48 protein-coding genes and 1 tRNA gene are annotated in these 57,152 nt (G+C 52.9%); 18 read left to right on the forward strand and 31 right to left on the reverse strand.

Annotated elements, in window-relative coordinates; translation table 11 throughout:
• Nucleotides 1–590 precede the first annotated feature (590 nt).
• Both LQZ21_RS08290 and LQZ21_RS08295 read left to right on the forward strand, forming a co-directional pair.
• The gene (locus LQZ21_RS08290; RefSeq protein WP_411043814.1) at nt 591–1,094 is read left to right on the forward strand and encodes a hypothetical protein; all 504 of its coding nucleotides are present in this window, start codon (nt 591–593) and stop codon (nt 1,092–1,094) included.
• Between the two features lie 5 nt (nt 1,095–1,099).
• A complete protein-coding gene (locus LQZ21_RS08295; protein WP_411043815.1) occupies nt 1,100–1,294 on the forward strand; it encodes a hypothetical protein in 195 nt (64 codons plus the stop codon).
• 46 nt (nt 1,295–1,340) lie between these two features.
• Here the strand turns inward: LQZ21_RS08295 and LQZ21_RS08300 are convergent, their stop codons facing one another.
• Entirely contained in the window at nt 1,341–3,023 is a 1,683-nt protein-coding gene (locus LQZ21_RS08300) for an RNA repair transcriptional activator RtcR family protein (RefSeq protein WP_411043816.1), read from the reverse strand.
• A gap of 201 nt (nt 3,024–3,224) precedes the next feature.
• Between LQZ21_RS08300 and LQZ21_RS08305 the strand changes: the two genes are divergently transcribed.
• From LQZ21_RS08305 to LQZ21_RS08365, 13 genes are all read left to right on the forward strand, one after another.
• Entirely contained in the window at nt 3,225–4,070 is an 846-nt protein-coding gene (locus LQZ21_RS08305; RefSeq protein ID WP_411043817.1) for a DAPG hydrolase family protein, read from the forward strand.
• Between the two features lie 158 nt (nt 4,071–4,228).
• Entirely contained in the window at nt 4,229–5,854 is a 1,626-nt protein-coding gene (locus tag LQZ21_RS08310) for an ABC transporter substrate-binding protein (RefSeq protein WP_411043818.1), read from the forward strand.
• A gap of 26 nt (nt 5,855–5,880) precedes the next feature.
• The gene (locus tag LQZ21_RS08315; protein ID WP_411043819.1) at nt 5,881–6,894 is read left to right on the forward strand and encodes an ABC transporter permease; all 1,014 of its coding nucleotides are present in this window, start codon (nt 5,881–5,883) and stop codon (nt 6,892–6,894) included.
• Nucleotides 6,887–7,783: an ABC transporter permease gene (locus LQZ21_RS08320; protein WP_411043820.1), complete on the forward strand. Its 897-nt coding sequence runs from the start codon at nt 6,887–6,889 to the stop codon at nt 7,781–7,783. The genes LQZ21_RS08315 and LQZ21_RS08320 overlap by 8 nt, the downstream gene beginning before the upstream one ends.
• A 13-nt stretch (nt 7,784–7,796) precedes the next feature.
• Entirely contained in the window at nt 7,797–8,840 is a 1,044-nt protein-coding gene (locus tag LQZ21_RS08325) for an ABC transporter ATP-binding protein (RefSeq protein ID WP_411043821.1), read from the forward strand.
• Nucleotides 8,833–9,804: an ABC transporter ATP-binding protein gene (locus LQZ21_RS08330; RefSeq protein ID WP_411043822.1), complete on the forward strand. Its 972-nt coding sequence runs from the start codon at nt 8,833–8,835 to the stop codon at nt 9,802–9,804. Before LQZ21_RS08325 ends, LQZ21_RS08330 begins: the two co-directional genes overlap by 8 nt.
• 1 nt (nt 9,805) lies before the next feature.
• Nucleotides 9,806–11,053 (forward strand): lipase family protein, encoded by a 1,248-nt coding sequence (locus LQZ21_RS08335; RefSeq protein WP_411043823.1) that lies wholly within the window; start codon nt 9,806–9,808, stop codon nt 11,051–11,053.
• 54 nt (nt 11,054–11,107) lie between these two features.
• Nucleotides 11,108–12,463: a hypothetical protein gene (locus tag LQZ21_RS08340; protein ID WP_411043824.1), complete on the forward strand. Its 1,356-nt coding sequence runs from the start codon at nt 11,108–11,110 to the stop codon at nt 12,461–12,463.
• Nucleotides 12,464–12,503: 40 nt separating this feature from the next.
• The gene (locus tag LQZ21_RS08345) at nt 12,504–13,286 is read left to right on the forward strand and encodes an SDR family NAD(P)-dependent oxidoreductase (RefSeq protein ID WP_411043825.1); all 783 of its coding nucleotides are present in this window, start codon (nt 12,504–12,506) and stop codon (nt 13,284–13,286) included.
• Between the two features lie 26 nt (nt 13,287–13,312).
• Nucleotides 13,313–13,642, forward strand: coding sequence for an MFS transporter (locus tag LQZ21_RS08350; protein ID WP_411043826.1), 330 nt, complete (start codon nt 13,313–13,315; stop codon nt 13,640–13,642).
• An 86-nt stretch (nt 13,643–13,728) separates the two neighbouring features.
• Nucleotides 13,729–15,012, forward strand: a complete 1,284-nt coding sequence (locus LQZ21_RS08355) for an MATE family efflux transporter (protein WP_411043827.1) — start codon at nt 13,729–13,731, stop codon at nt 15,010–15,012.
• 22 nt (nt 15,013–15,034) lie between these two features.
• Complete coding sequence (locus LQZ21_RS08360) at nt 15,035–15,307, forward strand: ATP-binding protein (protein WP_411043828.1); 273 nt, start codon at nt 15,035–15,037, stop codon at nt 15,305–15,307.
• A gap of 65 nt (nt 15,308–15,372) precedes the next feature.
• Nucleotides 15,373–16,749 (forward strand): MATE family efflux transporter, encoded by a 1,377-nt coding sequence (locus tag LQZ21_RS08365; protein WP_411043829.1) that lies wholly within the window; start codon nt 15,373–15,375, stop codon nt 16,747–16,749.
• Nucleotides 16,750–17,002: 253 nt separating this feature from the next.
• Here LQZ21_RS08365 and LQZ21_RS08370 read toward each other — a convergent pair whose 3' ends face one another.
• Entirely contained in the window at nt 17,003–18,637 is a 1,635-nt protein-coding gene (locus tag LQZ21_RS08370; RefSeq protein WP_411043830.1) for a DUF262 domain-containing protein, read from the reverse strand.
• An 838-nt stretch (nt 18,638–19,475) separates the two neighbouring features.
• Nucleotides 19,476–19,548, reverse strand: a tRNA-Arg gene (locus LQZ21_RS08375).
• A gap of 105 nt (nt 19,549–19,653) precedes the next feature.
• Here LQZ21_RS08375 and LQZ21_RS08380 point away from each other — a divergent pair.
• Nucleotides 19,654–23,640, forward strand: a complete 3,987-nt coding sequence (locus LQZ21_RS08380) for a phosphoribosylformylglycinamidine synthase (protein WP_411043831.1) — start codon at nt 19,654–19,656, stop codon at nt 23,638–23,640.
• Nucleotides 23,641–23,653: 13 nt separating this feature from the next.
• Here LQZ21_RS08380 and LQZ21_RS08385 read toward each other — a convergent pair whose 3' ends face one another.
• The 8 genes from LQZ21_RS08385 to LQZ21_RS08420 form a co-directional block, all read right to left on the reverse strand.
• Nucleotides 23,654–24,328: a hypothetical protein gene (locus LQZ21_RS08385; protein ID WP_411043832.1), complete on the reverse strand. Its 675-nt coding sequence runs from the start codon at nt 24,326–24,328 to the stop codon at nt 23,654–23,656.
• Between the two features lie 65 nt (nt 24,329–24,393).
• Complete coding sequence (locus LQZ21_RS08390; protein WP_411043833.1) at nt 24,394–25,698, reverse strand: biotin carboxylase N-terminal domain-containing protein; 1,305 nt, start codon at nt 25,696–25,698, stop codon at nt 24,394–24,396.
• Between the two features lie 32 nt (nt 25,699–25,730).
• Nucleotides 25,731–26,183: an acetyl-CoA carboxylase biotin carboxyl carrier protein gene (locus tag LQZ21_RS08395; protein ID WP_411043834.1), complete on the reverse strand. Its 453-nt coding sequence runs from the start codon at nt 26,181–26,183 to the stop codon at nt 25,731–25,733.
• A gap of 116 nt (nt 26,184–26,299) precedes the next feature.
• Entirely contained in the window at nt 26,300–26,743 is a 444-nt protein-coding gene (fabZ, locus tag LQZ21_RS08400; protein WP_411043835.1) for a 3-hydroxyacyl-ACP dehydratase FabZ, read from the reverse strand.
• Between the two features lie 9 nt (nt 26,744–26,752).
• Nucleotides 26,753–28,030: a beta-ketoacyl-ACP synthase II gene (gene fabF, locus LQZ21_RS08405; protein WP_411043836.1), complete on the reverse strand. Its 1,278-nt coding sequence runs from the start codon at nt 28,028–28,030 to the stop codon at nt 26,753–26,755.
• Between the two features lie 51 nt (nt 28,031–28,081).
• Nucleotides 28,082–28,816: a 3-oxoacyl-[acyl-carrier-protein] reductase gene (gene fabG, locus LQZ21_RS08410; RefSeq protein WP_411043837.1), complete on the reverse strand. Its 735-nt coding sequence runs from the start codon at nt 28,814–28,816 to the stop codon at nt 28,082–28,084.
• Between the two features lie 33 nt (nt 28,817–28,849).
• A complete protein-coding gene (locus LQZ21_RS08415) occupies nt 28,850–29,839 on the reverse strand; it encodes an ACP S-malonyltransferase (RefSeq protein WP_411043838.1) in 990 nt (329 codons plus the stop codon).
• The gene (locus tag LQZ21_RS08420) at nt 29,833–30,849 is read right to left on the reverse strand and encodes a beta-ketoacyl-ACP synthase III (protein ID WP_411043839.1); all 1,017 of its coding nucleotides are present in this window, start codon (nt 30,847–30,849) and stop codon (nt 29,833–29,835) included. Before LQZ21_RS08420 ends, LQZ21_RS08415 begins: the two co-directional genes overlap by 7 nt.
• Nucleotides 30,850–31,102: 253 nt before the next feature.
• Here LQZ21_RS08420 and LQZ21_RS08425 point away from each other — a divergent pair, with 253 nt between their 5' ends.
• Together LQZ21_RS08425 and LQZ21_RS08430 are read left to right on the forward strand one after the other, a co-directional pair.
• The gene (locus LQZ21_RS08425; protein ID WP_411043861.1) at nt 31,103–31,246 is read left to right on the forward strand and encodes a DUF2798 domain-containing protein; all 144 of its coding nucleotides are present in this window, start codon (nt 31,103–31,105) and stop codon (nt 31,244–31,246) included.
• A gap of 103 nt (nt 31,247–31,349) precedes the next feature.
• Nucleotides 31,350–32,540, forward strand: a complete 1,191-nt coding sequence (locus tag LQZ21_RS08430) for a M20/M25/M40 family metallo-hydrolase (RefSeq protein WP_411043840.1) — start codon at nt 31,350–31,352, stop codon at nt 32,538–32,540.
• Nucleotides 32,541–32,546: 6 nt separating this feature from the next.
• On the opposite strand, the gene LQZ21_RS08435 is transcribed toward LQZ21_RS08430, so the two are convergent.
• The 20 genes from LQZ21_RS08435 to LQZ21_RS08530 form a co-directional block, all read right to left on the reverse strand.
• Entirely contained in the window at nt 32,547–34,055 is a 1,509-nt protein-coding gene (locus tag LQZ21_RS08435) for a BCCT family transporter (protein ID WP_411043841.1), read from the reverse strand.
• Between the two features lie 10 nt (nt 34,056–34,065).
• A complete protein-coding gene (locus LQZ21_RS08440) occupies nt 34,066–35,316 on the reverse strand; it encodes an MFS transporter (RefSeq protein WP_411043842.1) in 1,251 nt (416 codons plus the stop codon).
• A 30-nt stretch (nt 35,317–35,346) separates the two neighbouring features.
• Nucleotides 35,347–37,437 (reverse strand): acetate--CoA ligase family protein, encoded by a 2,091-nt coding sequence (locus LQZ21_RS08445; RefSeq protein WP_411043843.1) that lies wholly within the window; start codon nt 37,435–37,437, stop codon nt 35,347–35,349.
• Between the two features lie 7 nt (nt 37,438–37,444).
• Entirely contained in the window at nt 37,445–37,978 is a 534-nt protein-coding gene (locus tag LQZ21_RS08450) for a 2-oxoacid:ferredoxin oxidoreductase subunit gamma family protein (RefSeq protein WP_411043844.1), read from the reverse strand.
• Nucleotides 37,975–38,712 (reverse strand): thiamine pyrophosphate-dependent enzyme, encoded by a 738-nt coding sequence (locus LQZ21_RS08455; protein ID WP_411043845.1) that lies wholly within the window; start codon nt 38,710–38,712, stop codon nt 37,975–37,977. Before LQZ21_RS08455 ends, LQZ21_RS08450 begins: the two co-directional genes overlap by 4 nt.
• On the reverse strand, nt 38,712–39,776 hold the full coding sequence (gene vorB, locus LQZ21_RS08460; protein WP_411043846.1) for a 3-methyl-2-oxobutanoate dehydrogenase subunit VorB: 1,065 nt from the start codon (nt 39,774–39,776) through the stop codon (nt 38,712–38,714). Before vorB ends, LQZ21_RS08455 begins: the two co-directional genes overlap by 1 nt.
• A 25-nt stretch (nt 39,777–39,801) precedes the next feature.
• Nucleotides 39,802–40,002, reverse strand: coding sequence for a 4Fe-4S binding protein (locus tag LQZ21_RS08465; protein ID WP_411043847.1), 201 nt, complete (start codon nt 40,000–40,002; stop codon nt 39,802–39,804).
• Nucleotides 40,003–40,008: 6 nt separating this feature from the next.
• The gene (locus tag LQZ21_RS08470) at nt 40,009–41,154 is read right to left on the reverse strand and encodes a Glu/Leu/Phe/Val dehydrogenase dimerization domain-containing protein (RefSeq protein WP_411043848.1); all 1,146 of its coding nucleotides are present in this window, start codon (nt 41,152–41,154) and stop codon (nt 40,009–40,011) included.
• A gap of 129 nt (nt 41,155–41,283) precedes the next feature.
• The gene (locus tag LQZ21_RS08475) at nt 41,284–41,421 is read right to left on the reverse strand and encodes a hypothetical protein (protein ID WP_411043849.1); all 138 of its coding nucleotides are present in this window, start codon (nt 41,419–41,421) and stop codon (nt 41,284–41,286) included.
• A gap of 200 nt (nt 41,422–41,621) precedes the next feature.
• On the reverse strand, nt 41,622–43,214 hold the full coding sequence (locus LQZ21_RS08480) for an ATP-binding protein (RefSeq protein ID WP_411043850.1): 1,593 nt from the start codon (nt 43,212–43,214) through the stop codon (nt 41,622–41,624).
• A gap of 124 nt (nt 43,215–43,338) precedes the next feature.
• Nucleotides 43,339–45,612, reverse strand: coding sequence for an oxidoreductase (locus LQZ21_RS08485; RefSeq protein ID WP_411043851.1), 2,274 nt, complete (start codon nt 45,610–45,612; stop codon nt 43,339–43,341).
• A gap of 92 nt (nt 45,613–45,704) precedes the next feature.
• On the reverse strand, nt 45,705–46,415 hold the full coding sequence (locus LQZ21_RS08490) for a hypothetical protein (protein WP_411043852.1): 711 nt from the start codon (nt 46,413–46,415) through the stop codon (nt 45,705–45,707).
• A complete protein-coding gene (locus tag LQZ21_RS08495; protein ID WP_411043853.1) occupies nt 46,415–46,576 on the reverse strand; it encodes a hypothetical protein in 162 nt (53 codons plus the stop codon). The genes LQZ21_RS08490 and LQZ21_RS08495 overlap by 1 nt, the downstream gene beginning before the upstream one ends.
• 1 nt (nt 46,577) lies before the next feature.
• A complete protein-coding gene (locus LQZ21_RS08500; RefSeq protein WP_411043854.1) occupies nt 46,578–47,411 on the reverse strand; it encodes an acyl-CoA dehydratase activase in 834 nt (277 codons plus the stop codon).
• 72 nt (nt 47,412–47,483) lie between these two features.
• On the reverse strand, nt 47,484–49,043 hold the full coding sequence (locus tag LQZ21_RS08505) for a 2-hydroxyacyl-CoA dehydratase family protein (protein ID WP_411043855.1): 1,560 nt from the start codon (nt 49,041–49,043) through the stop codon (nt 47,484–47,486).
• Nucleotides 49,040–50,236, reverse strand: coding sequence for a 2-hydroxyacyl-CoA dehydratase family protein (locus tag LQZ21_RS08510; protein WP_411043856.1), 1,197 nt, complete (start codon nt 50,234–50,236; stop codon nt 49,040–49,042). The genes LQZ21_RS08505 and LQZ21_RS08510 overlap by 4 nt, the downstream gene beginning before the upstream one ends.
• 16 nt (nt 50,237–50,252) lie before the next feature.
• The gene (locus LQZ21_RS08515; RefSeq protein ID WP_411043857.1) at nt 50,253–51,008 is read right to left on the reverse strand and encodes an ATP-binding protein; all 756 of its coding nucleotides are present in this window, start codon (nt 51,006–51,008) and stop codon (nt 50,253–50,255) included.
• A gap of 108 nt (nt 51,009–51,116) precedes the next feature.
• Nucleotides 51,117–52,676 carry a 2-hydroxyacyl-CoA dehydratase family protein gene (locus LQZ21_RS08520; protein ID WP_411043858.1) on the reverse strand — a complete coding sequence of 520 codons (1,560 nt, stop codon included), beginning with the start codon at nt 52,674–52,676 and terminating at the stop codon, nt 51,117–51,119.
• Between the two features lie 334 nt (nt 52,677–53,010).
• Nucleotides 53,011–55,527 carry a DNA polymerase domain-containing protein gene (locus tag LQZ21_RS08525; RefSeq protein WP_411043859.1) on the reverse strand — a complete coding sequence of 839 codons (2,517 nt, stop codon included), beginning with the start codon at nt 55,525–55,527 and terminating at the stop codon, nt 53,011–53,013.
• Nucleotides 55,517–56,863 carry a ClC family H(+)/Cl(-) exchange transporter gene (locus LQZ21_RS08530; protein ID WP_411043860.1) on the reverse strand — a complete coding sequence of 449 codons (1,347 nt, stop codon included), beginning with the start codon at nt 56,861–56,863 and terminating at the stop codon, nt 55,517–55,519. Before LQZ21_RS08530 ends, LQZ21_RS08525 begins: the two co-directional genes overlap by 11 nt.
• Between the last annotated feature and the right edge of the window lie 289 nt (nt 56,864–57,152).

Here is a 57,152-nt window from a genome sequence, read left to right on the forward strand (position 1 = left end):
CGGCTTCATTCGGCACTTGACTATATGGCGCCTGATATGGTTAACTCAGGGAGAGTCGCTTAATGGTGTCTACCTAACGGGGTAAAGTCCAGGTCTCTGGAAACTATGAAAAGTACGCGAAGTATTAACCAAAACCCACTCAAAATAGGAAAATTTTGAGTTTTCAGAAATTCATTCTCTGCATTAAAAAGACGGCAACAATTAAGATGAAACCGATAAAATCGTTATTTTCAACATGAAAAATTTCTAAACTGAGAATTGCTGGTGACGTGATGCGGTGTGTTGACACAAAGACAGGGGCGTTTGTTTATAATAACAGACTCTAATTATGAAAAAAATAATACCGTATCGGGATAGTAAATTCGACATTTTGCTCTCGCATAATACTTATCTTCCCTAATTCATTATCGTTTTTCTCAACAATTCTACCGGGACGGAGCCCGGCCGGGGTTTCCCTATATCTTTCTCACGGAGGTCTATTACCATGAAGACGGTTTTACGAAAACACGGTTTCCCCGGTATGTTGCCGGTATGCACCGCATCACTAAGCCTGGGTCTGCTTTTGAGCGGATGTTCACACCCGGGGGCCAATGGTCGATATGGAGGGGCGGCTGGTAGGGATCGTCTTTGCCGGTATAGAACAGTATCCGGGCCTTAACTTCGCTGTTCCCGCGGAACGTCTGGCGGTGGCCCTGCCGACGATGATCGCGGGGGGAAAGGTGCAGCGTCCCTGGCTGGGCCTTATGGTGAGTGAAACCCTTTCGGGGGCGGAAATCGTCTATGTGGCGCCCGTGACCCCTGCGGCGGAGCAGCAGGTTAAAGAGGGGAGCTATATCAAGACTATCAATAATATGGAAATCAGCGCGCCCCAAGGCGCGTTGATCCCTGCCCTGCAGGACGCGCTCTTCTCCGGCCGGCCCGGAGAATTGGTCGCCCTGCAAACCTCCGACAATGAACGGCGGATCATCATGACCGTCCCCCGGCCGGATGTTCCCCTCGCAAAGAAGGACAACCGGGAACGAATGGTGGCCCCATCTTCGGCCTTATCCTGGCCCCTACCGTTGGGAAGACCCTTTCTCCCTCCTATCTGGTAAAGCAAGTGGTCCGGGGTTCCATCGCCGACGAAGCGGGGCTCTCCAAACATGATCCCATATCTATCAGGGGATTCCGGGTGGAAGAGGATGCGGGGATTGCCCTTTTGGACATCAATGTAAAAAACGCAGGCTGGGATACCTGGAAACCTCCATGCGACTTCCGGCTATGCTGGATTCCCCGGACACGCTGTAAGCACTGAATCCGGGAACAGCGGGACACCGGCCTCCCAGGAGCAGGGTGATATATTAGGGGGTTTTCCACACCAACCCTTTGCCCGGTTCCAGGGCAAAACGGCTGCCCGGAAATTTGACGCAGCAACTGTCGAGAAACTTCCGTGCCAGATCAGAATAATTTTTCTCTTTTGTATCCGAAGGAACTGCAAAAAGTCTGTACCCGGCATCGCGTAATGATCCGCCACGGCGGCATATTTTTATTATTTTTTCTAGCGCCAATCTGTCCGCCGCATGAAGATGAAGCAGCAACGTCTTTGGGATGAGCGTTTCCGTTTCATGCAGGGGTGGAACTCCTCCCGGGTTCGGCGGCTTGTTCCTGCCTGCCCGAGTTCTCCAGGAGCGCCGCAGTTCATGTATCTCTTTTTGCACAATATCAGCGGTAATGACATCATCGCCGGAGTGTGCGTAGTAACACATTTTTTTTACCGAATGATTCAGTTCCCGGAGATTCCCTGCCCAAAGCGCCTCGGGGGTAGCTGCAAATTCGAGCCAGCTTTTCAGGGCGTTGTTTTCAAACGTAATATTGAGGTTGTTGTTTTCCAGTGACCATTCATCAATAAAAAAATCTACCAGAGCAGGTATATCGTCAAGGCGTTTGCGGAGCGGGGGCAGGGTAAAACTCCAGAATTTTATCCTGGCCAACAGATCCTCCCGAAAGTGCCGCAGGGAAACCTCCCGGTCCAAGTTGCGGTTGGTGCCGCAGACCATCTGAAAATCAACTTTGATTTCCTCGTGAATGCCGAATATTTTAAAACACCGGGTCTCAATGGCCTGAAGCAACATGGCCTGGACTTCCAAAGACAGTTCTCCTATTTCATCAAGAAAGAGCATACCCCCGTCGGCCTGCTGCAAAAGGCCAGCCTGATCATGCACCGCCCCGGAATAGTCGCCCTTTTTATACCCGAAGAGCGTGGCGACTGCCAGAGAGCCGGAGATGGTGGCGCAGTTAATTTCTATGAACTTCCCGCGGACATGGTACTCATTTTTTTTCACTTCATAAATTCTGCGGGCTTCGACGGATTTCCCGGTTCCCGTTTCGCCCAAGAGCAATATGGTCTCCCGGGAATTTTCCGCCGCCTGGCGGATATCCTCAATGATGCCATTGTAGGTATCATTGACGCTTGTAAAGCCGGATTTCAGAATAACTATGCTGTTTTGTTCTTCCCTTTTTTTCCGCTCCCGTATAGAAACCGGCACTTCGTGGGGATCCAGAATCACATACCCGGGCCGTTTATTTTTGCGGTATGGATCAAAGTCATAGGTTTGGAGGATCTTTCCGGGGAAGCGCCGCGATTCGGTAAGCAGGTATACACAGATTTGTTGTACATGGGTCCCCACGGAGATATGGAAAAAGTAATCTTCCGTTTCGGGCTCGAAGGTAAAGTTTTCACAAAAATTGAAGATTTTTCCGTACACTTCTTTGAAATCCCAGGGGGTTTTAAAGTCAACGATGTGGGATTTGAGGTCTGTAGTCGGCGACAACCAGGCTATATCATATAATACTTCGTTTACCAGGCGGGAGGCATCAAATTCCGGAGAAACTGAAGGGCATATTACATGAAAGACGTCAATTGGGAACTCGGGGTGTTCAAACATGGAGATACTGGAACGCCAGCGATCTACGCCACCCCGTCCGGTGTCACGGTCAAAGCCCAAAAATCCGAAAACAATGATTTTTTTGTGTTTGTTCATCATAAAACCTCTTAATTGAATTATATTATACTATAATTAATTATAAATAACATTATATTATATTAGAATTTATTAAAATTTGATTTTTTTCAATTTTTGTTAATTCCTTATATTATAACAAATTATAAAATTCGCATTCAATTTTCCATAACTTGGCACGATTTTTGCTAGTATATAGGCAGCGATTTTAGAGAGGAAATTTATATGAATGAAATGATAGTGACCAAAAGGCAGGAACTTTATCCCGAAGAAAAGGCAATGCCCCTGGCCAAGTATTACTATAACTATCCGATGCATTATCCCGAAGAGGAGGAAATGCAGATTATCAACGAAGAAAACCCCATGGACCCGGCAGATGCCATAAGGCCTGAAAATTTTCTTGACCTCCTAAAGCCCACTGGTTATGACAAGGTGGAATTGGGGTACTGTATGTTTGAAGACGGCTCTGGCTATGTTGCAACCTACCGGGTACGTCCGTCCCATATCACAGACGAAATGGAAAGGTGGTACCGGAACTGGAGGAACCTCCGTTCAAAAGGAATGATACCCGGCCATGGAAACCTCCGGTACAAAATCTGGAACCCTGCGGATCATTTTGATCATTATTATATAAACTGGATCGACGGTTCTCTGGGCATACATACTACCGAAAGCCTGGATCTCGGCGAAGGCGACCGGAAGTACGACACCATACGGCATCAGTTTGACTTAATGGAATACGGGTTGACCAAAGAGCGTCTGGACGAATTAAAGGCCGCAGGCTGCTCCGTAACCGGCAAAGGGTCTTTTGAGACCTTTGATGAACCTGGAACACACCTCTGTCTGGCCTATTCCCGCCCCTGCCCTTCCGGCGGTGTTGAAACCAGAAGCAGGGAATGGATAGGCTGGCGGCCTGTAAATGGCAAACTGGTGAGGGACGAAAAGACAAAGTGCAGCCTGGAGTATCTTAAAAAAGTAGTGATACACACGCTCATTGAATGGGAGCATCTTAACACCTTCCTGCCTGACTTGTATGCGGAGTACAAAGACCAGCCTATAGATGCGGACTAGCAGCCTGTTGCACTTGTGGATGTTTTGTATATTTATGCAAGAAATCCCGATTGTCGGGGCTGCTTCAGCGCAACAAACTGCTAGGGGGAATCCCGCTTTGAATGTATTCAAAGCTGAAGAGATAGTTTTTTTATTTTTTACATGGTATGGAGGATACGATGAAAAAGTTACTTTTAGCAGTAACACTGTTGATTTTTGCGGCAGTCCTGTTCACAGGATGCAACAAGAAAGAAGCGGCTTCTGCGGCGCAAAGTGGGGCTGTGGAATCGGGCAGGATTGACTATTCAAAGCACCTGACGGCGGACGGCAAGACCTTTGTGACCGTTGCTCTGGGCGATGATCCCGGGACTTTTGACCCGGCGGCTTTCGGGGGTATTTTTGGTCTTGATATGACAATGTATATGCTCAGAGAATGTCTTGTTGAACGTGTCGGCGGTAAGCTGATATCCCAGATCGCAAAAAGCTGGACTGTGGAAAGCGACAACCTTACCTGGCATGTTGAGATTTTCGATTACATTTACGATTCAGCGGGAAATCATTTCACCGCCGATGATGCGGTATTCTGTTATGAACGGGCTAAAAGGGAAGGGTTCAATTCCACTTCGTTCTATAGCAGCGTAAGCAAAGACACTGATTATACTTTTACCATAAAGCTTACCGATGCCATGGTAGGCATATTTGATCAGGTAGCCAATGCAATCGGATTGTATACCCAGAAAGCATATGAAGATGCCGGGGCTGAATTCGGTGTCAAGCCGGTGTTCACCGGCGCATATAAGCTTACCAATTGGGTACAGGGAACTTCCCTTAGACTGGAAAAAAACGAAAATTACTGGCAGAAACCGGAGTTGTGCAATATCTATGCGGCTCAAAATGTTGATATCATCGATTTTATTATCATCAGGGACGCCGCCCAGCTTGCCATAGCTCTCGAAACCGGCGCTGTTGATATGGTGTATAACCTGAGCGCCATGGAAGCTGAACGTTTTGCTCCGGGCGGTTCTTCTTCAAAGGGTTTCAAGGTTTGGGAATTTGAAAACCTTGAAACCCAGTTTATGTACCTGAACCAGAGTCCGTCCAGCGTTTTCGCGAATGATCTCAATCTCCGCAAGGCGGTTATGCACAGCATGGATATGCAGGGCCTGGTGGACGGCGTTGTAGGCGGCAGGGCCGTTATTGCCAAAACTTTTGGCAACTCCCTGATCGTTGACTATCAAAAGCAATGGGATACGGAGAATTATTTTGATTACGATCTTAACTACGCCAAACAGTGTCTGGCTCAGTCAAAATATCAAGGCCAGACAGTGAGGATAATGGTCAGCGGAAACCCGATGCACGGCGCCATGGCGCTCATCCTCCAGGGTTTCCTCACGGAAGTGGGAATCAAATCGGAAATCCTTACATATGATAACGCCCTCTTTAATGGGTACAAATACGATGAAGCCCAGTGGGATATCATGTTTGATCAGACAAGCTGGAGCGGCCCCCTCCCGACCCAGTGGCGGGATAAATTTGACGCCAGGACTTTCAGGGGCGGCAAGCAGGGATTTATCGCTGTGCGTGATCCAAAATTCCAGGAAATGATTGCCGGGGCGGACAATATCGCAACTTACAGTCCCGAAACGGTCAATGCCTTCCACCAATACCTAAAAGACCAGGCCTACGCCAGAGGGCTTTTTAACCAGATGTCCCAGTCGGTCAGTACTGATATTGTTGTGGAATATATGAATCACCGGGCCGGCAGCCTGTTTACTGCGGGCTGTAAATTCGTGTGGAATGAATAAAGGCTAAAGGGAACCGGGGGAAAATAATGGGCCGATATATCCTGAAAAGATGTCTATGGCTGATACCCATTATATTGGGGGTCTGCGTATTTATCTTCACCATAATGTATTTTGTTCCCGGCGACCCGGCCCAGCTTATACTCGGTCCCGGCGCCGCAGAAGCGGAACTGGCGGTAAAACGGGCCGAGCTGGGTTTGAATGATCCCTACCTCACCAGACTGCTCCGCTACATGAGGGATGTGTTCCTCAGGTTTGACTTCGGCAGATCCTATCTTACGGGTATTAAAATAACCGATGAAATCATCAACCGGATTCCAAAAACTTTTTTGGTCGGCTTTGTTTCTATAGCCCTGTCACTTCTTGTAGGTATTCCCTTAGGGATAAAAGCGGCGGTGAATCAGAACGGCTGGGCCGACAGGATATGTATGCTGATTGCCATATTGGGTATTTCGGTGCCCGAATTTTGGCTTGCCCTCATGCTGGTAATCCTGTTTGCCCTCAAGCTGGGTATACTGCCTGCATCGGGTATTGTTCAATGGACGGGGTATATCCTGCCCTGGCTTGCCCTATCCTTCGGGGGCCTGGCTGCCCTGGCCCGGCAGTCCCGTTCCAGCATGCTGGAAGTAATCAGAAGCGATTACATAACCACCGCCCGGGCCAAGGGCGTGTCGGAACATGATGTGATTTATAAACATGCCCTGCCCAACGCCCTGATACCGGTGGTCGCTATTGCCGGTTCCAGGCTGGCGGGCATCTTCGGCGGTTCGGTGGTTATAGAGACGGTATTCTCAATTCCCGGGCTCGGCACCTACCTCGTAAACGCCATAAGCAACCGGGACTACCCGGTGGTCCAGGGCTGTGTGCTTTTCCTAGCGATCACGTTCTCCGCAGTTATGCTCCTGGTTGATCTGATATACGCTTTTGTCGATCCTAAGATCAAAGCCCAGTATATGAGTCAAAGTGGCCGTCGTCACCGGCACGGGCGCCGCGGATACCACGGACACCAAGGGATAAGGAAGGAGATCCGGGCAAATGCGTAACAGGGCTGCTATAGTACATGCTGTTGATATCCCAAAAACGAAAAAAAGGCAGAGTGAATTCGGCGCCGCAATGCTCAGACTGCGCCGGAACCGATCAGCGATGATAGGGCTCGGTATATTCTTACTTCTTGCCATCCTTGCGGTTTTTGCGCCCTATATCAGTCCTTATGAATACGCAAAACTGAGCCTTCAGGAACGGTTTCAGGGGCCGAGTTTTAAGCACTGGTTCGGAACCGATGAGATGGGACGGGATTTATTCACGCGGATTATTTATGGCGGCCGATATTCCCTGGCTGTGGGTTTTATAGCTACTCTGGTGGGTCTCTTTTTCGGGGTTGCCGTGGGCGCCATAGCGGGCTTTTTCGGCGGAGACACGGACAATATCATCATGCGGTTTCTGGACATATTCCAGTCAATACCGATACTGCTGCTTTCGATTGTCATCGCCACTGCCTTGGGTACCGGTTTTGACAAAACTATCATGGCATTATCCATTGCCCAGATACCTGATTACGCCCGGCAGATGAGGGCATCAATCCTGCGAGTTCGGGATTTGGAATATGTGGAAGCCGCAAACGCCATAGGGTGCAGCACCTTCCGTCAGATCCTACGGTATGTTTTACCGAACAGTTTTGCTCCGCTCATTGTATCGGCCACCATGGGCGTCGCAGGTACCATACTGATGACCGCATCATTAAGCTACCTTGGCCTGGGTATTCAGCCGCCTACGCCCGAATGGGGCGCCATGCTTTCGGGCGCCAAGATTTATCTCAGGCGATATCCCTACCTTTTGATATTCCCCGGTCTGGCCATAGGCGCCACTGTTCTGGGACTTAACATGTTCGGCGACGGGCTTCGGGACGCCCTGGATCCCAGGCTCAAGGATTAGGGAGATAAAGATAATGTCAGACACGGAGAATGTCTTCCTGGAAGTCAAAGACCTGATGGTGCAATATACATCCGCCGGAGAAGTCATACATGCGGTTAACGGCGTGTCTTTCAGCCTGGAACGGGGAAAGACCCTGGCCCTGGTCGGAGAGACAGGGGCGGGAAAAACAACCATTGCAAAATCTATTCTAAGAATACTGCCGGATCACGCGGCGAAAATTTCCGGCGGTAGTATTTTCCTGGAAGGGAAGGATTTGCTGCAATTATCCATACCCGAGATGCGCAAGGTACGGGGAGCAAGGATAGCCATGGTATTCCAGGATCCCATGACTGCTCTTAACCCGAACATGAAGATAGGCGATCAGATAGCTGAAGTGATTAGAATACATAATGACCTTTCAAAAGGGGAGGTTCGCAGACGGACAATAGAAATGCTGCAAATGGTAGGCATAACGGCGGAGCGGTACAATGAATATCCCCATCAGTTTTCAGGCGGAATGAAGCAGCGGGTTATTATCGCCATGGCTCTGGCATGCAATCCCGAGCTGTTGCTTGCGGATGAACCGACCACCGCTCTTGATGTTACCATACAGGCCCAGATTCTTGATATGATGCTTGATTTGAGAGATAAAAATAATACCGCTATGATCCTTGTAACCCATGACCTTGGTATTGTTGCCGAAGCGGCGGATACGGTGGCGGTAATTTACGCAGGAGAAATTGTGGAATACGGAACTCAGCAGGAACTGTTCGATCAACCGGTACATCCGTATACAAAAGGATTGTTCGGCGCCATCCCCGACATGAACGCCGATGTAAAGCGCCTGGCAAATATTGAAGGTCTTCCTCCCAATCCGGTAAATCTCCCCGGAGGATGCTGTTTTGCCCCCCGCTGTCCTCTGGTTTCCCCGGAATGTGAAAACACAAAATATCCGCTTTCCCGGATCAGCGAAAACCATTTCTGCGGATGCTGTAAAGCGGCAGATGCTGCACAGGAACCGGAAACTCCCGCCGAGGCCGAAGGCCGAAGTTCCCCTCTGGAGGTGAAAAATGCCTAATCTTGTAGAAATCAAAAATCTTAAAAAATGTTTTGAAACCCACCGGGGCAGCCTGCATGCGGTGGATGATATAACCATGGCCCTTAAACAGGGCGAAACCATGGGAGTGGTCGGTGAATCGGGCTGCGGAAAATCAACCCTGGGCCGGATCCTCGTTCGCCTACTTGACAGTGACGAAGGCAGTATCAAGTTTGACGGCGCCGAGATAACCGGACTTAAGGATCGGACAAGTTTACGGAAACTGCGGGAAATGGCACAGATTATTTTTCAGGATCCCTATTCGTCGCTCAATCCCCGTATGACCGTTGAACAAACCCTGAAAGAACCACTGGTTTTGTCAAAGCGTTTTAACCGGCGCGAGATTAACGAAAAGGTTGATAACCTCATGCAAATGGTCGGCATTGACGAAAGGATACGCCTCGCTTTTCCCCATGAACTTGACGGAGGCAGACGTCAACGGGTGGGCATAGGGCGGGCATTGGCGCTTAATCCCAAGTTCGTCGTCTGCGACGAGCCCGTATCGGCCCTGGATGTTTCAATTCAGGCCCAAATACTTAATCTGCTTATGGATCTTCAGGAAAAATACGGCCTTACCTATATGTTTATTACCCATAATATGGCGGTGGTGCGGCACATTTCAACAAATATTTCGGTGATGTATCTGGGACAGCTTGTGGAAACCAGTCCCACAAAAGATTTATTCAAAAACCCGCTTCATCCGTATACAAAGGCTTTGCTTTCCGCTATACCGACAGTTAAGAGTTGCGAAAATAAAAAGCGAATAGTCCTTCAGGGTGAGCTGACTTCGCCGATAAATCCCAAGCCGGGATGCCGTTTTGCCAAACGCTGTCCTTACGTACAAAGGCAGTGCCGTGGACCCCAGGCCTTAAGAGAATTGGCCAGCGGGCATTTTGTATCCTGCTGCCGCTGTGAAGAAATTGCCGACGTCGGCAAGGAGAATTAATATGGAGATCCGCCAAACCTTTATCCGCTTGGGACAGAACATTAATTCTGTACTCCATGAGCCCCAAGTGTTTTCTGAAAAAAGTGGTATTGCCATTATAATAATGCATTCCGACGCGGATTATCTTGTGTTTCCCATGGGCCGGGAAATGGCGGAGCGTGGTTATAAAGTTTTGTGTACCAATGTTTCTGACAAAACGGCGAGCCTTGATCAGAAGATATATGAATTAAAAACTGCGGTTTTGAGGATGCGTGACGATCCAGGGGTATCAACAGTGATACTCATGGGCCATTCCGGCGGCGGCACCTTAATGTCGGCGTATCAATGTATCGCCGAAAACGGCATAAAAATATTTCAGGGTCCGGAAAAATTAATTCCCTTTCCTGATTTTGAAGACGATTTTCCTCCTGCAGACGGCATTATGCTGCTTGATTCAAATTTCGGAATTGCCGCCATGTCTTTATTCAGTCTGGATCCAGCGGTTATAGATGAAGAAAGCGGACTCCATATTAATCAGGAATTGAATCTATGGAATCCCGCAAACGGATTCAACCCGGAAGGCTCTTTCTATAGCGGTGAATTTATCAGGAAATTTCAGAAAGCGCAAGGTGCGCGTAATAAGCGCCTGATTAAAAAAGCTTTAGAACGGCTTGAAGTAATAAAAAGCGGGAAAGGGAAATTTACCGATGATGAACCATTTATTGTTCCTGGGGCTGAACAAGGATTCTTAAATAACAAACTCTATGCCCAGGATACGAGATTAATGTCGCATACAAAAAAGGCCTGGCCTCTGTTAAAGGTTGACGGCGGTGTTTCCACGGAAATTATCCGTTCGGTACGGAAGCCTGAGAATAACGAATCATTGACCGGTTCGTATCACAGAGGAGCGCTTATTACCACGGTATTGAATTATCTTAATTCATACGCAGTCAGGACAACGGAAGACTATGGGTACAACGAAGATTCAGTGTATGGCATAGACTGGTCATCGGCTTGGAATTGCCCTCCGGGAAATATCAGGGGAGTTACGGTACCGCTGTTAATTATGGGGATGACGGGCAGTTGGGAATACCTGGCGTCTGAGACCATTTATGAAATCGCCGAATCCGGGGACAAAACGCTGGTCTTTGTTGAAGGGGCAAGCCACCTTTTTACTCCATCCATGCGTTATGAAAAATCAGGGGACACCCAAAAGATAACCTTTGATTACGTTGATACATGGATCAGTCAAAACGGGCGTTTTATATAGGTTGTCAAAGACAACAGCCGTCTTTGACGGTTATCATTTATGAAGGAGTCTAGCATGTGTAAGTTTGCAAGGAAGGTATTTTTAATTCTGTCTGGCATTTTTGTTATTTCATCTTTCCCGGCGGCGGCCTCGGGAAGGTCGGAATCCGCTGTTGTATCCCCAATCTACAGCGACCAGGCGGGCATTAAGGCAGTTTTCACCATAAGTGAAATCTTCGGTGACGGACAAAAAGTTACCAATGTTGTTTGTGAATATGAAAAGGAAATTAACCCGGAAAGCGCCGACATAGAAGATTTCGAGGTAAAAGGCAGGAAAATTATTGCGGTTCATACCAACTCAAAAGTCGCCAAGACAACAGAAAACAAACCCGGCCGCTATATTGTCCTGGATTTGGAGATTCAACACCCTCTTCTTGAGGATGCCCTGGCAACGGACGGCAGGGCAATCGACTACATTGCAAAGGATGACGCGGTAGTTAGACAACTAGATGACATCAGGGCTGTCGACGGGACCATATTCCCAAAGAGTGAATCGCCTATTTTAACCAGGCCAAACAGCGGAATTATGGGTAATAGCTCGAAGAAATATTTAATCCGCGAGGAATTTGAGGATAATCATTTCTATACCGATCCTAAATGGAAAACTGTCCTTCATTATAATCTTTTCAAGCCAAAGGGTTATGTAGAGGGCGATACCTCCATTAAATATCCGCTTGTGCTTTTCATGCCCGATGCGGGAGCTACAAGCAAAGATTGGGAAACTGTATTGCTCCAGGGGAACGGCGGTATTATTTGGGCTTCGGAAGAGTGGCAATCCGAACATCCATGTTTTGTTGTAACCATGATATTTGAGGATAGATTCATAAACGATTACTGGGAATATTGGGAAAACATTGTGGGCGGAACGACAAATTTGGTAAAAAACCTTGCAACCAAATACCCAATTGATTCCAACCGTTTGTATTCTACGGGACAATCAATGGGATGTATGTGTTCAATGATTATGATGATACAAGATCCGGATCTGTTTGCCGCCGCTTACTGTATTGCCGGACAATGGGGAACGGAACAATTAATGGCGCTTAAAGATGCCAAGCTCTTCATTTTGAATTCAGAAGATGATGCCATGGCAACAAAGTGGATGGATGCCGCCGCGGATGCCTGGGAACGTATTGGAACAAACGTAGTACGCGGCAAGATTGACGGCATTGCCAGTCCTGAACTTCAGGGCAGGGAAATAAGTGACATGCTTGCTCAGAATTCCAATATCTATTATTTGAAAATAAAAACTGGGACAGGCAGCATGGATCTAAATGGAAATCCGTTAAGAGGAAGCCATAGAAATACATGGCGCCTGGGTTATGATCTGCCGGGTATAAAAGAATGGCTGTTTAATCAAAGAAAAAATTAAAATCTTGATACTTGGTTTGGTTTTTATCAGGAGGCACAAAATGTTTACATTAAAAGGCAGAACTATGATTATTACCGGAGGCGCTGGTAATAACGGACTGGCGATTATCCGGTTAGCAGTTAAATTCGGCATGAATGTCGGTATTATGAGCGGAACCCACGCAAAAGCCCAGGGAGCGGTTGCAAAACTTGGCAATGAATGTAAAGACCATATAATCGGATTTGCACAAAATCCCGAAGCGCCGCATAATAAAGGGACTTATGCCGAAGGTATAACTCAGCTAGATGTTCTGAAATGGATTTGTGATAAATTCGGTTCGATAGATGTTGTGGTTAACGGATCAATGGGCCACGAGCGCAAAAACATGGAAGAAACGGACAAGACCTTCTGGTATCATTCCATGGAAGTTCTGGAAGGAGCATTTTTTAATACTAAACTGGCTCTTCCGTATCTCAAAAAAAGTAAAGCGCCGAGGGTAATTAATCTGACCACCTGCGAAGGCAGAAACGGAGGTTATGATTTTTGTCCGTCCTTTGCAGCTGCCCGGGGAGGCTTGCTTTCATTGACTTCCGCAATGGCAAAAGAACTGGGACCAAAGGGCATTACGGTAAACAGCGTAGTTATCGGTCCCATAGAACAGGATGTTCCAGAATATGATGTCATGACCGAAGAAAAAAGAACTTCTGTTCTGTCCAGAACGCCCCTGGGACGTCTAGGCGTTCCCGAAGATGTGGCCGGAGCAGTATGCTTCCTGGCCAGTGAAGAATCTTCGTTTGTTAATGGCGCCATCATTGATGTTAATGGCGGCCTTATTACCGGATAACGGAAACCTGAAAAAAAGGAGTTACAATGAGTACCCCGGTTCATTCGGCGGCGGCCACAGAACATGAATTGAAACCTGTAAAAATATGGAATTTAACGTTTATCAGTATTTTTATCGCAAATATGCTACTATATCTGGGCCAGGCGATGTCAAACAGCATTTTGCCGTTATATGCGGATTCCCTGAATGCACCGTCCGCGGTGATTGGCATAGTTGCAAGCTCCTACGCCATAACTGCTTTGGTATTTAAACTGATGTCAGCACCGGCGATTGATACATTTAACCGAAGATATATATTGGCGCTTGCGTTTTTATTGATGGCCGCCGCTACGGAAAAGCGGGAAGAATCGGTTTAAAGAGAATAATGCCCAAAAAAAGGTTTATAACGGATTTTACAAATGGCAGCGTATTAACACAGCTTCTGATATTTTCCTGGCCCCTTATGCTGTCCAATCTCCTGCAGACAGTCTATAACATGGTAGACATGGTAGTGGTGGGGCAGTTTGTCGGCAGTGCGGGACTTACGGCCGTATCTTCCGGCGGTGACATTATGAATATCGGAACGACAATCTGCATGGGTTTTTCTTCTGCTGGACAGATCATGATATCTCAGCATATAGGCCGGGGCAATTATGATGGTATGAAGAAAACCATCGGAACCATGTTTTCATTTTTATTATTACTTTCTTTTCTAATAACAATATTTGGGCTTATGTACCGGGATATCTTGATTGACGCGATACATGTTCCTTCCGAAGCCGTTGAAGGCGCCCGGGCATACAGTACCGTTTGCTTTTACGGAATGTTTTTTATTTTCGGCTATAATATACTATCAGCCATATTACGCGGTATGGGGGATTCAAAACGACCTTTTGTATTCATTGCCGTTGCCGCCTGTCTTAATCTTATTCTTGACATGGTTTTTGTTGTTGGTTTAGGACTTGGTCCATGGGGTGCCGCTCTGGCCACCGTAATTGGGCAGTCAATAAGCTTTATTACATCTTTTATTTATCTGTATTACCAGCGGGAATTTTTCGGATTTGATTTTAAACCACGGAGTTTTATTATTGACGGGCCGACGCTTGTTCGTTTGATTCAACTTGGCCTGCCTATGGCCTTGCAGCATTCAGTAGTTGTTTTTTCAAAATTTTTTGTCAATTCCTTTATTAATTCTTACGGTCTGATAATGTCTGCGATCAATGCTATAGGAAGTAAAATTGGATTCTGTGCCAGTGTTGTAACCCAGGCTTTGGCAACAGCCGGTAGTTCTATGATAGGACAGAATTTCGGCGCCGTGAAAACAGAAAGGATAAAACGGATAGTAGGTATCAGTATATTATGCGGCCTTGTTTTTACTACTACTTTATCATTTATAATTATACTTTTTCCGGAAGGAGTTTTTGGTCTATTTGACCGGAACCCCGTGGTACTTGAAACATCTCATATTTATATAATTATCGCGGTAATGAATTTTACAGCTTTTGCCCTGCGGTCCGCAATGATGGCATTTATTAACGGTATAGGGAATGCGATACTTGCCTTTATCATTGGCGTAACCGATGGAATAATAGGCAGAGTCTTCCTGGCAATTATGTTAGGTATTACATTTAAAATGGGTATTATGGGTTTCTGGTTAGGCGATGTTTTTGCCAGTTTTATACCATTTATAATAGGCGGAATTTATTTTATGATCGGATTGTGGGAACATAGAAAACCAGCGGTATAAATTTGAAAAGGAGAATTGGATAATGGATGAAAAGAAACATCATAGAAAACACTTTCATGAAAGGCATCATGAAAAAAGTATCGGTGAAAACAGCGGGTACAGTAAAAACGAAGAAGAACTTGTCTGTAATTTTGAAATATGTGTTTTTTGTGGAATCTGCGGAGAAATATGCAAAAAAGAAGCTATTGCTGTTGATCAGATTAATAGAATATGGAACTTTAATAGAAATCTGTGCGTTAAATGCGGACATTGCATTCGTCATTGTAAGGTTGGAGCGCTGAAATTTGAGTCATAAGGACGCGTCATTTGTAATTAAATGAGCCTTATTCTTCTCATAAACAATATAAAAGGGAGTGAATCATGAATCAGGAAAACAAAAAACAAAATCCACTGGGGGTTGACTCTATACCGCCATTGATAGCAAAGTATGCCGTTCCGTCTATTATCAGCATGCTGGTTGCCGCGGCTTACAATATTACGGATCAAATCTTTATAGGTAATGTTATTGGAATGTTGGGAAATGCGGCAACTAATGTTGAATTTCCGGTGGTAACGTTTTGTTCTGCGCTTGCCCATTTAATTGGGGTTGGAACAGCGACTAATTTCAATATTAAAATTGGTGAAAAGAAAAACGATGAAGCGGTGCGGTTTGCCGGAACAGGAATCACCGTAGCAGTCATTGTGGGCATATTGCTTTTTTGTGGTATATTCCTATTCAAAACACCCGTTCTATTGTTTTGCGGCGCCACAGAAACTGTTTTCCCATTAGCCTATTCATATCTTGGCATTACGGTATTCGGCTTGCCGTTTCTTCTTTTTTCCTCAACAAGTAGTTATCTCATTCGCTCAGACGGCAGCCCGACCTATTCAATGCTTGCCACCACCGCAGGCGCTCTTTTGAACGTATTTCTCGACTGGTTATTCATGTTTATATTTGGTTGGGGCATACAGGGAGCGGCGGCGGCTACTGTCACAAGTCAGATTGTTTCATGCATAATCTGTGTTTTGTACTTACCTCGTTTTAAGACCGTTACCATAAAGCGGGAAATGCTTCACATAAAATGGGTATATTTCAAGAATATACTCAGGCTTGGCGTGGCTAATTTTATCAATCATATTATTATGACAACGGTAAATATTGTAATGAACAACACATTAAAACATTACGGTGCGCTTTCTGTATTCGGTAGCGACATACCTTTGGCAGTAGCAGGGGTTGTTGCCAAACTGAATACAATATTAAGTTCATTTGCGGTAGGTTTAGCTCAAGGGTGTCAACCTATTTTTGGATTTAATATCGGCGCAAAAAATTATGGGCGGGTAAAAGAAACCTATAAAAAGGCCTTTGTTTTTACCCTTACGGGCAGTTTTGTCTTTTTCGCGGCGTTTCAACTGTTCCCGCGTCAAATTGTCAGCATTTTTGGTGGCGGTAATGAATCCTATTTTACTTTTGCGGTGCGCTATATGCGTATTTTTATGATGATGGTATGCGTATACGGCATACAACCGCTTTCGGTCAACTATTTTACCGCAACCGGAAAGGCAAAGCAGGGTATAGTATTATCGGTATCACGGCAAGGGGCATTCCTATTACCGCTTTTAATTATAGTGCCCATGATTTTCGGCATTGAAGGAGTTTTATACGCAGGGCCGATAGCCGACGCGCTCGCCTGTACTTTATCGCTGCTTATGGTTTCCCTAAGTTTTAAGAATTTGGCAACCCCTGTAGCAAAATGATCCACAGGGGACTCTTGAACAGTTTCTTCATCTTCCCCGCAATACACTACGCCTTGTCCGCCATTGTCAATAAACAGTTTTTTTTCTGTTAATACCGGCGTATGGGTTTCCAATATTTCATCAATGGCTTCCCGGCGCCGTAATTTTGACAGGTTGGTTGACATTATATCATTCCTGTAATGGGTTAAGCTTGCCATTCCGCTATGGCTAAATTGGCTAGATCTTGTGCCCTGGTTTCAATGGCAGCCTCATCCTAAAACTGATTGCTTAAATAGGGGGAGAAGGTGGCTAAATCGGCGGCATAGACGGAAAAGCCCTTGTTTTTGCCGTCGCCGTTTTTCTTTATATCCCATACAGCATCACTTATGGAAGAATTCAAGGCAGCGGTGATAATGGTTAGGTTGCCCAAAGTAAGGAGTTTTTGATCCCGGGCGGCGTTTTCCGCTTCGGTCTTAAATAAGGGCCAATGGTTGCGCCATTTTTTGGGAAGTATGTGTTCCAGGCTGTAACTATTCATGCCTAACATAGCGGTGGAATGTTTCTGTCGATTACGAATTCTCGTCTCTAATAGGTACAATATACCGGCGGCTTGTTTGTTAGTCAATTTTGATTGATTAAAGCCATCCGTTACGGATACATCAAGGGGCATAAAATTGATTTTATCTTCCTGGGTATCGATATAATTCCGTATGGCAACCACATCTAACAGCCTTTGGGTAATAAAACGTTCACCGAATAATTGATTGTAGTTCCGGTTGTTTTCATGGCAAATCATACGCCGTATCACATAAGATTCCAAATACTGGAATACTTCCTTTAGTTTTTTGGGATCCTTGACGTTCTTTAATAAAAACAAGACATAGGGAATAAGGGTTGTGTTTTCCAGGCCGAATATTAAGGCGTTAATTCGCTCTATCCCGAATTCAGCGGACAGTTCTTTTTCAACGATTTTAATATCAAAATTTTCACGGAATAAATGGGCATATTCGTTAATTTCTGCAATAAGGGTAAGACGGTTTATATTGCATTTTTGAATAAATTCCTTGTAGGAATCGAAAAGGCCCTCAACTTTGCTGTACTTTTTTTTGTCCTCCGAATTGATGTTAAATGCGGGGTCTTGAATCTTTATTTGCAGGAAGGAATAAAAAAATAAATCCAAAAGGCTCCGGGTAACCCTGCCTGCGGATATTTGAATATCCCAATATTCACGGGCGGTATCGGTTTCAAAAACATCTTTCCAATTATCATTGTACAGTTTTATATCACGGTGAAAGAAATAGTTTTTTAATAGTTCTGCGGTGGTAAGGGTTACTCCAAGGGAATTGATTGTATCAAATATTTTTTGTTCATCGTCATCGGGGCCAAGTTCGATAAGAACGAACATGAGATTGGCTAAAAGAATTTTGGGATTGATGAGCAAGTCATTAATATTTTCTTTAAAATAGGTATAGGCCTTTAGAATTTTATTATCACTACCTGTATCTTCCAAAGAAGATAAATTTAATACCTTGTTGAAGGAGTCCACGTCATTATGATTATGCAGCAGGGCAATTTCCTGATCCATACCCAGACGGTATATGGTGTCATAGTAGGGGGTTGATAATTTGAGACTGAGAACTTTTAAAAAAATGCACAGGGTGGTTAAGCGTTGTTGGCCGTCTATGAGTGTTCGTACATCCCCGGCGCTTTGTTGGGCGGATGTCATCTGCTGTTTAAGGATAATGGAACCTAAAAAGTAGGGTTTATTATCGGACGAAACGAATTCCATGTCGCTAAGAAACCGTTCCCATTGGGGAGTATCCCATACATAGGAACGCTGGAAAAAGGGTATTTCCAGTATTCGATTTTTGTTGAAAATGTCGTTTATATTCCGCTTGTTTGCTTCCATAAATAGACTCTCCTTGTCCATTGCTTTACCGACATGATAAAACGGTTCAGACTGGTCATATTTTTAATTTCCTCGAATTCGAGGAAATTAAAATCGGGGTTATACATTTGTTCCCAGATGCTATTCATGGAAATCTCCGTCTTGTCTACGGTAATTTTTGTCATTTAACCCCCTCTGATGATAACTGTACCATAATGTAGGCTTTTTGGCTAGAAACTTCAGATTAGAGATTGAGCAAACCATATCAATATTGATTTTCGATTATGACATTTATCAATAATATGTCATAATAAATCACTGAATATTGTGGCTAAAGTGCCGGCAAGTAACCTCAATGGTTTTTTATGTTTTATGGAACCACTGAAATTCCCTCAAATTTACCCTCTTACCCTCCTGCTACTTCATGACTGGAACAGCTACCTGCATTTGTCGTGGGATTCTACCCTGTAAGCTTTCAGGATTGTTCTGTCCTGAAAGCCAATAGAGTAAAATCTAATTTTCTCATCCATTTTCTACATCTGTGAGAAATGGTATGAGAAAATACAGCTCAATGATGATGAATTTAGACCAATAGTTATTGACTTAATTCCTTATGTGATATATAATTATCAGTAAAGATTGATGTGTAGGCGGCCCTCAAAATCTACTGTCCGCGAGGATGTAAGAGTTCAAGTCTCTTCGCCGGTATAGATAATTCTTTATAATAAGTGGTAGTTTAAAATCTTACCATTCCTCTAATAATTATTCCTCCCATTATTGTGATCTGAGCAAAGAAGCGCTTATGCTGATGATCGCGCATTTCGGTGTGGAATAGTATCTGTCGCTCCCCCCTTTTTAATGATCCAAGGCCGAATCGAACGGCCGACCTACTGCTTAGGAGGCAGTTGCTCTATCCCCTGAGCTATTGGACCGTGATTTATGGTACCCAAAGTGGGCATATATTGTCAATGTCATTGTTTTGGCGGATAATCCAGTAGGCGGTAACAGCAACTTAGAAACCATACCGAGGAGTCCCCATGCCGGATTTGGATTGTACCATCAGAAGGGTTTATGTGGAAAAAATGGAAGGATTCGATATTGAAGCCCGACGTTTACAAGCGGAACTGGCCGATTTTTTGGGGGCCCAATACCCCGAACTTGGCGCCGTAAAGCGGCTGCGGATACTCCGCCGTTACGATGTAAGCCGTCTTTCGCAGGAACAGTTTTGCCGGGCCGTAGAAATGGTCTTTTCCGAACCCCAATGTGACCGGGTTTTCTATGGAACCGGCCTACCGGCGGAAAAAACGGACCGTTTCTTCGGGATTGAATATGTTCCGGGTCAATACGATCAGCGTTCGGACTCCGCGGAACAATGCGCGGAGCTGGTTTTGGGGGTCAAACCCCTGGTGAGGACCGCGGAGTTCTATATTTTTGAAAGTTCCGGGGAGCCCCTGCCCGAGGCGGCCCTGGAGGCGGTAAAACGTTACCTGATAAACCCGGTGGATTCCCGGGAGGCCCCGGACCGTATGCCCGCTTCCCTGGAAGCGGATCCGGCTGAAATAGGGGAGGTGCCTGTCCTCGAGGGATTTTCCCGGAACTTTAACACGGAGGAAGCGGAGGGAGCTTTTATTGAGGAATTGCGGGAACAATACGGCCTTGCCATGTCCGGGGATGACCTTCGGTTCTGCCGGGCCTATTTTGCCGCCCAGGGCCGGGACCCAACCCTGACGGAACTGCGGGTCCTGGATACCTACTGGTCCGACCATTGCCGGCACACCACCTTTACCACCGAATTACGGGGCCTGGAACAGGTTGAAACGGGGACGGCCCTGGAAGGGGCCCGGAAAATTTACGAGGCTGCCCGGAGAGAAGTCTACGGCGCGGCGGGGGCGGAAAAGAAACGGACCCTCATGGATATGGCCACCATCGGGGCCAAGGTCTTGAAAAAGCGGGGCCTCCTTTCGGATCTGGATGAATCCGCCGAGATCAACGCCTGTACCATCCGGGTTATTGCCGAATTCAGCGACGGATCCTCCGAGCCCTGGCTGCTCCTCTTTAAAAACGAAACCCATAACCACCCCACGGAAATAGAGCCCTTTGGGGGGGCCGCTACCTGCCTGGGGGGGGCGATTCGGGACCCCCTTTCGGGGCGGGCCTATGTTTACCAGGCCCTGCGGGTTTCAGGGGGCGCTGATCCCCGGCGGCCCCTTGCCGAAACCCTGCCGGGAAAGCTCCCCCAGGTCAAGATAGCCCGGGAAGCCGCGGCGGGGTATGCTTCCTACGGCAACCAGATAGGGCTCAACACCGGAGTGGTGGCGGAATTCTACCACCCCGGCTTTATCGCGAAACGGCTGGAACTGGGGGCGGTTATCGGGGCGGTTCCCCAGAGCTGGGTGCGGCGGGAGGCTCCCCAAAAGGGGGATGTGGTTATCCTCCTGGGGGGGAAAACCGGCCGGGACGGCATCGGGGGGGCCACCGGCTCTTCCAAGGCCCATACCGGGGAATCGGTGGATAAATCCGGGGCAGAGGTCCAGAAGGGGAACGCCGTGGAGGAGCGAAAGCTCCAACGCCTGTTCCGCAGCCCCCGGGTGACCAGGCTCATCAAACGCTGCAACGATTTCGGCGCCGGAGGGGTGGCGGTGGCCGTGGGGGAACTCGCCCCGGGGCTGGACATAGACCTGGACCAGGTGCCGAAAAAATACGCGGGCCTGGACGGTACGGAACTGGCCATCTCCGAATCCCAGGAACGGATGGCGGTGGTCATCGCCGCCACGGATACGGAGGAATTCATCCGCCTGGCCGCGGAGGAGAACCTCGACGCGGTGGTCATCGCCGCGGTTACCGCCTCCGAGGGGCCCGGGGGAGACATCCCCGGGGAGGATCCCCGGCTCCGCATGACCTGGCAGGGTAAAACCCTGGTGAACCTTTCCCGGTCCTTTCTCGCCTCCAACGGCGCCCCCCGGTCCGCTCAGGTCCGCCTTTCCGGCGTCTTACCGGCAGGCCCCCCGGAGCCGGAGGGTCCCAAAGAAAAACTCCCCCCGGGGGTCCTCCTGGACCGGTTGGAACAGGAGCTCTATTCCCTTCGTAGCGGGAGCCGCCGGGGCCTCCAGGAACGATTCGACGGTTCCATTGGGGCGGCTTCGGTGCTGTTCCCCTGGGGAGGTAAAACCCAGGGGACCCCCGAATGCGGCATGGCGGCCCTCCTCCCCAGCCGGGAAAAACAGAGCCGTACCGCCAGCATCATGACCTTCGGCTATGACCCGGTCTGTTCCCAAAACAACCCCTACGAGGGGGCCAAGGCCGCGGTCCGGGAGGCCCTGGCCAAGGTGACCTGCCTGGGGGGGAATCCCTGGCAGGCCCGGCTCTCTTTCCAGGAGTATTTTGAACGGATGCAAAGCCCCGAATCCTGGGGCAAGCCCGCGGCAGCCCTCCTGGGAGCCCTGGAAGCCCAGATCCGGCTGGGGGTTCCCGCCATAGGGGGCAAGGACTCCATGTCCGGAACCTACCGGGACCCGGCCGGGGAGATTTCGGTGCCCCCCACCCTGGCTGCCTTTGCCGCAGTAACCGCCCCGGCGGACCGGATCCGTTCCGGCGCCCTTTCGGGTACGGGGGGAAACGTTATCCTCCTGCTGCGGCAGCCCCCGGCAGGGGAAACCGCTTCCGCCGGCCCCGGGGGGCTTCTTGATGAGTGGGATGTTTTTAAAGCCAATATGCATGCCCTGGCCAGCCTGGCCGCTCAGGGCCTGGTTTGTTCCGCCTATCCCGTGGGCGCCGGCGGGGCCGCCGCGGCCCTGGCAATGATGGCCTTTGGCAACGACACCGGGGTGGAGGCCTATGACCCGGTCTTCGGCCAGAACGGTCCCGGTTCGGTCCTGGTGGAGCTTCCCGGCACTTGTTTTTCCGGCAATGGGGGCGTCGAAGGGGCGCTGGGGGAGATCCTCTCCGGTGCGGGCTCCTGGGCCCTGGCGGCAAGGACCCTGGACGAAGGGGTCTTCCGGGTGGTAAGCGGCGGGGACCCAAGGGATCCGGAATCCCCGGCAGCGGAGGCCCCCCTGGCCCTGCTGCGGCGGGCCTACGAATACCCCCTGGCCCAGGTCTACCCCCAAACCTCCTCGGGGGCCACCGTTGCGGAGGAGGCCCCGGAAACGGCCCGCCTGGACCTGAAACCCAAAACCGTACCGGAAAAGCCCCCAAAGACCCGTTCCCTCAGGCTGCCCGCCGGGGCTTCTCCCCTGGTGGTACTGCCGGTATTCCCCGGAACCAACTGCGAGTGGGACATGGAAAGTGCCTTTCAGGAAGCGGGGGCAAAAACCAGGCCCGTGGTATTCAGGAACCGGAACCGGGAGGATATTGCCGCCTCCATCCGGGAACTGGTCGGGGCCCTGGGGGAAGCCCAGATCCTCGCCCTTTCCGGCGGGTTCAGCGCCGGGGACGAACCGGACGGATCGGGAAAATTCATCGCCAATGTCCTCCGCTCCGGCCCGGTGGCCGAGGGGGTTACGGCGCTTCTGGAAAAGCGGGACGGCCTTATCCTGGGTATCTGTAACGGCTTTCAGGCCCTGATCAAACTGGGCCTGGTACCCTACGGTTCCTACCGTCTCCCGCAGGAGGGCATGCCCACCCTGACCTTCAACACCCTGGGCCGCCACGTTTCCCGGATGGTCCGTACCCGGGTAATGTCGACCCATTCCCCCTGGCTTGCCCGGGAGGAGAGCGGCTCCGTCCATATACTCCCCGTAAGCCATGGGGAAGGCCGGATAGTCCTGGGCCGGGAAGACCCCGGGGCCCTTTTTGCCGCGGGGCAGGTTCCCTTCTGTTACGTGGATGCCGGGGGCTTTCCCACCCGGGCGGAACCGGATAATCCCAACGGTTCGGACTTTGCCATTGAGGGACTCACCAGTCCCGACGGCCGGATCCTGGGCAAGATGGCCCATTCGGAACGGCGGGGAGCCTATGTCCACCGCAATATCCCCGGCAATAAGGTCCAGCGGCTCTTTGAAGCGGGGGTGGCCTATTTCAGGTAGAACAAGGGGGGGGTTAGCGGCCGAACAGCCCTAATTTGCCAAATTTATGCCATTTTCCGGTAGTACGTTTGTTGTTTTCTTCCATAATTTTAAAAATAAAGGAGGCGAAAGCCTGGTCTTCCCCGGCCTCGGAGGTGGAAAAAGCCAGAACCTCATAGGGCTCGCCGATGGACGCGGCCAGGAGCCCCTGGGCAAGGGCCCGGAATGAGGCGGCAATCGACGGCCCGGTCAAATCCACGGGCTCATCCTTCCCCCTCCTGAAAATTTCCGAAAGTACCAGCGCCAGGGTTCCCGATTTACGGGCTTTAAACAGGGCCGTAAGTTCCTTGACCAGAAAAAACCAGCCCTTGATGTAATCGTTGACCATGGTATCAATATCGGAAGAGACGAGTTCCTCCGGCCGCCGGCATATAGGGGGAGGATCGCACACCAGGATAGCCTCGTGGATCCGTTCAAGCCGGTTTTCCGCGGCAAGGGTAAGGGAACGGGAGGAAATAGGACTCCCGGGATTCCAGATCAGCGGAATAAGCGCCTTGGAGAAGGTATCACTTACCCCGCTTCCGCCGGACGCCGAGAGACGGTTCGGAATAAACGCGACGGCACAACTCTCCACCCGCTTCGCCGCTTCCCCGGCAATTGCCGCTGAAAGCGAAGCCTCGGTTCCCACAATTAAGATACCCCTGGTCATGTCTGTGAGTATACACCCTTGCGCCTAAAAAGCAAGGGGATTACACCGGAGACCGGGACAAAAGTTTAGGGCTTGGTTATCTTGTCATAGGAGCGGGTTCCGATGTTGCCGGAACGAAAAACTTCGGCCCGGATGATCCCCTGCTGCCGGGACTTGTCGGTGTTTATCCCCTCAATGGCGAGTTCTTTCAAGGCCCGGTCCATCCGCGCCAGGGTCCGGTCCCGGTTGGGACCGTAGGCGATCACCTTACCCACCAGGGAATCGTAGTGGGAATTGACGGAACAGCCCTCGTAGAGGCAGGAATCGAAACGCACCCCCAGGCCGCCGGGAACCTCCAATTTGGTGACCGTGCCGGGGCTCAGGGCGTTGATCCGGCATTCCATCGCCCATCCGAGCATTCGCAGCGCGGAGGGCGGCATTTCCATCCGGCCCTCAACACAGGTCAGGAACTGCTGGCGCAGAATATCGGCGCCGGTCACCAGCTCGGTCACCGGATGCCCGGTCTGGAGCCGGGGCTTGACCCCTAAAAAATAGTATTTTTCCCCCTGGATAAGGAAGGTAACGGTCCCCACCCCCCGGTACTTAAGGCCCCGGAAAAGCTTTGCCGCTTTTTCGGACATAGCCCTCCGCAGGGGCCGGGAAACCCCCGGCGAAGGACTCTCGTCGATAAGGGTATGATGGCTTTTTTGTATTGAGCCGTCCCGTTCCCCCAGGACCGCCACCTTTCCCGCGCCGTCGGCGATGACCTGCAGGTCCACCTGTTGGGGGTTATCCAGGTATTGTTCAACCAAGAAACCGGGAGCAGCGCCAAACAAGGCCGCTTCCCGCTTTATGCCCGGCAGGGTTCTTTCTATTTCCCGGGCGGAACGGACAACCCAGCTCCCCCGGCCCCCGGCCTTAATGATCGCCGGGAAACCCAGTTCCGTGGCCGCCTTTTTTACCGGCCGCAGATCCGCCGCGATTTCCCCGCTGCCGGGGATAAGGGGAAGGCCGAAATCCCCGGCGGTTTTCCGGACCCGGAACCTGTTCCCGGTATGTTCCAATACCTCCGGGTCGGGTCCGATAAAGATAAGCCCCCGCTCCCGAACCATCCGGGCAAACCCGGCATCCTCCGAAAGAAAACCAATGCCGGGGTGTATGGCTTCACAAGCGGTATTAACCGCCGCCATGACCAGGTTTTTACCCGCCAGGTAACTTTGAGGAGCCTCGGGAGGACCAATACAGACCGCCTTATCCGCCAGCCGCACATGGAGACTGTCCTTATCCACGGTGGAGTAAACCGTTACGGTTTCAATCCCCATTTCCCGGCAGGTCCGGATAATCCGGACCGCGATTTCTCCCCTATTAGCTATTAATACCCGTCTGATCAAAAAAGGCTCCGTTGCGGGTCAGCCGTTACCGGTTATAACCGCTTTACTTCAAACAGTGTTTGCCCGAATTCTACCGGGTCGCCATCTTCGGCTAAAACCGAAAGGATCTCCCCGTCGAATTCCGCCAGCAAATGGTTCATCATATCCATGGCTTCCAGAATACAGAGGGTATCCCCAATTTTAACCCTGGTTCCGGGCTTTACCAAGGGCGGATCATCGGGACCGGTGGCGGCATGAAATACCGCCACCATGGGGCTGGTAACGGCCACTGTTTTACGACGGCGGGAAGAAACACCCGCGGGAAAACCCAGGGATACCGCCGGGGTATCCTCTTCGGAACTATCCGCCTGCTGGGGACGGGCGGACTGATTTACCGCGGCGGCTTTTCTGAGGATAAGATGGATAGTTCCGTCATTCAGATCCAGTTCATCCACATTACCGGCGCTAAAGGTATCAATTAAGGTAAGGATCGTTTTTTCGTTCATCACGGCTCCCTACTTAAATAGTAATCAATCCGCAAAATATAGTAAAGACAAAAGGAACTGGTTTGCCCTGAGCTACGCTGGTTGCAAACCCTGCGGTTTTACCACCGCCGGTGGCATTAACCACCGGGGGTATCGTTGGATACCAGGCAGAGCCATTCCGCTTCGGCGGCAAGCTCCTCCCCCACATAGGCCCTGCCGGCCTGTTTGATCATCCGGGAGGATATCCGCAGATTTTGTATTTCCGAACGGACCTCTTCCCCGGGCCGCACCTGGCGGCGGAACTTTACCTTATCCACCGAGGCAAGAAAAAACAAGGCCTCTTTTCCGGCCTCCCCTCCCAGGACCCCTAATTGCCGGAGCCCCGCCCCGCCGGATTGGGCCATGGTCTCTATCAGGATAACCCCCGGCACCACCGGGTATTGGGGGAAATGCCCCCGGAAAAAAAATTCCCCCTCCGTAAAAACATGACGGGCCAGGATCCGCTCCCGGGTGGCCTCGATAATTTCATCCACAAAGAGGAACGGTTCCCGGTGGGGGAGGAGTTCTTCTATTTTGTTCATAGGCGCCCCTTATTCGGTATATTTCTTGAACACCACCACCCCGTTGTGGCCTCCGAACCCCAAAGACCCGGAAGCCGCCGCCTCCACCGTGCCGTATTGGATCTTATGGGGGACATAGTCCAAATCACAGGCAGGATCGGGGTTATCCAGGTTAATCGTGGGGGGGAAATACCCGCCCCGGATGGCCAGGATACAGGTAATGGCCTCAAGCCCCCCGCTGCCGGCGATACAATGGCCGGTCATACTTTTGGTGCTGGAGATCTTCAGTTTATAGGCATGATCCCCAAAGGCGTATTTTATCATCTTGGTTTCCGTGGGATCATTGATTCCCGTGGAAGTCCCATGGGCATTGTAATAGTGAAGCTCCCCGGGTTTCAAGCCCGCGTCCTCCAGGGCGAGTGTAATGGCCCGGCCCCCCCCTTCCCCGGTCGGGTCCGGGGCGGTGATATGGTAGGCGTCGGCGGTAGCGCCATATCCGGCAAATTCCGCCAGAATCGGGGCGTCCCGGTTTTTTGCGTGGTCATAGCTTTCCAGGATCAGGATCCCCGCCCCCTCCCCCAGCACAAAACCGTCCCGGTCGGCGTCAAAGGGACGGCTTGCCTTTTCCGGCTCATGGTTCCGTTTGGTGGAAAGGGCCTTGAGCATCTGGAAGCCCCCGACAGAAAAGGGGACTATGCAGGCTTCGGTTCCCCCGCTGATCACCACCTCACACCGTCCGGAACGGATCAGGTCCAGGGCCTGCCCCAGGGCGTCGGTACCGGAGGCGCAGGCGGTTACCTGGGTATAGGCGGGGCCCTTGGTCCCATACACCATGGAAATATTACCCGCCGCCTCGTTCCCGATCATCAGGGGTACCGTGAGGGGGAGCATACGCCGGGGACCGTTGGTAAAAAGTTTATGGAAAGATTCGGTAACGATTTCGTAGCCCCCGATACCGTTCCCCAGAACCACCCCGGTTTTTTCGGGATCGCTTTTTATACGGCGGCGCACCCCTTCGGAGGTCTCGGTGGTTTCCAGCAGCCCTGCCTGGGATAAGGCCTGGGCGGTACCGGCCACCGCAAACTGGGTAAACCGGGCCATTTTCCGGGCATCCTTTTTATCTATCCAAAGGGCGGGATCGAAATTTTTTACCTCCCCGGCAATGGTGACGTCAAAACCGGTGGTATCAAAGGCGGTGATCTTCCCGATACCGCTTTTTCCCGCCTTAAGGGACGCCTCAAATTCTTCCACCGAATTGCCTATGGGTGAAATAACCCCCAGGCCGGTAACCACAACCCGCTTCTTCATAAAAATCCTCCGTCGTATGCCGTTTCCAAAACTTCAGTTTTGAAACAGCCCCTATATAAACATGCCGCCGTCTACGGCAAGTACCTGTCCGGTGATATAACTCCCCCGGGCAGCGGCCAGAAACAAAACCGCTTCGGCCACATCCTCCGGGGTTCCCATCCGTTTGAGGGGAATATGGTCCAGCAGTTTCTCCCGGGCGGCAACCGGTATGGCGTCGGTCATATCCGAAACAACGAACCCCGGGGCCACCGCATTGACCCGTATCCCCCGGCCGGCGGTTTCCTGGGCCAGGCTTTTGGTCAATCCGATAAGCCCTGCCTTGCTGGCGGCGTAGTTGGCCTGTCCCCCGTTTCCGTGGATCCCCACCACACTGGATATATTGATGATGGAACCGCTTCTCCGGCGGATCATATCCCGGGCTACGGTCCGGGCGATAAGGAACGCCGCGGTAAGGTTCACCGCCAAAACCTTTTCCCAATCTTCAAGACTCATACGGAAGGAAAGGTTGTCCCTGGTTATCCCGGCGTTATTCACCAGGACATCGAAGCCGCCGGCCTCTTTGAGATTTTGCTCGATGATCGCCTCCACGGCCCCTACCTGGGCCAGGTCCGCGCTTATCCAGTGGAGTTTTCCCCCAGACTGGGAGATCCGCTCCCCCAGGTCCTCCGGCTCCTTGGTCCCCAGCCCCCAAACTTCGGCCCCCTGAGCGAGAAACAGATCCGTCACCGCCCGGCCTATACCCCGGGACGCCCCGGTAACCAGGGCTTTTTTATCCGCCAACTCCATAAAATCCTCCTCAAATCCAGGACAATAAAGGTACTAAGCCCCCTGTTTTTCCTCAAGCCGCCAGCCGGCGAGGGTTTGGATATCCGCGGCGGTCCCGGCGGCAAAACAGGGAATGCCGGTTTCCGCGTTCTTCCATAAACCCTGCAATACCGTGCCGGGGCCGGTCTCCAGAACCGCATCTATGCCCAGGGCCGCCAGGGCCCCCTCCTCTGTGGTCCACCGGACCGGCTCGGTAATCTGCCGTAAGGCCAGGGCCTTTGCCTCCGCCCCGGAGGCAATAGGGCCCCCGGAAACATTGGAAAACAGCGGGACCGAGGGGTCCTTAAATTCCGCGGCTTCCAAAACCGGACCGAAAACTTCCGCCGCCCCGGCGATGAGGGGGGAATGGAAGGGACCGGCCACCTGCAGCCGTATGACCCGCCGGGCCCCGGCTTTCTTAAACCGGATTTCAGCTTCGGCCAGGGCAGGGGCGGTCCCGGAAACCACCACCTGATTCCGGGAGTTAAAATTTGCCCCATAGAGATCCAAAAGCCCGCCGGTCTTCCACCGGAGGATCAGGGCCTCCACCTTTTCCGGGTCAAGGCCAATCACCGCGGCCATCCCCGGCTCCGCTCCCCCGGCGGCGCCGCTGCGGAGCCGGTCCACAACGTCCTGCATGGCCTTGCCCCGGGCTTTGACCAGGCGGAAGCAGGTTTCCGCGTCCACGACCCCGGCAGTGACCAGGGCGGCGTATTCCCCCAGGCTGAACCCGGCGCAGGCCGTGGGCAGGATGCCTTGTTCCCGCAGGTAAACCGCGGCGGCCAAATTTGCCAGCGTAATGGTGGGCTGGGATATATCGCTTCGCTTGAGGGTCTCCCCGTCCGCTTCCCCGATGAGGGCCCGCATATCCTGTCCCATTACCTCCGAAGCCAGGGCAAAAAGCTCCTTGACCCCGGCGCCGCCGGCCTCCAAAATATCCAGGGCCATACCCTGATACTGCGCCCCCTGTCCCGGGAACAGGAAAGCGGGATTTTTTATTACCATACGATTAGATTTCCTCCATAGGTTAATCCTCCGCCGAACCCTATGGTCATGATAAGGTCCCCCGGCTGTAATCCCCCCGCCCGGTTTAGTTCATCCAGGGCAATGGGGATGGAAGCGGCGGAAGTGTTGGCATATTCTTCGATGTTAAGGAAAAATTTACTTTCCGGTATCTTTAAGCGTTTTGCCGCTGCCTGAACTATCCGGGCATTTGCCTGATGGGGGATAATCCGGGCCACGTCATGGATGGTGAGGTTTTCCCCGGCAAGGAGGGTTTCTATGGTGCCGATGAGGGCTTTGACCGCGAAGTTATACACCGCCCGGCCGTCCATTTCCACCCGGGGCGGACGCTCATCCCCCGTGCCGTGATAGGGGTTCCGGGAGCCCCCCTGTCTTATGATGAGGCTTTCCGCACCGGAACCATCCGCCCGCAGCATGCTCCGCAGCAGCCCCCGCCGCCCACCACCTGAGGGTTCGGTCTGTTCGATAAGCACGGCCCCGGCCCCGTCGCCAAACAAAACCGCGGTCCCCCGGTCATTCCAGTCTGCTATGCGGGACAAAATCTCGGCGCCGATCACCAGGGCCCGTTTCCGGGATGCATTCAGGGCGAGGAACCCCGCGGCCAGTTCCAGGCCGTAGATAAACCCGCTACAGGCGGCGCAAATATCCAGGGCCGCGGCATTCCGGACCCCCAGCTTATCCTGCACGATACAGGCGGTGGAGGGAACGCCATAATAATCCGGGGAAGTAGACCCCAGAATTATCAGATCCAGGGATTGAACCAGGGTTTCCTTGGTGACCCCCCTCTGTTCGGCGGCCATGGCCAGGGCATTCCAGGCCGCTTCCAGGGCCAGATCGCTCGCGGCCACCCCTTCTTCCGCTATATGCCGAGCGCCGATTCCCGTATGGGACCGGATCCATTCGTCGGTGGTATCCAGCCGGCTTGCCAAATCGTGGTTGGTGAGTCTTTTCGCCGGAATTGCCCGTCCGGTAGCGATAATTTCAATAGCCATTACATCAACCTTCTATGACAAAACATCATTTTTTGTCATTATACAACTATAACCAATTACCCAAAAAAGTCAATAGCGGGGGTATGCAGGGTAAAACTCCTTTATTTGCCTTCTACCCCAATAAATTTTATATTTGTGGTAGGAACTGGTTCCAAAATCGGAATCGGGAGGTATCGTTTTATTGAGTATAGGCCAAATAGTATTTAATGGCCTTAGTATGGCGTTTATTATGTCCATGTGTATGGCGTTTGTCATGGCGGCCATCAATGTTGGATTTAGCGATGGTTTTTTAGTAGCGTGGTTAAGCGGTTGGGGAATTGGATTTGTGGTCTCGCTTCCCTTGTCATTTTTTCTGCCCCCCTTACTGCAAAAAATAATGACCAAGCTGAAACTATAGCGGCTTTGAATTGAGGCGGCGGCTCAGGCAGCTTCAAACCAACCAGGTTTTGAGGCTGCCCCGGCCCTGGACAAACACTTTCAGACCGGGGTAAAATAAATATATGTTTACGCCGGATAAAAGACTGTTGGATGAAATTGACCGGATCGCCGGAGAGGTGTTTGAACTTTCCCTCTGTCTTACGGATCATCCTGAAATTTCAGGGGAAGAGAAAGAAAGTAGCGCCGCGGTTATCAAATTTCTTCAAAACCACGGTTACCATGTTGAAGCCCCCTATGGAGGTATCAATTACTCTTTCCGGGCGGCGCCGGAAGGAGCAAACCCGGCGCTTCCCCGGATTGCGATTCTCTGTGAATACGACGCCCTTCCCGATATCGGCCATGGCTGCGGTCACTCCCTAAGCTGTGGCGTCAGTATCCTTACCGCCCTAGCCCTAAGAAGCGCCGCTCCGGATCTGGAGGCCGTCATTGAACTGGTAGGAACTCCTGCGGAAGAAACAGTGGGCGGCAAAGTTATCATGAGTGAGAACGGCGCTTTCAACGGCTATGCCCTGGCGATCCTGTCCCATCTGGACAACGATAACGTGCCCCAAAGCCGCATCCTCGCCTCCAACGATATGTACGTTACTTTTTTTGGAAAAACCGCCCACGCCTCCGCCAATCCCTGGGACGGGATTAATGCGTGGAATGCGGCCCAGCTTTTTGCCCATGCCGCAGACATGCTGCGCCAGCACCTTACCCCCGATTGCCAGCTTCACGGCATTGTTATCAACGGGGGGGCGGCCCCCAACATCGTGCCCGACAAGGTTGAGATTGAATATTACCTGCGCAGTGCCACCATATCCGGCCTGACATCACTCTGGGAAAAGCTGGAGACCTGTGCCAAGGGAGCGGCGATTGCCACCGGCTGTACCTATACCGCCAAACAGCGTTACGGTACCTATGCAGATCTGTTTTATCCCCAATCCGCAGTAGAGGTCTTTATTGAAATTTACCAGGCCTTTGGGTACAAATACCGGATTGAGGAAAAACCCGCGGGCAGTTCCGATGTGGGCAATGTGGACCTGGTAACACCCACCTTAGCACCCTATGTGTCGGCTACGGATCATTTTATTTCGCTCCATACCACGGAATTCGCCGAGGCCCTTCGGGGAGATCGGGGGATGCGGACCTTGCTAGAGGGCACCCGGATCCAGGCCGCGTTTTTGCTGGAGACTATCCGCCGTCCGGGTCTGCTGGATCGGATCAGGGCGGAACATAGGGCCTACCGGGACAGCCAGAAGAACTGCCCCTAAGGTCCCCTAAGCCCGGCGGGAAATTTCACGGGCATCCTTCATAAAATTCCATACCATGGCGGTCAAAATAAATATAATGGGAATAGACCCCAATACGGTGCAGAGTTTTACCGTGTTAAGCCCCCCTACGACCATTAAAACAATCGGCAGTATGATAAGGCTTAGGGTCCACATAATCCGGCTGCGTTTACTGGGATTCATGGAGGCGGTGATATTCTTGGTTGAAATAGAAGCAAGGATATAGGCCGAAGAATCACAGGTGGTAGCTAAAAAAATAAAGGCCACGATGATGAATACCACATGTGCAATATTGGCAAAGGGAAGGGAATCAAGCAGGGCCATAATGGCGGCATAGTCTCCTCCCTCCCTAAGATTTTTGACCGTGTCAAGAACCCCGGATAACTGCAAATCCAGCCCGTAACCACCTAAAATCGCCAGAAAAAACCAGCAGCCCAGACTTCCCAAAAGGACGCCCCCCAGGATAACCTGCCGAATCGTACGCCCCCTGGAAATTTTGGCGATAAAAAGGCCCATCACCGGAACATACGAAAGCCACCAGCCCCAATAAAAAATGGTCCAGGCCTGGGGAAATCCGCTTTTACCTATGGGATCGGTATAAAAACTCATATAAAGGTAGTTTTGAACCATAAGCCCAAAACTATTAACCGCGTTGTTCCCGATAAATACGGCCCTTCCTCCCGCCACAAGAACATACGTGATAAATCCCAGGGCAATAACGGTATTTACATTACTCAGGATCTTTATCCCTCGATCAATGCCGGAAACGGCGCTGGTTCCGAAGAGGCAGGCCCAGAAAACCGCAATAATAATATTGGTATAGATTCCGGTATCAATGCCAAAAATGTGATGCAGCCCCTGGGCAATCAGGGGAGTCCCCAGGGCGATACTCACCGCCACGCCGGTGATTAAACCGATGATGACAAAAATATCGACCACATTACCCAGGAGGCTGTTTTGGCCGGTAAACCCACAGGAAACGCTGATCCTGAGATTGGGGACTTTTTTGGTAAAATGATAAAAGGCGATGATCACAGCTGCTACCGAATAGGTGGCCCAGCCGCTGACTCCCCAATGATACAAGGTATAGGTTACCGAATATTCGGCGGCCTCACGGGAACCGGGCTCCAGGTTGAAGGGAGGGCTCCCCATATAATAGGCCCATTCTATCAGCCCCCAATACAGGATGCTGGATCCGATACAGGCGCAAAACAGCATACTCACCCAGCTAAAGGTAGCGTATTGGGGGGGGCCTTCACCAAGACGGATGGAACCTATCTTAGAGAAAGAAATATAACACAACAGGATCAGCACGCCAAAAATATAGAAATGAAATACCCCGCCAAAGGCGCCGGTGACAAAGGCAAAAAAACTGTTCAGCAGGGCATTATCTTCCGTATTCAACGCCAAAAACAGGACGCATATCCCCCCCAGGATAAGGAGGCTGGGAATAGTGATCATCCAGTCAATATGCGGTTTTCCGGCGTGCTGTTCCATTATTACCCGGCTACTTCAACAGAGCTTTTTTTGCCTGGAACCGAACAATCAGGGATGCGACAAAACCTACCACGCAGTTGGCAGCCAGGAAGATAAATATAAGCCGGTAGGCGCCATTGCCCATCTTGTCAAGCCAGCTCCCGAACATGGTGGCCATAAAAAAGTCCGGCGCATATCCGATGATGGAAGCGATCCCCACCGCCGTACCCATGACGGCCGCCGATATCTTGGTCTCCGCCGCAATGGAAAAAATGATGCCATACAAGGCTAGTCCAAAAAGGCCGGGAAGCAGGGAATAAAAACTTACCAACCCGACACTGGCACCTTCGGGGATAAGCAACACTCCGATCAAAAGGGCCGCTAATATAAAGAAGAGAAAGACAAACCATTTACTGGTGGATTTAACCACTTTGTCCGCGATGATACCGCTGAGCGGCGTTAGGACATAGAAAATATAACCCCTGATGATGGAGAGATACGCCGAATCTTCCGGCGTAATGCCTATCACATCGGTCATATAAGGGTTGAAGTAACTGATGTTGGAGAATACCGCATAGCCGGTAAATACGATGATCGAAAATATCCAGACCGTGGGGCTTTTCAGAAGCCCGCCCACCATGGAAAATCTAAAACCTTCTTCCTGCTGCCCGTCGGAAGCGATCTTCGCCTTTTGCTTGTCCTTGAGGAGCAGGGCGACAAACAGCGCGGCAACCGCCGTGGCGATACCGTACACGATCACACCCCAGAAAAATTTACCCTGGGAGGTATCGGCCAAATTCGTCGCCCGCACCCCGATGGCGTTGACAATGGCGCCGGTAAGGCCATTACCCATATAGTAAAGACCGAACATAAACCCCTGTTCGCTTTCATCGCCGATGAGCCGGATGGTTTTCATCAGGGCGTCCCAGAAGAGGAAGGTGGTGGTCACCGCGAATAAAAACCATATCACCAGGGCAAGAACATAAGAACCCATGGTAAAGGCAAAGATAAACGTCAGGATGGTAGTGGAAATCAGGGAAATCAAGATACATTTTTTGGTGGAAAATTTATCCGCTATTATGCCCCCCGGAATGTAGAGAATCACATTGCCGATGGTGTAGACCGTAGTCAAAAGACCGATCTGAGTATTGGTGATCCCCATGGCCTCAATCTGCCAGTCATAAAAGACATATCTGATATAGGGTATCAGATAGATGGACCCCCCTGCGAGACCCAGAGCAAGGATCTGCAGGTACTTCATTAATTTACTCTCTTGACTCATCTTGGAACCTCCTTACCGGTAATCTATAAATCATACTTGTTGTATATAAAGAGCGTCCACCGCCCATATACCCCTTTCATAGACAAAAACCGGATTGATATCCAGTTCCTGTAAATCATCCTTGCGTTCACACGCCAGTTTTGATAGTTTTACCATCACATCCACCAGGGCGTCCATATCGCCCTGGGGCTTTCCCCGGTACCCCTGCAGCATCTTGATCCCTTTCAGGGAGAGGAGCATCCGCTCCGCCTCAAGGCGGGAAAGGGGCGCCAAACCCAGGGCGGTATCCCGGAAAATCTCCACGAAAACGCCCCCCAGCCCGCAGAGGATACAGGGACCAAAGGCGCCGTCCTTCTTAACCCCCAGGATCATCTCCACCCCTTCGGGGGCCATGACACTGATCAGGACGCCGGAGATCTTCGCCTCCGGACAATTCCGCCGGCCATTCGCTATGACCTCGTCATAGGCGTCCATTACCTGGGCCTCACGGGAAATATTCAACCGTACACATCCGGCATCGGTCTTATGGGGTATGTCCGGGCTGTCGATCTTGACGGTGACGGCTTTACCCCCAAATTCCCTGAACAGGGCAACGGCTTCTTCCCGGGAGGAGGCCACCGCAAACCGGCCGCACTCGATCCCGGCCCCGGCGATAAGGGACCGGCTTTCCGATTCGGACCAGGTACGGATTCCCTGCCCCGGGGCTTTTCGGGGAAAGGCGATGTCCATGTTTTGTTCGGCGGGATTATAGGCGGCGAAATCCAGGATGTGTTTGATGATCTTAAAAGAATAAAGGGAAGTTGACAGTACCGGAACCCCCACGGCCTCAAGTTTTTCCAAATATTCCCGGTTTCTGGTCATAGCGGCAAAGGGGATCATCACCATGGGTTTAGCCCAGGCCTCCCCGTGTACCTGCTCCATGGCCCGGCTCATGTAGTAGATCGCATTGTCGGCAATGGTCTCAAGCAGGGTATACCCCACCGCCACCAGATCAATCCCCGGGTCCCGCATCAATGTTTCCAGCACCCCGGCGAATTTATCAACATCATAGGAAAGAGTGGCCGTGGCATCCAGGGGATTGTTGGGGGTCGCATAGAAGGGCAACAGTTCCCTAAGCCTCGCCAGGGTCCCCGCCTCAAAATCGGGAAAACAAAGGCCCGTCTGTTGGGCAAGATCGGCGCAAATTCCGGTTTCCCCACCGGAAAGACTGATGCAGGTGAGTCCCCTGCCCCGGGGAAGTCGTTTTAATACCGCCAGCGCCTGGGCGGTGACCAAAAGCTCTTCCAGATCATCCACCCGGATGACGCCGAATTTACTGAATACTGCGTCAAATACCCGGTCAGTACCGGAAAGACTCCCCGTATGGGAAGCGGCGATGGCCCGGGCTTTTTCAGAACGGCCTGTTTTCAGCACCACCACCGGTTTACGAATTTCCGCGGCCCGTTTAAGGCCGGCGATAAATTTTTTCGGATCATTAACGCCCTCAAGGTACAGGGCGATTACCCGGGTATCCTCATCCTCCACGAGGAATTCCAGATAATCCTCGGTGGTAATGATTTTACTGTTACCGGCGGAAATCGCGTAGGAAAATTTAAGGACCGGACTGTCCATTATGGTCAACACCAACTGGCCGCTTTGGGAGATAACCCCCACGGCGCCGCTCCGGTCCCGGTCTTCAGAGATAAACGCGAAGGGATATACCTTATCGGGGCAGTTCACGAACCCCCCGCAATTAGGGCCCATCAGGGCAATATCCAACTCTTCGCAGAGGGCTTTAAGGGCAGCTTCTTTGGCGCGGCCCGCTTCGGTACCAATCTCACCATAACCTGAGGCATAAACCACCGCGGCCTTTACCCCAGAGGCCGCACCCTCCCGCAGAAGGGTCTCCACCGTGTGTTCCGGCGTACAGATGACCATCAGATCCACCTGTTCCGGCAGGGCGCCTAAACCGGGATAACAGGGCTTGCCCAAGACCTCGGTCCGCTTGGGATTGATAAAATAATAACGGTCCGCCGCCATGTACCGGATGATGTTTCGGCAGGTATCACCGCCAAAACCCTCTTTATCCGACGCGCCTATAACGGCCACCTTGTTGGGCTTTAGCAGCTTCCTGATGTCCATGCCTTGATTACCCCTGCCGGGCATGTTCCATGCCCAGATCAAAACAACGGCCGTTTTGGGGACTGTTCTTCCCCTTTTCATCAAAAAACCGGTTTAACCCGTCCCTGATAGTTTCGGCATCCATAAGCACCCCCGTGGCGGCAAGCCCTCCCAGCATGGCAAGATTCGCCCCCCGGGGATTGGCCAGTTCTTCGGCAATGGCGGTGGCGTCAACCGGTACCACCCGGACATCCTTTCTAAAGGTATGATCCGTGACCATGGAACTATTAACGACTATAAGGCCTCCCGCCTTGACGGCGCCCTCAAATTTATCCACCGAGGGCTGATTCATCGCTATAAGAATATCGATTTCTTTAATAAAGGGACTGGCTATCTTAATCTCCGATATCTTGACGCTGCAGTTCGCCGTACCGCCCCTCATTTCACTGCCATAGGAGGGAATCCAGGTTACATGCTTGCCCGCTTCGGTAGCGGTTTTTCCCAGAATAAGGCCCGCCGTCAAAACACCTTGACCGCCAAAACCGGCGCAGATAATGTTCATTCGGCCCCCTTGGAGGAATCGGCAAATTCCCCCAGCGGATAAACGGCAGTTACCACATCGGCAATCCGTTTACAGGCATCCAAGGGCAGCATCTTCCAATTGGTAGGACAGGGAGAAAGGATCTCCACCATGGAATAACCTGCCCGGGCCTTTTGTTTATCAAAGGCCTTGCGGATGTATTTTTTTGTTTTCAGAATCTCCGCATTATTGATGACCGTACCCCGGGCCAGATACGCCACATCCAAGGTATTGAGCATCTTAATAATATCCAAGGGTTTACCGGTCAACAGGGTGTCCCGGCCAAAAGGGGTGGTAGTGGTTTTCTGTTTTTCCAGGGTAGTGGGGGACATTTGACCGCCGGTCATACCGAAATTGTTGTTATTGATGTGTATGACGGTGATATTTTCATTCCTAATGGCGGCCCAGAGGGTCTCCGAAAGTCCGATGGCTACCGCATCGCCGTCACCCTGATAGGCGAATACTATGTTCCCGGGCCGGCACCGTTTCATGCCCACGGCCACCGCCCCGGCCCGGCCGTGTTGGGCCTGCACAATATCCGTACCCCACGTATCGGGCATGAGGGAAGAACACCCCACCGCCACCGCGCAAAGAGCGGTTCCCTCCTCGCCCATTTCTTCCAAGACCTCCGCCACCAGGCGATTCACAATGCCATGACCGCAGCCGGGACAATACTTATGATCGACCTGGAGCAGGGAAGGGCGCCTCTTTTCCATCAGTACGACTCCTTCGCCGTTCCGGCGATAATGGCCTCCAGGGCCTCCAGCACATCGCCGGAATCGTATACCTTAGTTCCACCCCGGATGGGATAAACCGGCGCCTTACCGCTGACGGAGAGCCGCACGTCTTCTATCATCTGGGAAAGGCAGGATATTTCAACGGCGGCCAAACCCTTGACCCGGCGGTAATCAAGCTGATCGAAAGCCTTTGTTGGGAAGGGAAAGACCGTAATGGGCCGTATAAGCCCAACTTTCCGGCCCCGGTTCCGGGCCATTTCCGCCGTCTCTTCACAAATCCGCGCGGAAATACCATAGGCAACCAGGATATATTCGGCATCGGCGGTTTGAAATTCCTCCCACCGCTGTTCGTTGGCAATGATCCGGTCGTATTTTGCCTTGAGATAGACATCATAGTCAGACCGATAGTACATGATACTGGTATGCCGCTTGTTGTGCCCCGTCCCTTTGCCCTTCAGCGCCCATTCAAGGCTGTCGGGATCATGCTCCCGCATCTCGGGAAATTCCACCGATTCCATCATCTGACTGATTGAGGCATCGGAGAGAATGATGACGGGATTGCGGTATTCCTCAGCTTTGTCAAAGGCGAGGGCCATCAGATCCGCGGATTCCTGGACCGAATTGGGGGTAAATACCAAACATCGGTAGTCGCCATGGCCGCCGTTCCGGGTAGCCTGCCAGTAATCACCCTGACCGGTGAATATATCCGCGAGACCGGCGCCGTAACGCTGCACGTCCACAATAACACAAGGCAACTCCGCAGCGGCCATGTAGGAAATACCTTCTCCCAAAAGAGAAAAACCCGGTCCCGATGAGCTGGTAAAGGCCCGCATACCGGTGGCCGCCGCGCCATATACCATGGAAATACCGGCCAGTTCGGATTCGGTCTGAATAAAAGTACCCCCCACTTCGGGGAGCCTCCAAGCAAGGTACTCCAGAATTTCACTCTGGGGGGTAATAGGATAACCCGCAAAAAACCGGCAGCCGGCCCTCACCGCCGCCTCGCCTATCGCGTCGTTTCCCTTCATAAACGCCCTTGTCATCACGACCCCTTGCTATATCAGGAATTTATTTCAGAATTTCATACACCACATCGGGACAGACATTGTAACATATACCGCATACAACACACTTGGCCCGATCTACGACCGGCGTATTGTATCCGCCTTTATTTATATCCCCCGAGAGGGATATGGCCGATCGGGGACAATTAGCCACACAGTACCCGCACCCCTTACAAAGATCGGTATGCAGAATTAACTGGCTCATCTAAGTTTAGATATCGGGGGTGTCGAAGACATCCGGCTCAAACAAAATCCGTGCCGCCTGCCGGGTGGAGATACCTTCCTTTTCGGCCTTTTCAAAGACCCGCCGGATCTGCTTCCTCACCAGCCGTACGGTATCTTCCACAATGGCGGTGGGTTCACAGGGAACAAGCCCGAAAATGGCGACTTCGTATATCCTGATGCCGCCAAGGTTGGATACAAAATCAACGCAGATGTCAATACCCTTCTCCGCAAGGATCTTATCCGCCTCTTCGGTGGTGGGGATATTCGCCGCTTCAACGATAAGGGATGCCTTGACCTTGTGGGCATTGTCTTTATTGATCACGTCTTCCAGAGCGGCGGGAACGAGGATATCGCAGTCCACGTCAAGCCACTCGGAATTTTTCCGCACCCGGTAGTTTTTTTCAAAGGTATCGGGGTTCAGTTCCCCCTTGGGGCGCCTCCCTTTAACGAGTTTCTCTACATCAAGACCGTCCTGACATTCCACCAAGCAGTTTACATCCGCGATACCCACCACCTTGTACCCAAGCTGGTTCAGATTCCATGCCATGGACGCGCCCACACAACCAAAACCCTGCAGCACCACCCGGGCAGAACCATGGTGTTTATGTTTCCATCCCTCGTCCAGCGCCGCCGCACAGCCGTAACCGGTGATCATATCGTACATCTTGAACCCATCATAGGTTTTCTCACACAGGACATCGTGATCTTTTATATTTTGCTGAATTTTGGGATCCCCTTTCATCGCCTTAGTGGCGGGGAGCCCTATGCCAAGTTCATCAAGAATCTCAAGTACATCGCCGTAATCCACCCCCAGGTCTCCGCCAATGGAAACACCGGCGTTGATATAAGGCGCCATGGCGACAAGGTACCGATACAGGACCTTTTTTGCGTCCGGGGCCTTGTAATCGTAGGCTATGCCGCCTTTACACCCCCCCGTTGTTTGGGACTCACAAGCTTTATATTTATAGCCCATGGTTGTCGCCAGCCGTACCACTTCTTCTTTGGTGACCGTGGGATGCATCCTCGTACCACCCCCACAGTAATGATTAACAAAATTATAGGCACACAACCAACCTTTGGCATTACTTTCCGTATCATTCCACTCCAGCACCATATAAGGTCTTTTAGTCATCGCATTACCTCCTGTTCTTTCCGGAAATTTTCATCCTCAGTATGGGATATATTTTTCTATCTGTCAATATTTTTTATACACGGAGCTTTTTTCACTAACTATACCGGACCGCAGGGGGGCTGCCGTTCCTCATTTCAAAAGCAGGACGGCTTCCGGCGGAACATACCGCCGCCGGGGCAGTTCCGTCAACCCCAGGTATTTGCTGAATTTCCACCATAGTTCGTTTTCTTCTGCGGGAGAAGCTGCATCGGCGTTGGTAAAGAGCATCACCTCCTCGAAGGGTTCTTCGGAGCGGCGTTTTACCGTGATCGTGATTTGATTCGTGCGAAGGGTCCATACCCAAGAACCCGCTCACGCAAGGGAACCTGGGGCGGAACCAAGGGTATGGACCCTGAGTCAAATACCTTATTCGCCTTCCGCGCCTTCGTGGTTATTTTCTCTAGTACCGTTTTAGATGTTACCAGGTCCTAAGCTTCTTGGATCCGCCAGTCCCCCAGGGTCCGCCTCCCGGTGTCAAACACAACCCCCGCCTTTATCAGCCGGTGTCCCCCGGCGCTATAGGGAATGAGGTAGCCCTTCTCGTCTATCTGCCGCAGCGCTTCCTCCGCACTGCCCGCCTTGTCCAGCTTAAACTCAAACACATATACCAGATTCCGTATCTTCACCACCGCATCCGCCCGGCCTGCCGCGCTCCGTACCTCCGACTCCGCAAACTGTCCCAGCAGCGTGAACACCAGGTAGAATATCGTCTGATAGTACTTTTCCCCCTTCTCAAAATATAAATCATAGGGGACCGAGGCAAAAAATGCCTTGAGCTGGGTTAAAAAGGTATCCGTCTCCCCCGAACGCAGGGCCTTGATAAAGGTCCATACATCAAGGTCATTCATGCCGTTAGCAGCCGGAAACAGGTATTTGTATAGATTATTCAGGAAGCCGTACTGCACCTCTTCGTTGGGAAAACCCAGCCGGTAGGTACGGGTTTCTTGGTCATAACCGCTGATGGTCAAATACCCGCTCTGATACAGCAGCGGGATGGGCGTCCCGTCGCCGGGCTGATAATCGTTTATCGCCGATTCGGGGGCTTCGATGTGGTCCTTGAACCGGATGATTTCAAACCTGGTCCGTTCCAGTTCCTTAAATAGAAAGGTGGGGGTTCCCGTCGCAAACCAGTAGTATCGTATTTCCTGATTAGCAAAGGTATTCAAGAGGCTGAAGGGATTATACACGCTTTCACTGTTTTTCGCGAAATGATAGCCGTTAAAATTTCGTCTGACCGCTTCAAGGGTTTGTTCAAAACTTTCCTGGTTCTTTTGTGCCAAGGCTTCCAGTTCGGGCGTAAAGGTTTCCACCAGTTCCTTTTCCGTTATGCCGCAGAGGGCGGCATAGGTTTCACTCATCCCGATTTCCCGCAGCTGGTTCAAATCGCTGAAGATGCTCACCTTGGAAAAGCGGGTAACGCCGGTGAGCATCACGAAGCGCAGGGCGGTGTCGGCGCTTTTCAGGACCCCGTAAAAGGGTTTTAGGGCGGCCCGCAGTTCCGCGTTCAGGCCTTCGTTGTCCATGCTTTCCAGCAGGGGTTTGTCGTATTCGTCTACCAGGACCACCACCTGCCGGCCGGTTTTTTCATAGATCCCTTCGATAAGGTTTTGAAAACGGCTTTCTATGGCGCCGCCCTTTGAAGGCACTCCATACTTTTTTTCAAATTTTTCAAGGCGGTCGGCGACAAAATAATTCAGGGAGGCGACCGAATCGTATCGTGAGGGGTTAAAGTCAAGGTGTACGACGGGGTACGCTTTCCATTCGGTCTCAAGCCGCCCCAGGGCAAGCCCGTCGAAGAGATCCTTTTTACCCTCAAAATAGGCTTTAAGGGTGGTGATCAGGAGGCTCTTGCCAAACCGCCGGGGACGGCTGAGAAAATAGGGCTTACCCTCCGTTACCAGCTTCCAGACCAGGGCTGTTTTGTCCACATAAAGATAGCCCTTCCGGCGGAGGTCCTCAAAGTCCTGGATCCCGATGGGCAGTATACGGCGCGGCATATTAGGGAGACGGGTCTCTTCCATATTTTGAGTATATCCCGGGCCGGTTGAGGTGTCCAGCAGCGGTTTCAGGCCCCAAGCATCCTGCCCCATAACTATGGGGCAGGTGCGGGGTGTATCGGTTCAGAGGACACGCCGAAACAGGGGCTTAGATCTTGCAGGCCAGATTATACGCTGCCCTGGTAGCCTCCAAAACTTTGCCTCCGGCGAAGCTGTCGCCGATGTTGTAGATCTCCGGAGCCGCATGGGCAGCCTGGGCTTCCAGGAAGGGAGCCAAATCCGCCCTACCCCCCATGGCAAATACCGCCAGGTCCGCCGGGATGGTTTCGTTCCGGTTTTCCGGACCCGGTTTTTTAGCCAGGGGATTCTCAATATTCTTGGGCAGTATGGGCTGCCAGCAGTTGTAGGGATTGGGCTTGGTCTTCGAGATGTTCAGGTTTACCTTGACCCCGCCCTGCTCAAAGCCCAGCACCTTCGCGCAGTTGTGGATCGTAACCCCCGCTTTCTTCATATAATAGAGCAGATACGCCCGGTTCGCGGTACAGGCCCCGTCCATAAGATAGGGCAGCATCTCCACAATGGTTACCTCACAGCCATGCTCATACCGGAGACAGTAGGCGGTCTCGCAGCCGACCACACCGCCGCCGATGATCACCACCTTTTTCGCGTTTTGGAGCAGTTCGGGATTGACCAGCAGATCCGTGGCCTGGAGGCTGCGCATTTTTTCCGCCCCCTCAAAGCGGGGTTCCAGGTTCAGGGTACCGTTGGCAAAGACCAGGGCGTCGTAGTTCTGCCCTTTCAGCCAGGGAATATCCGCGGCGGTATTCAAGAGGAGTTTGAAGTTCTTGTCGGCTTTGGCAGCCCCAATCCCGTTCCGAAGGTACTGAAGATAGTTGCCAAAATCGTACTTAATTTTGGGTACGGCGCCACTTATCATCTTGCCCCCTAGCTCCCCGGTTTTCTCGATAAGTTCTACCTGATGGCCCTGCTTAAGGGCTTCCAGGGCAAAGCTCATCCCCGCGGGACCCGCGCCCACTACCCCGATACGCTTCTTGAGGTCGGGCTTGGCCGGCCGCTCGGGAAGGATATCTTCGTTCCCTGAACGGGGATTGACGGCGCATTGGGGATGTCCGCCGTCCACGAATTCATTGATACACCCTTCCTGACAGCCGATACAGGGCCGGATCTTTTCCACTTCTCCCCGGTAGGCCTTGCTGCACCATTCCGGGTCGGCGAGCAGGGGCCGGCCCAGCATGACCATATCGCACTTGCCGTCTCTCAGGGCCTGCTCGGCCAGATCCGGGTAGCCCAGCTTTCCCACCGCCACTATGGGCACGGGAATGCCGGCATTGGAGCGGATGTTTTTCCGGGCGAAATGCTCCTTCGCGAATTTGGAAATATCCAGGAAACAGCCCGCCGGCATACCCGCCGGGGGATGGGGAAGCCACCAGTTGTCGTAACAGCCCAGGTCCACGTCGAAGATATCAACCCCCGCCTTAACCAGGTTTTCCATGTAATCCAGGGTTTCGGCGATGCTGCGGCCGTTCTTGAATTTTTTCAGGGCCTTCTCCTGCATCCCCTCCTCGCCGTAGGTTTCGTTGAGGGCCAGGGAAAGATCGATGCGGTACATGATGGGGAAATGGGGCCCGGCACGGTGGCGGATATCCCGTACCATATCGACACCGAAACGCTGCCAATCGGCGTACTTGCCCAGCTTGCGGCGGTTAAAGGCCCGGTTGGAAAGCTGTTCCAGCAGATACCCCTCATGGCCGTGGAGGTACACCCCGTCTATACCTGCGAACTGGGCGTCCGCCGCGGCCTGTCCCGCGTTTTTGATGATCCGGCGCAGTTTACCGTCGCTGATCGGCATACAGGGGATCGCGGAAATATAAAAATTCGGATTAATGGAAGCGGAGACAGGAAACTTAGCGGAATTGATAAGACATTCGGGGCTACCTACCCTGCCGAGGCCCGCGGTAAGCTGAATAAAGATCCGGTTGCCGTAGGAATGGCAGCCCTGGGCCAGATCCCGCCACCCGGCGAAAACGGTACGGCTTCGGTCTATGCGGGGGAAATAGGAGAGCTGCCCCATCTCGGTTACGGTGGGATCGATACCGTGGCTTATCGGGATAAGTCCGGTGGTGATGAGGCCCACGCCGCCTTTGGCCCGGGCAAGGAAATACTGAATCATCTTGTTGCTGGGCCGGCCCGTTTCCTCGCACATATCAAGATTCCCCATGGGAGCCATCACCACCCGGTTTTTGATGGTAAGGCGGTTGATCTGAATGGGACTGAATATGGAGTTATAGGGATACAACTCCCGGGTCATTCCTGCCGCGCCGCCGCAGGGCCGCTTGCTTTCCTTCTGCATCCAATTACCGTAGCTGTCCACCAGTTCCTGAACAATAGGGTCTGTTTTCATCGCTTTCCTCCAAAATAAATTTAACGCGCGTTAAGAGCCGCACCATGAGAAGATAACACAACCAAAAGGTCATGCGCTTTTTGCGCGGGTCCTTAGTTTCGCCGCAAATGCAATTCCCGCATTCCCTCCACCTCGTCGCAGATCGGTTTCAGGGTGCATGCGGAACAATTAAGGGCAATCCCTTCCATAATGTGGGTCAAGGTTCCGGTAATATCCGCGGCGGTCTTCGCGTTCCGCTCCAGGGTCCGGTAATCTATGGAAGTATCGGTGATAAAAATCATCCGTACCTGCTTGACCAGGGGATTTTCCCGGTATTTTTTAATGAAGTCAAAGCCCACGGCCTTAAAGGAAATGCCCTTCCGGATCGCCTCTTTGCTCAGGCGCACCTGTTCCCGCTGGTCGGTAGAGGAGATCCGCAGCATAAAGCCCCGGGGAAAAACATGGTACTTGACGAACTCTATCTCCCGTATGGCCCGGTAGGCGGTTTCATCGTCCCCGCCCGGATCGGTGATGTTGAGAAAGCACAGGCGGGCGTAGTGGGCGTCTTTCCGCAGTTCGCCAAGGTCCGGCCCGTAAAGCAGGATCTCGTCCCGGTCCACCAGGGCGGAATTTCCCGTAACGCAGGTGTAGTGTACGGCGAAGGTTCCGCTTCCCCCCAGTTCATAGGCGGTGTCCCGGCCCAGGACCAGTTCGCTCTGCCCGGCGTCTTCCCAAGCCGCCGAAGGGTCATAGTCCCAGCGCTGAAAGGGCCGCTGGGACAAGAACTCCCCCGTATGGGTTATGATACCATCGTAAAGTTCCATCAGAATTGGATGTCCCGCTCGTGCTGCTTTTTATCGTGGTATTTGTTGAGGATTACATAGAGGAAGGCCACCAGCTTCATATCCAGGTTGGCCATGTATACCGTAAAGAGCAGGACGAAAACCCCCGCCGCCGCAATCAGCGTTATCCAATACCAAGCCATATTACGCCTCCTGCGCCACAGCCGCGGCAACCCGGCGGCCGGCGGCGCTGCCCTTCTGCCGGGCGAATTCCGCGGCCCCCAGGGCTCCCATGAGCTGGGGATCTGTTTTCAGTTCCACCACCTTGATCCGCAGTACGTGTTCTATCGCCTGCATGAGGCCCCGGTTCTTGGCGCAGCCGCCGGTCAGGGTGATGCGATCGGTGGCGCCGGCTTTTTTTGCCATTACAAAACAGCGCTTGGCCACCGCCATCTGAATGCCCGCGGCGATCTCGTCCATGGGCTTGCCGTCCCCCACCAGGGTGATCACTTCGCTCTCGGCAAACACGGTACACTGGGCGGTGATGGGGATCACGTTTTTGGCTGTTAGGGACAGATCGGAAAATTCCGGCAGGCTCATCTCAAAGGCGTTGGCCATGGCCTCGTAGAAACGGCCGGTTCCCGCGGCGCATTTGTCGTTCATGGCGAAATTCCTCACCGTCCCGTCCTGGCCGATGGAAATGCCCTTCACGTCCTGACCGCCGATATCGATGATCGCCAGTACCGATGGGTCCGTCACATGGACCCCCATGGCGTGGCAGCTGATCTCGGAAATGTTCTCGTCCGCAAAGGGAACCTTGTTGCGGCCATAACCGGTACCGACCAGGTAAGCCAGGTCCTGGGGACTGGAAAGATCCGGCACCTGGGCAATCACCTCTTCCATTGCCTTGACCGCGGAAACCTCGGAATTGATCTTGCTGCGCAGGGTTGTCTGGGCCGCAATGCCCCCATCCTCGTCCAGAATAACCGCCTTGGTATAGGTGGAACCTACATCGCATCCCCCAAAATATTTCTTCATAAACTCTCCTTCTTTTGCATGCATTATGCGTAATTTAAACGAACCCAAGCGCCCGGCGGCTATGCCGCGGCGCTACCAGGTATTGTCATCATCAAAATCCACCAGCGACGGGTCCGCGGGTTCGGCCCGGAAAACATTCAACATAAAGTTGTTTACCTTGTTGCGCATCTCCCGCCGGGATACGGTCCGGGGGTCCATGAGATCATGCTCGATCCAGATAAGGGGAATCCCCCGCTCCCGGGCCTGATCGTCAAAAAGCCCCTGCAGCCCCGAAAGGGTCTTGCAGGCCACATGCTGATAGAGGAAGATCATATCCACCTTAAAGGCGTCCACCATGCGCCACAGCTCGTCCAGCACGTGGGCATAGCCGCCGTTGGTGTGTTTGCGCATAACCATGCGTTCATAGAGCCTGCCCAGATCCCGGATGGCCTCTTCCTGGTCCTCGGTGTTCAGCATCTTGGTGAAGTTGAGGATCTCCATATCCGCCAGCACATTGATCCCCCAGCAGTTTTCAGCCCAGCTCGAAAAGTTGGCGTAGTAATGGGCGGGGCAGTTCCAGACCAGGGCGCGGTAACGGGAGGACGAGGAGGGCTTTTTCTTCTGCTCGTAGCTCTTGAGCATGATCTTGTTGCAGTCCCGGTACACCTTTTCCAGCCATGGATGGAGCCCCCCCTCTATCTGGTACATAAATTCCCGCCAGAGGGAAAGGGTCGCGCCGGTGATCTGGGGATAGGGGGTGCGGTTGATCTCCCAGCGCTCCATCTCAAGTTTGGTCTCCTCGTTAAAGCGCCGGATCACGGTGAAATACGCATCCCAGTCGAATTTTTCGCCGGTGTTCTCCTCGATAAATTTGATGCACCCCTTGATGTCCTCGGCCGCGGCCTCCACGGTGTCCTCGTCGTCGTAGCGCACTGGGAAGGTAAGGTGATAGGTGGGCAGGTTGAAGCGCCGGGACTGATAGGATGAGGCCATCGCCGATCCGTCGCAGGGCATGGAACTGGATATGAAGCAGGCCCCGCAGTGGGGGTATGCGTCTATCACCGCCGCCCCGGCCTCGGAGGTGGGGACCGGACAGGTTTCGGAAGGAAGGCCGAAGCTTTCAATGGCGTCAATGTAGGGGATGCAGCTCAGCTGATCGATCTCCGACAGGAGGAATACCGGCATAAGCTGATAGGGAATGCCGGTAAGGTTGGGAAAACCCGCCATGATCTGGATCATGGTCATCTCGTCAAAGAGGACTATCTTTTTACTGAGTTTTTTGCTTCCCCCCAGCTTCCGGTCCGCCTTGAGCATGTCCGCGATGTAGATGGTCCCCATCTTGATAATGGCCGCGAATTCCTTCCGGCTGATCTTGTGCTGAACCCCCCGCTGACCCTGGGACAGTTTATCCACAAAGGCCGGCGCCGCGAGATAGGATGCCATCCAGCGGTATTCAAAAAAGGACTTGGAGATCTGCAGGGGGGCTTTCATGGTAAAGGCTATCAGCGTACCCCAGAGTTTCAGCCATTCCAGAAAATCAACCCAGGTACTCGCTACTCCCCGCCATTCCCGGCGGCGGTAGGCCATTTTACCGTCGTATATACTGCCGATCCGGGTGTCTCCCTGGGTAAGCCAGGTTCCCAATGCGCTCATACCACCTCCTTTAACTTGTTGATCTTTTTGATTTCCAGGCTTTCCACAAAGGCCTGGACCCTGGTACGGAGCTGTCCGCTGGCCCGGGTCATATAGGGCCGGTCAATCGACAGCACCGGGTGGTCATATTCCTTTTCCTGGATATAGGCGGCCAGGGCGCGCTCAAAGCCCCAATAATCGCAGAATTTGATCTGCTCAAATATGATGCCGTCGGCCTTGAACTCCCGGGCCAGGGCGTCCACGGTTTTTCTGCGCTGGGCAACCTTTTCGTTGGAGATATAGCGGGGACATTCGCTTACCTCCAGGTAGTGGCGGCAGATCTGGGTCAGCACCTCTTCAGTGTCATTGAGGCTGATCACTTCCCGTCCCGGCGTGGAACCGAAACAGTAGCGGTCCGCCACCACCAGGGCCCCCGCTTCTTCAATGAGTTTGGTCAGTTCCGGATCGTCAATCTCGGAACCTATCAGCTCCACCCGGGCGCGGAACCGGGGGGTGGGGTCGGGCTCCCGCGTCTTAAGCTCCTCCAGGGTTTCCCGGAGCTTGTCCAGGAGGAGGTACTTGGGACATGCGTAGCTTACCAGGTTGATGATGTGGAACTCGTAACCGGTGATCACCGGGTTATCCGCCTTGCGCAGTTCGCCGATCTCGCTGATTATCCCGCAGACCTGGTTGTGCAGGTCCACCGCTCCCCGCAGGGCCTCGTCGGAGGTGTCCACCCCGTAGGTGTCTTTCAGCACATTGAGCACCCGGTTCCGCATCTGGATCGTGTAGTGCTTGATCGTGAAGGGCTCCACCTTGTAGGGGATGTCCGCATGGGTGACAAAAAACTTGTCCTTGTCCACCAGCTTTTGGATTTCGATGTTCTCCGCAAGACGGTTCATCTGGGCGCAGGCGTCCACCGCGGCAAGGCCGTCGAGGAAATTCAGTCCCCCCTCAAAGGCCCGTTCCAACAGGGCCCGGCAGTACTCGCAGGTGTAGTTGGACATGTAATAGGTGGCGATGTCCATGGACCCCGTATTGGGCGCCCGCAGCCGCACCGGAAAACACCGGTCCACGTTCAGGATAACTTCGGGCATATGGAAACAGGTATAGCCGATGGCTAACTTTCCCTCCGCCTTGGCCTGCTGGATAAGCTCGTTATTGGTAGTTTCCAGCAGTTTCTCAAAATAGATCAAATGCTTTAAGTCTCTCAAGGGATACTCCTTTCTGTCAAAGCAGTGTAAAATTACGGAGCGCTGTTTCCGCCCCCGCTAGTACCGATGATTCCGTGGATAAGTCGAAGACGTTTTTGCCAAGAATGTCGTTTTCCGCGTGGATGCCGTCGGAGGGAATACGGGCCAGGATATCAATCCCCTCAAGCCGGACATCCAGATCGGGATTGGTAATACGATTGATCACCACGCCGCAGTGGTCGTACATCACCATACGCTGGGCCACTTCCCGTATGGTTTCCAGCACCTGTATGCCCTTGCGGCTCTGATCGCTTATCAGCAGCAGGTGGGTTACCCGCTCCATCACCCGGCGGTTGATCTGCTCAACCCCGGCTTCACCGTCTATCACCACATAGTCAAACTCGGCGGCCAGGAGGGTGATGACTTCTTTGAGGTAACTGTTGATTGCGCAGTAACAGCCTGCGGTTTCCGGCCGTCCTATAGCCAGGAAGGCAAAGCCTTGTTGCTCCGCCATGGCGCCGAGAATTTGAAAACGGGCCTCTCCCAGCAGCTCCACCGCCTCCCGGGTTTCCCCTTTTTCCGCGCTTTCCGCTATACGGACCCGGATGTTGTCCAGGGTTTGAGCAACTTCCACCCCCAGGGCGGTGGCAAGGCCCGTGGCCGGGTCTGCGTCTATGGCGAGAATCCGGGCGTTGGGATGATGTTCCACCAGCAGCCGCACAATGGCCGCGGAAATAGAAGTTTTGCCAACCCCGCCCTTACCGGAAACCGCCAGGATAACTCCTGTTGCCATTGATACCTCTCTTTGGCATAAAACAATTATACGTTGCTTTGGCGTAAATAGCAAATAAAAAATACAAAACCTTCGTCGAATTATTTCTTAAACGATTTCTCCTTTTTGCTACCAGGTATTGTCATCATCAAAATCCACCAGCGACGGGTCCGCCGGTTCGGCATGGAACACATTCAACATAAAATTATTGACGCTCTTGCGCATTTCCCGCCGGGATACGGTCCGGGGATCCATGATATCGTGCTCGATCCAGATAAGGGGAATCCCCCGTTCCCGGGCCTGATCGTCAAAAAGCCCCTGGAGGCCGGCCATGGTCTTGCAGGCCACATGCTGATACATGAACACCATGTCAACCTTATACGCCTCCGCCATGCGCCACAGCTCGTCCAGTACGTGGCCGTAGCCGCCGTTGGTGTGTTTGCGCATAACCATGCGTTCATAGAGCCTGCCCAGATCCCGGATGGCCTCTTCCTGGTCCTCGGTGTTCAGCATCTTGGTGAAGTTGAGGATAACCATATCCGCCAGTACGTTGATCCCCCAGCAGTTTTCAGCCCACCGGGAAAAATCGGGAAAATAATGGGAAGGGACATTCCACACCATAGCCCGGTAGCGGGAGGAAGAGGAGGGCCGCTTCTTTTGCTCGTAGTTCTTGAGCATGATCTTGTTGCAGTCCCGGTACACCTTTTCCAGCCATGGATGGAGCCCCCCCTCTATCTGGTACATATATGCCCGCCAGAGGTGAAGGCTTGCGCCGGTGATCTGGGGATAGGGGGTACGGTTGATCTCCCAGCGCTCCATCTCAAGTTTGGTCTCCTCGTTAAAGCGCCGGATCACGGTGAAATACGCATCCCAGTCGAACTTTTCGCCGGTGTTATCCTCGATAAATTTGATGCACCCCTTGATGTCCTCGGCCGCGGCCTCCAGGGTGTCTTCGTCGTCGTAGCGCACCGGAAAGGTGAGGTGATAGGTGGGCAGTTTGAAACGCCGGGCCTGATAGGATGAGGCCATGTCCGATCCGTCGCAGGGCATGGAACTGGATATGAAGCAGGCCCCGCAGTGGGGGTAGGCGTCTATCACCGCCGCCCCGGCCTCGGAAGTAGGAAGGGGGCAGGTTTCAGAAGGAAGGCCGAAACTTTCAATGGCGTCAATATAGGGGATACAGCTCAACTGATCGATCTCCGAAACGAGAAACACGGGCATAAGCTGGTAAGGGATGCCGATCAGGTTGGGGAAGCCCCCCATGATCTGGATCATGGTCATCTCGTCGAAGAGGACTATCTTTTTACTGAGTTTTTTGCTTCCCCCCAGTTTCCGGTCCGCCTTGAGCATGTCGGCGATATAGACGGTTCCCATCTTGATAATGGCCGCGAATTCCTCCCGGGTGACTTTAAGCAGCGGCGCCCGCTGGCCCCGGGATTGTTTGTCCACAAAGGCCGGCGCCGCGAGATAGGATGGCATCCAGCGGTATTCAAAAAAGGACCTGAAGATCTTCACCGGGGCTTTCATGGTAAAGCCAATCAGAATGCCCCAGAGTTTCAACCATCCGAGAAAATCAACCCAGGTGCTCACCACCCCCCGCCATTCCCGGCGGCGGCAGGCCATGTTGCCGTCGTATATCCTGCCGATCCGCGTGTCCCCCTGGATAAGCCAGGTTCCCAATGCGCTCATACCACCTCCCGGAAACTGTCAGGATAACTCCTGCTATTGATACCCCACCTTCAAGCCGAAAGATAATTATACCCTGCCTTTGCGCAGAAAGCAAACAAAATTTTTCAAAACGTTTGTTTTGATCAGGCCCTTAGCAGTGGGTACTTTAGCGTTTGGCGGATACACCGGTGCGGGCCGGCAATTCCCCCCGTTCACTAACCTGTAGAGTCTGCCTGCGGAGCCTTCGAACCTTCGGTTCTTGTCTCCTCCGGCAGGGAATTCCAGAGCCGTTCTCGGGGGTAATTGCCGGTCCGCACCGGCCTTACCCAACAATGGCTAAAGTACCCGCCGGCTGTTACAGGTCCAGGTCTAGTTGACCTTCATTCCGGTCAAGCCGGGTCCGGCGGTCCCGGCTTTTCCGGGGGAAAAGTTCGCCGGTCCAGCCTGCGGCGTCCGCAATGGACCGGGCCACCGGTAATACCTGGGAATCCAGGTAGTGTTCGTAATCCGGCGGGGCGTGGGGAAGGGAGACCGGTTCCGGGCCCTGCTCGGTCCAGAGGTACTCCACCGTTCCCCGGCGGGCCTTCCAGCCCAGGGCCCGGGCGGCCTTTACCTGGGGCGGGGTGGAGGAGGTATAGGTTTCCGGAGGCCGGGACAGGCGCTTGCGGTACACCAATTCCCCGTCCAAAGCTCCCGCCTTAAGGAGCCTGACGGTCTCGAAAATTTTTTCCCTAAATTCCCCTTCCCCGCCCCCGGCAAAAACCAGGGCCAAAAGCTCCAGTTGTACCCTTCTGGCCAGGGGAGTGACGTCGCTCCGTACCGCCTCCATGCCCTTCACCTCCACGGATCCGGTCCCGTCGGGGTGGAGGAGGTATCCGCCGTAGCCCTTGGCCCGGCCCCGGATCTCACCGGCCTCGTGGAGGCCCCGCAGGGGAGGGATCATAAAACGCCGGTAGGCTTTTTCAAACCGGAGTTCCATAAAGGAAGTAAGGCGGTATTCCGCTTGTACCTGCCGGGAAAGAGAAACATTCAGTTCCTTGGCCAGGGCGCCGCAGCGGTCAAGAAAATCCCCGAACCCCGCCTGGTCGTCCAGGCCGGTTTCCACAAACAGGGAATCCGTATCCCCATACAGTACCGGGCAGCCCTGCCCGGTAAACCAGTCCCGGGAAAAAAGCAGCCATTTCCGGGCAAAGGAGGTAATGGCCCCGGCCAATTCGGTAAGGCCGTAACGGCAGGCCGCGGTACCCAGGACGCCGTAAAAGCTGTTCATCAGAATTTTATACACATGGGCGGCGATTTCATCCCCCCGGTCCAGGGCTTCACGGCGGGCGGCAAAATATTCGGCGATCAGCGCCGGGAGTATCCCCGGCGACCGGGAAAAGACCGCGCCGTTGGGGGCGGTAATCGGGGCCTCCGCCGGGGAGATTCCGGGGGAGCTTACCCGCTCGCGGGCCAGGGGATCGATGTTGAAGGTCCGGATAATCGTGGGGTAGAGGCTGCGGAAATCAAAAACCGCGATGTTCCTGAAAAGCCCCTGCCGGGGATCCAGGACCGTTCCCCCGGCGGCCCCGGAAACCCGGCGGGAAACAGCAGGGGGCGGGGCAATGCCCCGGACGCCGAGTTCCAGGGCGTAGATCCGCTCAAAACTCACCACACTGGTCCATGCCTTGTCCAGGGACACCCCGGTCAGGGAGGCCCGTTCCAGGGTCAGCCGGAAAAGGCCGGTCTCGGCGAGGATGCGGAGGACCAGTTCCGCATCCCGGCAGCAGTAGGCGCCAAAAGTCCGGATATCCTCCCGGTACAGCCGGTCCAACTCCTCGGCCTTATCCTTCCCCGAGGAAGTGACCAGCTTCCCCTCTCCCAGAACCTCCCGGGACACGGTTTGCAGGGTATAGTCGGAGAACCGCTGCGGCCCGGACCGGACGATCCGCAGGGCATCCAAGACCTGACGGCCCGGGATCAAGGCCGCCCCGGAACGCCGCCCCTCCCCGGGAAAGTATTTGGCCCGGTCCCCGGATCTTCCCAGGTTAAAGGGGATGTGAAAAAATTCACAACGTTCCGCCAGACGGGGAAAATCAAAATCGAGAAAATTCCAGCCCGTAATCACGTCGGGATCGATCCGGCGGATATCATCGATAAAGGCGGCAAGCAGGGAGCGTTCATCGGGGTGAAAAAAAAGGGGAACCCCCGCCGCCGGGGAAGCGTCCGGGGACCCCAAAACCCTGACCAGGCCCTGGGTATCCCTAAGGATTTGGTCTCGGCCCAGGGTGCCGGTCCAGCTAACCCCCACCGCCCTGAGGGAACCGTCCCCCATATCGGTCTCAATATCCACCGAGGCGGTTTTTAGGGGAAGGGTTACCGGTCCGGGGGCCGGCAGAATTTGGGGATGGGGAAAAACCACATCCACAAAACGGCCGGGCCTGGATTGCCCCCGGAGCTCCACCGGGCCCCGGACCCGCCGTTCCAACAGAAAGGCCTCCGGGGGTTTGGTATCCCCGTCGGGGCTGGGAATTCCCGCCCTTTCCAGAAGCTTTACCCCGGCGGCCCGGTCCCCGTACCGGGAAAAATCCAGGCGGAGGAGCCGCTCCCGGCCCGAAAAGGATTCCAGGGCGGCGGGACTTTTTTGACCGGGCGGGGCATCAACGAGGGAATCCCAGGCCCCCCAATCCTCTTCCCGGATATGAACATAGGGCCGCCACTGGGCTTCCACCGCGGCAAAGGACCGGCCGTCTTCCAGGCGGCCCACAAAAAAGAGCCGGTCCTTTTGGGGATCCACCGAAGCATGGACGATAAAACCCCGGAATACGCCGGATTCCTCCGAAAGATCGGAAGCAACGGAACTCGGCTTATCCGATGGGATCTCACCCATCATTATTTCCGGCCCAAGAATTTTGGTCCGGGACCTTGGGTTTTACCATCCGTTCCAACAACACGGTATATATGGGCCGGGAGGCGATAAGATCCGCGGTAACAAAGGCGGAGAGGCTCACCAAAACCAGGCTCCAGAGGTGGTTAAAGTTACCGCTCATCTCCAGGATCAGGATGATCCCCGTCACCGGGGCCTTAACCACCCCGGAAAAAAAGGCGGCCATCCCCAGGATCATAAAGTTGAGGTTCTGTTCCGGGGTGGTGATACCGGCAAAGGCCAAAAACTTTCCCAGTCCGATCCCGGCCAGGGCGCCGCAGGCCAGGAGGGGAAGAAAGATGCCCCCGGAGGTTCCTGATCCGTAACACAGGGCGGTGAAAAGCAGTTTCCCCGCCAAAAGCAGGAGGATGAGGGTCAAACTCCGCTCCGTCATGGAAAGGGACTCGATCAGGGCGTGGCCGCCGCCGGTGATGTCAAAAAACAAAAACCCCAGGGGTACGGACATGGCCAGGGGGATCACCGGCCGCAGGATCGGCGGAATCCGGAACCGATCATAGAGGTTGAGGGAGCAATAGATCCCCCGTTTAAAAAGATCCCCCAAAAGGCCGCAGATTATTCCCAAAAGCACCACCCAGGGAAACCCCCGCAGGGGAAGCGCCGCAATATCCCGAAAATCAAAAATCGGGTGTAATCCAAAAAACAAGGCGGCCGCACCGGCCGCGGCCATGGAAGCCCCCATGGCGCAGGCCAAAAAGAGGGGGGTAAAAGAGGACTGCAGCTCCTCCAGGGCAAAAAGCACCCCCGCCAGGGGGGCGTTAAAGGCGGCGGCTAAGCCTGCGGCGGAAGCGCCGGTGATGAGGAACTGCTGTTCCCGCTCGGGCCGGCGGAATATCGAAAGGACCCCCTTGCCCACATAGGCCCCGATTTGTATGGAAGGCCCCTCCCTGCCCAGGGACAAGCCCGCCCCCAGGCCGAGGATGCCGGTAACCAGTTTGAGGGGCAGTTCCGGGACCCAATCCAGGGTCATCTGCCCCAGGAGGGCCCCCTTTATCTGGGGAATACCGCTCCCCCGGATCATGGGCCGCTTTTTCGCGATCCATCCCAGGAAAAGCCCTGCCAGCGCCAAAGCCAGACCCCAACACAGGGTCCAAAAAAAGGGAAGCCCCGGCAGGGCCTGATAGATAAGCGTCCGCAGGTCCTCCGCCCGCACCAGCAGATACCGAAAGAGAACCACCACAAAGCCCACCGCCGCCCCGATGATGATACTTTCTATAATAACCGCCAGCCGGGAACCGTACCATCGCCGAACCGTCTGGGTCATCTGCTTCTTCGATATAACCATAATCCAATTTTACCCGAAGGCCCCGGGGAATTCCAGAGACGCACCGGAGTGGGTGGTCTGAAGCAAAGCCCCAAAGAATTTAACCACGAACAGACACGAACTACACGAACGAAGATAGTGAGAAGGGAGGAGAGAGGAGTTATGAAATTGGTCGATATCTCCTATCTTCTAACTCCTCTCTCCTCCCTTTTTCCTCAATTTTTTCCCAAAAACTAAAGCATCCTGCATCCCCGTGCCTTATTATTCCCGGAGGTATTTCATGGCTATCCATAAACCGAAAGATAACAGC

The sequence above is a fragment of the Treponema sp. TIM-1 genome (assembly GCF_046533115.1).
In the GTDB taxonomy this organism is placed as follows: domain Bacteria; phylum Spirochaetota; class Spirochaetia; order Treponematales; family Breznakiellaceae; genus JAIRMO01.

Bases quoted from the DNA above. Each gene is read 5' to 3' on its own strand.
- LQZ21_RS08415 (WP_411043838.1), bottom strand. From the start codon at position 29,839: ATGGTAATAAAAAATCCCGCTTTCCTGTTCCCGGGACAGGGGGCGCAG.
- vorB (WP_411043846.1), bottom strand. From the start codon at position 39,776: ATGACAAGGGCGTTTATGAAGGGAAACGACGCGATAGGCGAGGCGGCG.
- LQZ21_RS08485 (WP_411043851.1), bottom strand. From the start codon at position 45,612: ATGAAAACAGACCCTATTGTTCAGGAACTGGTGGACAGCTACGGTAAT.
- LQZ21_RS08315 (WP_411043819.1), top strand. From the start codon at position 5,881: ATGGGCCGATATATCCTGAAAAGATGTCTATGGCTGATACCCATTATA.
- LQZ21_RS08325 (WP_411043821.1), top strand. From the start codon at position 7,797: ATGTCAGACACGGAGAATGTCTTCCTGGAAGTCAAAGACCTGATGGTG.
- LQZ21_RS08465 (WP_411043847.1), bottom strand. From the start codon at position 40,002: ATGAGCCAGTTAATTCTGCATACCGATCTTTGTAAGGGGTGCGGGTAC.
- LQZ21_RS08480 (WP_411043850.1), bottom strand. From the start codon at position 43,214: ATGGAAGAGACCCGTCTCCCTAATATGCCGCGCCGTATACTGCCCATC.
- LQZ21_RS08495 (WP_411043853.1), bottom strand. From the start codon at position 46,576: ATGGCTTGGTATTGGATAACGCTGATTGCGGCGGCGGGGGTTTTCGTC.
- LQZ21_RS08345 (WP_411043825.1), top strand. From the start codon at position 12,504: ATGTTTACATTAAAAGGCAGAACTATGATTATTACCGGAGGCGCTGGT.
- LQZ21_RS08515 (WP_411043857.1), bottom strand. From the start codon at position 51,008: ATGGCAACAGGAGTTATCCTGGCGGTTTCCGGTAAGGGCGGGGTTGGC.
- LQZ21_RS08350 (WP_411043826.1), top strand. From the start codon at position 13,313: ATGAGTACCCCGGTTCATTCGGCGGCGGCCACAGAACATGAATTGAAA.
- LQZ21_RS08525 (WP_411043859.1), bottom strand. From the start codon at position 55,527: ATGATGGGTGAGATCCCATCGGATAAGCCGAGTTCCGTTGCTTCCGAT.
- LQZ21_RS08300 (WP_411043816.1), bottom strand. From the start codon at position 3,023: ATGATGAACAAACACAAAAAAATCATTGTTTTCGGATTTTTGGGCTTT.
- LQZ21_RS08335 (WP_411043823.1), top strand. From the start codon at position 9,806: ATGGAGATCCGCCAAACCTTTATCCGCTTGGGACAGAACATTAATTCT.
- LQZ21_RS08470 (WP_411043848.1), bottom strand. From the start codon at position 41,154: ATGACTAAAAGACCTTATATGGTGCTGGAGTGGAATGATACGGAAAGT.
- LQZ21_RS08530 (WP_411043860.1), bottom strand. From the start codon at position 56,863: ATGGTTATATCGAAGAAGCAGATGACCCAGACGGTTCGGCGATGGTAC.
- LQZ21_RS08520 (WP_411043858.1), bottom strand. From the start codon at position 52,676: ATGAGCGCATTGGGAACCTGGCTTATCCAGGGGGACACGCGGATCGGC.
- LQZ21_RS08290 (WP_411043814.1), top strand. From the start codon at position 591: ATGGTCGATATGGAGGGGCGGCTGGTAGGGATCGTCTTTGCCGGTATA.
- LQZ21_RS08355 (WP_411043827.1), top strand. From the start codon at position 13,729: ATGCTGTCCAATCTCCTGCAGACAGTCTATAACATGGTAGACATGGTA.
- fabF (WP_411043836.1), bottom strand. From the start codon at position 28,030: ATGAAGAAGCGGGTTGTGGTTACCGGCCTGGGGGTTATTTCACCCATA.
- LQZ21_RS08360 (WP_411043828.1), top strand. From the start codon at position 15,035: ATGGATGAAAAGAAACATCATAGAAAACACTTTCATGAAAGGCATCAT.
- fabG (WP_411043837.1), bottom strand. From the start codon at position 28,816: ATGGAGTTGGCGGATAAAAAAGCCCTGGTTACCGGGGCGTCCCGGGGT.
- LQZ21_RS08330 (WP_411043822.1), top strand. From the start codon at position 8,833: ATGCCTAATCTTGTAGAAATCAAAAATCTTAAAAAATGTTTTGAAACC.
- fabZ (WP_411043835.1), bottom strand. From the start codon at position 26,743: ATGAACAAAATAGAAGAACTCCTCCCCCACCGGGAACCGTTCCTCTTT.
- LQZ21_RS08320 (WP_411043820.1), top strand. From the start codon at position 6,887: ATGCGTAACAGGGCTGCTATAGTACATGCTGTTGATATCCCAAAAACG.
- LQZ21_RS08450 (WP_411043844.1), bottom strand. From the start codon at position 37,978: ATGAACATTATCTGCGCCGGTTTTGGCGGTCAAGGTGTTTTGACGGCG.
- LQZ21_RS08435 (WP_411043841.1), bottom strand. From the start codon at position 34,055: ATGGAACAGCACGCCGGAAAACCGCATATTGACTGGATGATCACTATT.
- LQZ21_RS08505 (WP_411043855.1), bottom strand. From the start codon at position 49,043: ATGAGCGCATTGGGAACCTGGCTTACCCAGGGAGACACCCGGATCGGC.
- LQZ21_RS08340 (WP_411043824.1), top strand. From the start codon at position 11,108: ATGTGTAAGTTTGCAAGGAAGGTATTTTTAATTCTGTCTGGCATTTTT.
- LQZ21_RS08490 (WP_411043852.1), bottom strand. From the start codon at position 46,415: ATGGAACTTTACGATGGTATCATAACCCATACGGGGGAGTTCTTGTCC.
- LQZ21_RS08395 (WP_411043834.1), bottom strand. From the start codon at position 26,183: ATGAACGAAAAAACGATCCTTACCTTAATTGATACCTTTAGCGCCGGT.
- LQZ21_RS08305 (WP_411043817.1), top strand. From the start codon at position 3,225: ATGAATGAAATGATAGTGACCAAAAGGCAGGAACTTTATCCCGAAGAA.
- LQZ21_RS08365 (WP_411043829.1), top strand. From the start codon at position 15,373: ATGAATCAGGAAAACAAAAAACAAAATCCACTGGGGGTTGACTCTATA.
- LQZ21_RS08500 (WP_411043854.1), bottom strand. From the start codon at position 47,411: ATGAAGAAATATTTTGGGGGATGCGATGTAGGTTCCACCTATACCAAG.
- LQZ21_RS08425 (WP_411043861.1), top strand. From the start codon at position 31,103: ATGGCGGCCATCAATGTTGGATTTAGCGATGGTTTTTTAGTAGCGTGG.
- LQZ21_RS08310 (WP_411043818.1), top strand. From the start codon at position 4,229: ATGAAAAAGTTACTTTTAGCAGTAACACTGTTGATTTTTGCGGCAGTC.
- LQZ21_RS08420 (WP_411043839.1), bottom strand. From the start codon at position 30,849: ATGGCTATTGAAATTATCGCTACCGGACGGGCAATTCCGGCGAAAAGA.
- LQZ21_RS08430 (WP_411043840.1), top strand. From the start codon at position 31,350: ATGTTTACGCCGGATAAAAGACTGTTGGATGAAATTGACCGGATCGCC.
- LQZ21_RS08380 (WP_411043831.1), top strand. From the start codon at position 19,654: ATGCCGGATTTGGATTGTACCATCAGAAGGGTTTATGTGGAAAAAATG.
- LQZ21_RS08455 (WP_411043845.1), bottom strand. From the start codon at position 38,712: ATGGAAAAGAGGCGCCCTTCCCTGCTCCAGGTCGATCATAAGTATTGT.
- LQZ21_RS08475 (WP_411043849.1), bottom strand. From the start codon at position 41,421: ATGCTCTTTACCAACGCCGATGCAGCTTCTCCCGCAGAAGAAAACGAA.
- LQZ21_RS08370 (WP_411043830.1), bottom strand. From the start codon at position 18,637: ATGGAAGCAAACAAGCGGAATATAAACGACATTTTCAACAAAAATCGA.
- LQZ21_RS08445 (WP_411043843.1), bottom strand. From the start codon at position 37,437: ATGGACATCAGGAAGCTGCTAAAGCCCAACAAGGTGGCCGTTATAGGC.
- LQZ21_RS08385 (WP_411043832.1), bottom strand. From the start codon at position 24,328: ATGACCAGGGGTATCTTAATTGTGGGAACCGAGGCTTCGCTTTCAGCG.
- LQZ21_RS08440 (WP_411043842.1), bottom strand. From the start codon at position 35,316: ATGAGTCAAGAGAGTAAATTAATGAAGTACCTGCAGATCCTTGCTCTG.